The sequence below is a fragment of the Sphingobium sp. TomMM7A genome, from assembly GCF_055397305.1.
This window is the reverse complement of sequence record NZ_AP027311.1, coordinates 2,122,500-2,176,554: the sequence shown is the minus strand read 5'-3', so window position 1 is coordinate 2,176,554 and position 54,055 is coordinate 2,122,500. Positions and strand designations below refer to the sequence as shown.

Below are 54,055 nucleotides of genomic sequence, written 5' to 3'. Positions count from 1 at the left end.
GAGCGCTCCCGCAATTGGCCTGCCATGACGCTGCGCCAGCATCAGCAGCACCCGATCCGCCATATTTGCCCCCAGCATCGAGAAAAAGGCTCGCGTCAGATAGGGCCGCCCCCATTTGCGCGATCCGGTATCCTGATAAAAATGCCAGAAGGCGTCCCAATGCGCTTCCTTGAGGTCACGGCCGGTCAGGTGAACGATCTCCAGTCCCTCGACCGCGCGCGCGCGTTCCTTGCGGATATTCTTGCGCTTGGCGCTCGACAGGCTGCTGAGGAAATCGTCGAAGTCGCGATAGCCGCGATTGATCCAGTGGAACTGGCTGTCTTCGCGGATCAGCCAGCCCGCCGCTTCGAACAACGAAACCTGCGATGGCTCGATGAACGTTGCATGGGCGGAGGACAGGCCGTTGCTATCGACAAGGCTTTCGATCCCCGCGATCAGCGCCGGTGCCAGCGCGGCATCGCGCAGCAGCAATCGCGGCCCCGGCACAGGGGAAAAAGGCGCGGCGAGCTGTATCTTGGGATAATATTGGCCCCCGGCGCGCTCCCACGCGTCGGCCCAGCCATGGTCGAACACATATTCGCCCTGGCTATGCGTCTTGCCGTACAGCGGCGCTGCGGCGGCAATCTGTCCGTCGGCACCATCGATCAGCATCGGCAAGGGCTGCCACCCCGTGCCGGGGCCGACGCTGCCCGATCGTTCCAGCGCGGCCAGAAAATCCCAGCTCATGAAGGGGTTGGCGGTTCCGGCGCAGGCGTCCCACTGATCGTGTGGCAGTTCCGCAACCCCGCCAGCTACCCGCACCACGCATTCAGTCACGCGGAACCTCGAATATGATCTGGTCCGCATGGCGGGCGGCCACAGCATGATCGGCCTTCGTGCGAACCGTCCAGGTCAGCACGGCCAGACCGCGCGCACGCGCCCGCGCTGCGAAACGGGAAGGAAGGTCACGAACATCACAGGCGATAAAGTCGGGTCTCGCCACCCAAAGTGCAAGACCGCGCCGGGCAGCGCCGCGCCATCCTGCGTCATCTTGCTCCGTCACCACCAGACCTCGCGCCGCCTGTGGCATGTGCCGGGCGAACCAGCGCACGGCGATGGGGTTGAAGGACATGATAGCGGCCAGAGCATCCGGATGCTTCGCCAGATCGCGGGCTACCGCTGCACAGAGGGGCGCGACATGGCGGCCCGTGACCTTCAATTCAATCAGCAGCGGGACCGTTTGCCCGCATGTCTGCAACAGCCTCTCCAGCCGTGGAAGGCCGCCGCCGTCCGCCAGTCTCATCTGCTCAAGGCGTTCGGTCGGGTGGTCCGATAGCAACCCCTCGACACCGGTCATTCGTGAGAGGGCGGCGTCGTGAAAGACCATCGCGACGCCATCCCCGCTCAGCCGGACATCGCATTCGATCCCACAGCCTTGCGCAATGGCCGCGCGAAAAGCGGCCATGCCGTTTTCACTGATGCCCGCCCCATGCAGCCCGCGATGGGCGAAGGGGCGGGCGGTCAGGAAGGAAAGATCAGGCCGCCGGCCGGACAAGGACGACCGCGTCGATCTCAACCACCGCGCCCAACGGCAGCACCGGCACGCCCACGGCGCTGCGGGCGTGCTTGCCTGCCTCGCCGAAGACCTCGACCATCAGTTCCGACGCGCCATTGGCTACCTTGGGCTGGTCCGTGAAGCTCGGGGCGCTGCTGATGAAAGCGCCCAGCTTCACAATCCGCTCAACCCGGTCCAGGCTGCCCAGCGCCGCCTTGATCTGGGCAATGAGGTTAAGGCCGCAGGCCCGCGCCGCCTTGACGCCATAATCAAGGTCGCGATCTTCGCCGAGACGGCCCGTCATCAACTGTCCTTCGGAAAGCGAAATCTGGCCGGAAATATGCAGCAGGCCATTGGCTTCCACTGCTGCGACATAAGCGGCCACCGGCGCGGCTGCTGCGGGCAGGGTGATGCCAAGTTCGGCAAGGCGGGCTTCAACGCTCATTTGGGACTCCATCTGGGTTATCAATCTTTAATGGTGCGGAGCCGTCGGCAAGCCGATCGGCGATCCACCTCTCCGCCGTTGCCCAGTCGTCTATCCGGGCGTGGGCATAGGGGGCGGCATCGACATCAGCCGAAATTTCAGGTTCGCCCACCATATGCAGTCTCCACACGCCCGGCGCATGCTCGGTTACGGATTCATGATGCTCGGCCAGGTCGTCGATGAACAGCGCCGCCGACGGCCGCCGCTCGGCGACGATCGCGGCCAGCGGCGCGCCCTTGGGTCCATGGTTCCAATGCACCGGGAAATCGAGGCCATGCGTCGCGAGCTGCTCCACGCGCTGCTGATGATGCCGCTCTCCGATATTGGTGAGCACAACGATATCGGCGATGCGCGACAACCTGCCCATCGCTTCAACCGCTCCGGCGATCGGCATCTGGCGATGCATCTCGGTATCGAAAAAGCCCACCAGCAGCTGCCAGACCAGTTCGCGCTCCAGCGGGATGCCGCTGTCCTTGTGGCGCAGCGCCTCGGCAAAGCCGCGCTCGCGCATATCGAAATGCACGGCATGATGCTCGTCCAGCCATTCGCGGAAGGGAACGACCATGTGCAGCAGCACCTCGTCGCAATCCGTTATGATCAGGGGACGGCTCATCGGCCCAGTTCCCGCCGCGCCGTGATCAACGCCGCTGCATTGGTATCAAGCGCCTCGGCACAGGCGATCAAATCCGGCTCATGATCGGCCAGAAAATCCAGCACCGCCCGCAACACCGAAGGATTGTTCACGCCAGCGCGCAACGCGTCCGCGTCCAGTCCCGTAAGCGCCAGCAGCCGATCCGCCCGCTGCTCATCGCCCAATGTCCAAGTAAGCGCCATCAGGGCCAGTGTCAGGGCCTCTTCGCCATCGGCCGGGCCAAGTTGCTTGCTATCGGGGCTGTCGGAACGCATGATTGATTCTCGGCAAGGGGCAATTGTATCAGCGCGCTTTTACAATGCGCATCATTTAACGCGGGTGACTGGTGGCAAAGCGCGTGCTCGTTGTCGAGGACAACGAACTCAATCTCAAACTTTTTTGCGACCTTCTGCGCGCGCATGGCCATGAAGTGCTGCCGTTGCGGGATGGGCGCGACGTCGTTTCGCAAGCGCTGGAGTTTCGCCCGGACCTGGTGATCACCGACATTCACCTGCCCCATGTCAGCGGCCTCGACCTGATCGTCTCGCTGAAGCGCGATCCGCGTTTGGCATCTGTCCCCATCATGGCCGTGACCGCCTATGCCGGAAAGGGCGACGAGGACCGGATTCGCGGCGCGGGGGCGCAGGCTTATGTGTCAAAGCCCATTTCGGTGCTGCGCTTTGTCGAGCAGGTGAATGCCCTGCTGTAACGGCTAGAGCATCGTGCGCAAAAGTGGGAACCGGTTTTGCGTCTACAACGATGCGAAAACAAAACTAGAGCGCGCGACCTGCGTCAAATTAAGCGCAGCGCGCTCTATCGGTGATCGTCATCAGACCGTCATCGGTCTTTCATGCCCATGTCCCTGAAATGAAGCGCTGATTTCACGCAGCGCTGCCAAGCCCCGGGCCAGGGACGCGGCATTCCGCCGACAGTCCGATCTGGAACAGGGGTAATTCATGTCTCACCTTACCGACGAGGCGCGCGCGCCTTTTCGCGATGCGGAACCCAGGATCGACGCAGGCAACAACTGCCTTGAAGCCATCGTCGCCGCCAATCCCGGCCGCCGTTCCGTGCTGAAGAATGGATTGCTGGGTCTTTCCATTCTGCCGATGCTCGGCACGCTTGCGGCCTGCGGCGATGATGAGGATACCGCCTTCCCGACTCCCACGCCCGGCCCCACGCCTACTCCGACACCCGCGCCCAGCTATGCGATCGCCTTCGCGCCGGTTGCCGCCAATCAGAATGATACAGTCACGGTCCCGGCTGGCTACAGTGTCGATGTCCTGCTGAAAGCGGGTGACTCCGTTGAAACTGGCACCCCCTATTCCGGCAGCTTCCCGACGCCAGCTGACGCCGAAAAATGGGCGGGCGGCAACCATGACGGGATGGAATATTTCGCGCTGTCGGGCACCGACGCCAACAGTGGCGGACTGATCGCGATCAATCATGAGTTGCCCGACTTCAACATCCTTTTCACAGGCAGCTACAATGCCGCCACTGCCACCGCTGACCAGAAAGCGTTGGCGCTTTCGGCAGTCGGCATCTCGGTCGTGGAAGTCGCCAAGGGTAGCGATGGCAAATGGACGGTGAAGGCAGGCTCGCGCTTCAACAAGCGCTACACCGGCAACAGCAGCTATCGCGCGGGCGGCCCCGCTGCGGGCCAATTGTCCGGCACGATCAAGGGCATGCTCAACAATTGCTCCTCGGGCCGCACGCCCTGGGGTACTTATCTGACCTGCGAAGAAACTACGGACAATTATCTCGATCCGACGCAGCCTGCGCAAAATTACGGCTGGGTAGTTGAAATCGACCCCTATCAGGAACTGGCCGATCCGACGAAGCGCACCGCCATGGGCCGGTTCGACCATGAAAATGTCGCGCATATGGCCGACAGCAACAACCGCGTTGCCTTTTACATGGGTGACGACAGCACGCCGGGCTGCATCTACAAATTCGTGCCCGATCGCGCTTTCAGCACATCCAACCGTGCCGCCAATACCGGCATGCTGGATTATGGCACGCTCTACGTAGCCCGCTTCAACGCAGACGGTACGGGCGAATGGCGCGCGTTGGTGCAGGGGCAGAACGGCCTTCTGCCCGGCGCTTCGGACCCCGGCAACATCAGCCAGAGCACGACGCCGCCCACGCCCGTCATCGTCAACTTCAACAGTCAGGCGGACGTGCTGATCAACACCAAGTCGGCTGCGCGTGTCGCGGGCGGCACCGTTATGGATCGTCCGGAATGGCTCACCGTCGCGCCGGACAACAGCGCCATCTATTGCACGCTGACCAACAATAGCGGCCGTCAGGTCACCGACGCGCCCAATCCGCGCACGCGCAACCTCCACGGTCACATCATCAAGTTCAAGGAGAAGGACAATTCGCCGCTGGCGACGACCTTCACCTGGGAAATCTTCCTGCTGGCGGGCGATCCCAGCCTCGCATCAGGTGGTGCCAATCTGGTCGGCAATATCAATGGCGACACCTTCTCCAGCCCTGACGGCATCCGCATCGACCCGCAGGGTCGCCTCTGGGTGCAGACGGACCACAGTGTCCCCGGCAATTCGGGCGTGACCGGCACGACCATCGATCAGGCCTTCGGTCACAACGCGATGTTCTATGTCGATCAGACCAGCAAGCAGTCCAAGCGCTTCCTAGTCGGCCCCGCTGGCTGTGAGATCACCGGCATCGCCTACACGCCGGATCTCAAGACCTTCTTCGTGAACATCCAGCATCCCACGGGTGACTGGCCGGTCGCCGGGCAGCAGCCGCGCTCATCGACCATCGTCGTGACGCGCACCGACGGTCAGCCAGTCGGCAACTGATTGGTGGGAGGGCTTTGCGCCCTCCTCCCTTCGCTTCGAGCGAAGTCGAGAAGCCTCTCAAACCGTTTCTCGACACGCTCGAAACGAACGGAAGCACGGTTTCAATGACACAAGGAAAGGCCCGCTCCCTGACAGGGGCGGGCCTTTTCCATCGAAGCCATCAAATGGATCGAAGCGACCGAAGCCGCCTTTAGATCACTTGATCTTGGCTTCCTTGAACTCGACATGCTTGCGCACGACCGGATCATATTTACGGAAGCTCAGCTTCTCGGTCTTCGTGCGCGGGTTCTTCTTGGTAACATAGAAGAAACCGGTGTCAGCCGAGCTGACGAGGCGAATCTTGACGGTTGCTGGCTTGGCCATGGCCCTGGTTCCTGGTCGTGAATATCGTGAAAAAGAGAAGCGGCCCCGTGAAGGGCCGCCCCGTTTCAGCAGCCGCCCATGAGGGAGATTCGGGATAATGTCAAGACGCGCGTGGCGGCTGAACGGGCCGCGTGCTAGACTTTACGCGGCCTTAACAGGTTCCGATGCATCTTGTCATCGGAGCGACAGGACAGGGGGATGCTTCCCATGCGACATGATCCGATGCTGGCCATTCTTGCCGATATGCTGCGCCGCGTGGACGGCCTTGCCGGGCAGCGCGGGCAGGTGAGCCTGCTGCGATTGAGCGATGAAGTTGACCAGATTCGCCATGTCGCCCGCGCCTATCATCTCGACAGCGTCGAAGGGTTGGCGGACACGCTGCAATCCGCGCTGTCTTTGCAGGGCACGGGGCCGGTCATACTGTCCTACCTCGACCTCATGCGGGATGCCATCGCGGCGGAAATGTCCGATGCGCAGGTGATACCGATACTCATGGCAGCGAAACCGGCAGCAACCGCCGGAACGCCGCTTTCCTGCTGACGACCTTCCCTGCCGATGGATGCATTGCTGACCGCGCTGCTCGGATGCTTCCTGGCTGAGATTGGCGACAAGAATCAATTACTGGTGCTGGCGCTGGCGACGCGTTTCAGCCGCGATGGCGCGATCATTGCGGGCATCATGCTGGCCGCTGCGGCTAATGCGGCGATCGCCGCCGTCGCGGGCGCGTTTCTGGCGCCAATGCTGGGCTCTGATGCGCGGCTGCTGTTTCTTGCCCTGGCCGTGCTGTTTTTGGGCATAGGCCTCCTTTGGCGGGTGAAAGCACCCGATCCTCTCGCGGAATGGCCGACAGGGCCGTTCCTCACCACCGCGCTGGGGCTGTTCATCCTTGGCTTTGGCGATGGCTCTCAATTCCTGATCCTGGGCATCGCGACGCGGACGGCAGAACCGCTGCTGGCCGGAGTTGGCGGCGCGCTCGGCGTGACGGCGGCGCTTATTCCGGTCGTCTTGCTCCGTGACAGCATCCTTCGTCCGGGGCCGATCAAGGCGATCCGCTTGACCGCTGCCGCATTGATGCTGATCATCGCCTTGATGCTGGGCGTAACCGCCATGGGGCTGGTGTAGGCGCTCTCACTGATCGACGGAATGGATCAGTCTGAGCGATGATTTCGTCGGGTAATTCCCGCCCTGAGATGGCACCTTATCGCCATCAGATCATTATACCCCCGAAATCATTTTCACGAGCCAGGAGCAAGATATGACAGCCCCCGATCTCAAGACGCCCACCGACCTGCGGAGCAACGCGACAAAGTCCGTGGCGCAAGCGCTCAACGGCGTGCTCGCGGACAGCTATGCGCTCTATTTCAAGACCAAGAATTTCCATTGGCATGTGTCGGGGCCGCATTTCCGCGACTATCACCTGATGTTCGATGAACAGGCGGCGCAAATCCTAGCGGTGACTGATGCCATTGCCGAACGCGTCCGCAAGACCGGCAATACAACCCTGCGGTCGATCGGCGACATTGGCCGTCACCAGTCGATCAAGGATAATGACGCGGAATATGTCAGCCCCGCCGACATGTTGAACGAACTGCGCGAGGATAATCTGCGCCTCGTTGAATCGCTGCGCGCCGCCAAGTCCGCAGCTACCGAGGCTGGCGACAACGCGACCGAAGGCATTGTCGATGACTGGACCGACCAGGCCGAAGAGCGCGCCTGGTTCCTGTTCGAAGCTGGCCGCAACGGCTGACACATAAAAAGGCCCTCCAGCATGAAACTGGAGGGCTTTTCTATTGCAAGACATCGGATGACCGGGGCTATTCTCCGTCGATCGTTTCGATGGCCACGATGGTGATCGCGCCCGGCTTGCCGGCGAAGTCGATTGTCTCATCCACTTCCGCATCCATCATCGCGCGCGCAAGCGGTGCGGTGAAGGCGATCCGCCCCTCCGCCGGTGCCGCCTCGTCATCGCCCACAATGTCGATCCGCTTTTCCGCGCCATTCAGCCGGTACGTCACGCGCGAACCAAAGGTCACCGCGTCCCCCGCCGCCGCTGGCTGAAGATGCGCCGTCGCCAGCCGCGTACGCCAGTAGCGCAGCTCGCGCTTATGCTTCTTCGCTTCCTCTTCAGCCATGGCCGCCGCATCGATTGCTTCCAGCGCCTCGACCTTCTCGCGCGTCAGCCGCAGTCCGCGCGTCGTTACCCAATTGGGGCCAGGTGGAATCGGAATCTCGAACGTCGGCTCCAGATGCTCCTCGTCGCTCTCGCGGCGAAAGGCGACACTCATGGCACACTCCTCAACAAACGCCTGCCCACCCCTGTCCCAAGGTCGAGATCGCCGATCTTCTTTTCAAGGGAAGGCTGGGTTCAGATGACCAGGCCGACACAGTCTCGGCCTAATCTTCGTCGAACAGCCCGGCCAACTGCTCCACCATCGTCCCGCCAAGCTGTTCGGCATCCATGATGGTCACAGCTCGCCGATAATAGCGGGTGACGTCATGACCGATGCCGATCGCCACGAGCTGCACGGGCGACCGGTTTTCGATCCACTCGATCACCTGACGCAGATGGCGCTCCAGATAGGTGCCGCTGTTCACCGACAGGGTGGAGTCATCGACCGGCGCACCGTCGGAAATCACCATCAGGATACGGCGTTCCTCATTGCGCGCGATCAGACGTTGATGCGCCCACAGCAATGCCTCGCCGTCGATATTCTCCTTCAGCAGCCCCTCGCGCATCATCAGGCCCAGATTCCGCCGCGCCCGGCGCCACGGCTCGTCGGCCTTCTTGTAGATGATGTGCCGCAGGTCATTGAGACGCCCCGGCATCGGCGGCCGCCCGGCGGCCAGCCAAGCCTCCCGGCTCTGCCCACCCTTCCAGGCGCGCGTGGTGAAGCCCAATATCTCCGTCTTGACGCCACAGCGTTCCAGCGTGCGCGCCATGATGTCTGCGCTGATCGCGGCGATGCTGATCGGCCGCCCGCGCATCGAACCACTATTGTCGATCAGCAGCGTGACGACCGTATCGCGAAACTCGGTATCCCGCTCGATCTTGTAGGAAAGCGACCGGGTGGGATCGATGACAATGCGCGCCAGCCGCGCTGCATCGAGCATCCCTTCCTCCTGATCGAAGTCCCACGACCGCGACTGCTGCGCCATCAACCGCCGTTGCAGCCGGTTGGCGAGTTTCGTCACCGCGCCCTGCAAGCTGACGAGCTGCTGGTCGAGAAAACCACGCAGGCGGTTCAGCTCATCCTCGTCGCACAAATCCTCAGCGGTCACCACCTCGTCATGCGCGACCGTATAGGGCTTATAGTCGAATCCGGGCGGCAAGTCGGACATCGGCCGGTTGGGGCGGACGGGCATCATGCCCTCATCGCCCATCTCGTCGGCGCCTTCATCGCTGTCGGCGTCGAAATCGTCGCTATATTCGGTTTCGCCTTCCTCGGTGTCGCCGCCCTGATCCTCGGCGCGCGCCTCGGCGTTCATGTCGCTGTCGCCAGCCTCCTCCTCGCCGGAGTCGCCTTCTTGCTGCTGTTCCTCTTCGTCCTCGCCTTCGTCCTGCGGCTCCTCCTCCTCGGTTTGAGGCGGCATATCGCTTTCAACGAGTTGCAGATGTTCGAGCATCGCCTGCGCCAGCTTCTGAAAGGCGCGCTGATCGTCGATGGCGAGGCCCAACGCATCGAGATCGGCGCCCGCCTTCTCCTCGATCCACGCATCGACCATCGCCATGCCGGTGATGGCATCCTTGGGGACGGGCTGGCCCGTCAATCGCTCGCGCACCTTCAACGCCAGCGCAGTCGAAAGCGGCACTTCATCGGCGGATCGCGCGCGGCGCAGCGGGTCCGACTTCAGCCGCAAGTCCAGCGCATGGTTGAGGTTTTCACGCACCCCTTCCATCGCCCGCGATCCAATCGCCTCCACCCGCGCCTGCTCGACCGCGTCATAGACCGCGCGCGCGGTCGCGTCGGCTGGCGCAGCGGCCGTATGCATGCGCAGATTATGGTGACGCAGGCGCAGCGCATTCGCGTCAGCAAACCCGCGAGCGAGCGCCACCTGATCGGGCGGCAGGTTCCGGCCCGGAGTCGGCACCTTGATCGCCTTGCCCGCCATGTGCGGCGCGTCGGCGGTGAAGCCTACCTCCACCTCGGCATCGCGGGCGATCGATCGGGCCGCGCCCGACAGCACGTCCTTGAAAGCATCCAGAGGCGACCGCTCCGCCATCAGTCGAGCAGCCTTTCGCGCAAGGTCCGGTGCGCAGCCTCGTCGATACCAAGCGATCCGGCCAGATACCCCTCGATCCCGCCATGGTTGGCGTCCATCTCTGCGAACAGACTGTCCAGATAAGCCACATCCACGGTCAGCACGGGTTCCAATGCCTCCGCGCGCGTCGACCATGCCCGCGCGACCAGCGAATTGCGCTGGTTCAGCAGCCAATGCCAATCGGCATGCTCTTTGGTCAGCAGATAATCCTCGACGATCGTCTCACGCGGCACGCCCAAAGCCGCCAGGATCAGCGCCGCGCCAACACCGGTGCGGTCCTTGCCAGCCGAACAGTTGATAATGATCGGCAGGCGTCCGGCGGCAATTTGCGCGAACATCGCCCGATAGGATGCGGCGTGGTCCACCGGAATGGCGCGATACAGCGCGATCATCGCGTCACGCATGTCCTGCGCGGTCGCGTCCTTTCGCTTCAGCATCTCGCCCAGAACGCCGCTGCTCTCGCTATAATCGCGGCAGAAATAATCGACCTCCGCCCCATGCCAGATCGTGGGTTCGGCGCTGCGCTCATTACCCCGCCGGAAATCGCAGATCGCCCGGATGCCCAGCGACCGCAGATGCGCAGCGTCCGCATCGCTCAGCAACGCCATCGTCCCCGACCGAAAAAGCGCGCCCCGACGAACGACGCGCCCATCCGCCGTCGCATAGCCGCCGAAATCGCGCAGGTTGAACGCGCGCTCCAACGGCAGGCGGCGCTGATCAGCGGCCAGGGCGCTGGTGTCCGTCACGGCCGTTCGCCCTCGCCAACTGGCGGCACGGCGATGGTCTCGATCCGCGTCTCGACTTCGCTCATCAGCTTGTGAACCGGGCAGCGCGCGGCGACGCCGATCAGCGTATCATGCTGCTCCTGCGACAACGGCCCGCTGAGCGCGATGCGCGTGGTCAGCCGGTAGATGCCGTCCCGTTCCTCACTCGCATCACGGATGACGCCGACATGGATGCCCTCGACCGGGATGCCTTTGCGCTGCGCATACCAGAGCATCGTCATCGCCTTGCACGCACCCAATGCCGAATCATACAGGTCATGCGGATCAGGTCCGGCATCATGCCCGTCAGGCGGCGTCATATCGACGATCAGCTCATGGCCCCGGATGTTGACCCGGTGCGCGCTGCCATCCGGCGCGATGCGCTCTACGACTATCATTGCGTCAGGCCGCCCGGTGGGCGACGCTTTCGGGCAGGTCCTTGCCGAACACGCGCTGATAATATTCCGCCACCAGCGGCCGTTCCGCCTCGTCGCATTTGTTGAGGAAGGACAGGCGGAAGGCAAAGCCGATATTCTTGAAGATCAACGCATTCTGCGCCCAGCTGATCACGGTGCGGGGGCTCATCACGGTCGAAATGTCGCCATTGATGAAGCCTTGGCGGGTCAATTCCGCCACCTTGATCATATTCTCGACTTCCTTGCGGCCGCCTTCATGGTCGTACTCGCCCGACTTGGCGAGGACGATCTGCGCTTCGGTCGCGGCAGGCAGATAGTTCAGCGTCACCACCAGATTCCACCGGTCCATCTGGCCCTGGTTGATCTGCTGCGTGCCATGATAGAGGCCGGTCGTGTCGCCCAGACCCACGGTATTGGCGGTGGCGAACAGCCGGAAATGCGGATTCGGCCGGATCACGCGGTTCTGGTCGAGTAGCGTCATCTTGCCGTCGGTTTCCAGTACGCGCTGGATCACGAACATGACATCGGGGCGCCCGGCGTCATACTCGTCGAACACCAATGCTACCGGGCGCTGCAACGCCCAGGGCAGCAATCCCTCCCGGAATTCCGTCACCTGCTGTCCGTCGCGCAGCACGATCGCATCACGGCCGACCAGGTCGATACGGCTGATATGCGCGTCCAGGTTGATGCGGATGCAGGGCCAGCGCAGCCGCGCCGCAACCTGCTCGATATGGCTCGACTTGCCGGTGCCGTGATAGCCCTGCACCATGACGCGCCGGTTATAGGCAAAGCCCGCCAGAATCGCGAGCGTGGTGTCCGGGTCGAACACATAAGCGGGGTCGAGATCCGGCACCCGCTCGTCCGCTTCGGAAAAGGCGGGGATTTTCAGATCGACATCAATGCCGAACACTTCCCGCGCATCCACCTCACGGTCGGGCGCAGCCAGCAGCGTCTCTGATCGGGTATCGGGCTGGACGTTGGGAATGTCGGTCATTGCTCTTCTTTCTATTCGCTCTCCTCCGCCGTAACCCATGGCGAAGGCCGGTGTCGAGTGGCCAATCCATCCGGCGCGGCCTGCCCATTCACGCGAAGGCAGCCGCCTTGCGCAGCAGCCCATAGGCTTCGATCACGCCCTGCAATGCGCTTTCGTGGCTACGGTCGCCTCCATTATGATCGGGATGATAGCGCCGCAGCAGCTCGGTATAACGCTGTCGCAACGCCTTGCGATCCGCATCGATGGGCAGACCCATGACAGACAGCGCCTTGCGATCTTCATGGGACAGGAATTTGCCGTCCTCGCGCATCTGCGCGTCGGCTCGTGCTTTTGCCACCCGCTCCTTGAACTTGGCGCCGATCGCATCGAGCGGGTCCTGAAAATCGGACCATTTGGGCGGTGGGCTGGTGGCGTTCGATGAAAAGGCGCGGGTCTCCCGCTCCCACCCCGCAAAGGGCCGTTGGGCAGCGGCGATTTCGTCGGGGCTCATGCCGGTGAAGAAATTATAGCCCTGATTGAATTCGCGCACATGATCGAGGCACAGCCAGCGCCAGCGCGGGCCTTCCTGATTGGGTGACGCGCCCTCCAGCGGCGGAGCGCGAAACTCTCCGGGCTCGGCGCACCCATCGACCGCGCAGGGGCGGTCACTTTCCACGCGGCCATGGAAGCGGTTGAAACGGCGGGTCGAGTACGGGTCGGTAGACAAGATTGCCCTGATGCATGATGGAACAAAGGGCCTATATAGGGGCGATGAGCACCCAACTGAAAGGCCCGGTGGCCACGGAAATCGAACAGCGGCTGCGCGCCGCCCTGTCGCCAGAGCATCTCGCCGTGATCGATGACAGCGAGAAGCATCGCGGTCATGCGGGACATGACGGATCGGGCGAAAGCCATTTCACGGTGGAGATCGTCTCGGCCGAATTCGCGGCCAAGAACCGCGTGGCCCGCCAGCGGCTGGTCAACGCTGCGCTCGCCGATCTGCTGCGTGACAAGGTTCATGCGCTGGCGATCAAGGCCCGCGCGCCCGGCGAAGCCTGAAAAGGGGAGCATCCATGACGCTCGACGAACTTGTCATCCAGACCGTCAGCCCGACCACCCATGATCTGGGCGACTTCCGCGTCCATCGTTCACTGCCCGCGCCGGGCCGGACGATGGTCGGCCCCTTCATCTTCTTCGATCAGGCCGGACCCGCAAAGATCGGCGCGGGCCAAGGCATCGACGTGCGCCCGCACCCGCACATCAACCTCGCTACCGTCACCTATATGTTCGAGGGCGCCTTCGTACACCGGGACTCGCTCGGCACCGAGCAACTGATCGAACCGGGCGCGGTCAATTTGATGACTGCCGGGAGCGGCATCGTCCATTCTGAACGCTCGCCCGACAGTGACCGCGTGCGCGAGTCCAAAATCTCGGCCATTCAGACATGGCTTGCCCTGCCGGATGGCATCGAGGAAATGGCGCCAGCCTTCGAACATGTCAGCGAGGGCGGCTTGCCCGTCATCGACTGCGGCCGAGCTGGCGCGCGCGTGATCATGGGCAGCCTGTGGGGCGCGACGTCGCCGGTCACGACTTATGCCGACACCATCTATGCCGACATTCAACTGTCACCCGGCGGGACCGTGCCGATCGACACCGATGCGGACGAGCGCGCCATCTATGTCGCTGGGGGAGACGCCGCGCTCGATGGCGTAGCGCTGCTGCCCCAAACGCTCTACGTCCTGCGCCCCGGCACCCGCGCCGCGTTGATGAGCGTCGATGGTGGCCGCGTAATCTATTGCGGGGGCGAGGCGTTCAAGACGCCGCGCCATGTCTGGTGGAATTTCGTCTCTTGCTCGACCGATCGCCTCTACCAGGCGCGCGAGGATTGGGAGGCGATGCGCTTCCCTCTGATCCCCGGCGATGATCAGGAATTCATCCCGATCCCGAAGGGGCGGCCCAAGACGGTGAGCTATCCGTGAAACCATCCGCCCCACAATGACCGTTCGCCCTGAGCTTGTCGAAGGGCTTACTTTCTTGAAAAAGAAGGGGCTTCGACAGGCTCAGCCCGAACGGAAATGGGGTAATCGAGGCTGGCCGTTTACTGAACGAAGGTCAGCGACAAATTCTCGGCATTTTTCGGAATGTCGATCCGGCTTTCGTTGATCGACGCTTCCTCGCCCGGCTTCAGGCTGGTGCGATCCGCCTTCGTCGTCCAGCTGAACACCAGCCGGTTCTGCTGATCACGCAACTGCACCAGCACCGGCGGCACCGGCAAGGTCTGCTTCCCGCTGTTCACGATCCGCGCGCCAAAGGCGAAATATTCCTCCCCGGTCGGCAGCTTGCGCCGCTCAGCGGGCTTGGACAGGTAGAATAGCAGGTCCGGATCGCCCTCTTCCGAAACAAAGCCCAGATTGACCGCCCAGCTTGGCGTGCCGAAATACCAGAGCGCGCCCCCGATGCCGCCAACCGCAAGGCAGAAAAGCACTGCCGCATAGGTCCACAGCTTCAGGCGATTGCGGCGCGGCCTGACCGGCGCGGCGTAGCTTTCCGCAGGTTCCTCGCGGTGCCGGCCGTAAATGTCATCGACGCTATTATCGGTCTGCGCTGCTGACATGCTCGGCGCGACTGCCACTGGCTCGGGTATCGGCGCAGCTACCGCTTCTACTGCCCGAGCGGGCTCCGCCGGAGCCTCGACAGGCGCAGCAGGAGGAGGCGGAGCAGAGGCAACAGGCGGCGGTGGGGCAGGGCGCGCTTCGGCGGCGACGGGCGCTTCCGCCATCTCCACGGCCTTTTCCCTGACCGGCAGAGCCGCACCTTCCTGGAACCAGCTATGTTTGCAGGAGGCGCAGCGAACCTGGCGGCCATCGGGGCCGACGGCGCTGTCCGGCACAATATAGCGCGTGGCGCAATTGGGACACACCAGGATCATGACGCTTCATAGCCATGGCTTGGACTCGAGGGCAAGCGGCATTGAATGGGGAGGCCGAAGATGCCGCGACTCGGTGGATGATGGCGCTTGGCGCTTTACGCCTGCCCGCCCGCTGTGCCATGGCTGTACCCAAGGGGAAGCAGGGAGCGCGCGGGCGCATTCATCGAAACATGTCGGCGATCGTCCAGTTCGAAAATGTCGGCCTGCGCTATGGTCTGGACAGCGAAACGCTGTCCGACGTCAGCTTCTCGCTGCATGGCGGCGGCTTCTATTTCCTGACCGGCGCGTCGGGCGCGGGCAAGACGTCGCTGCTGAAGCTCCTCTACCTCGCCCAGCGCCCCAGTCGCGGCGTCATCCGGCTGTTCGGAGAGGATGTGGTGACGCTCCCCCGCAAGCGCCTGCCGGGCTTTCGCCGCCGCATCGGCGTCGTTTTTCAGGACTTTCGGCTGGTCGCGCACCTGTCCGCCTATGACAATATCGCCCTGCCGCTGCGGGTCGCGGGCATGGAGGAAAGCGAGATCGACGCTTCGGTCTCGGAGATGCTCAATTGGGTCGGCCTTGGTGACCGGGGGCAGGCGCGCCCGGCGACACTCTCGGGCGGAGAGCAGCAGCGCGTCGCCATCGCCCGCGCCGTCATCGCCCGGCCCGAAATCCTTGTCGCCGACGAACCCACCGGCAACGTCGATGCCGACATGGCCCGCCGTCTGCTCACCCTGTTCGAAGCGCTCAATCGCCTCGGCACCACCATCGTCGTCGCGACCCACGACCTGCCGCTGATCGGTCAGGTCGAAGGCGCGCAGATGATGCGGCTGGACAAGGGCCGCCTGTCCGATCCCACCGGATCGCTGCGCTACCCGCCCCGATCGCAAGGCATGGCCGCGTCATGACCGGAGCCGATCGCCGCGCCGCCGCTGCCGCCCGCCACCGGCTGCTGCCCGAAGGCCGCGTCGCCGGACCGATGCCCTGGGTGATCGCGATCATGATGTTCCTGACCGTCCTTGCCGCCGCCTCCGGCCTTGGCCTTGCGGCGGCGGTGCAGTCGGTCGGCGCCGACCTCGCCGGACGCGCCACGGTCCAGATTGTGGAGGCCAATGCCGACCGGCGCGAGGCGCTGAGCGGGGCCGCCGCCCGCCTGCTGCGCAAATCCGCTGACGTGCGCGCCGTCCATCCGGTCGATCCGGCGACCCTCGCCGACCAGATTCGTCCCTGGCTGGGCCAGGATGCCGCGAGCGGCGACCTGCCCATCCCGGCACTGATAGATGTCGAACTGACGCCCGGCGCGACGGCGGCCAAGGTGCAGCGGCTGGGCCGCGTCCTCGCGACCCTGTCGCCGAACATTCGCGTCGAACCCCACGCCGCCTTCCTCCAGCCGCTCGGCAGCCTGCTTGCCGCGCTAGGTGGCCTCGCCGCTGGCATCGTTCTGCTAATGGCGCTTGCCACTGCCGCCATCGTCGTGCTCGCCGCGCGCGCCGCGCATGACAGCCATCGCGGCACGATCGACGTACTTCACCTGATGGGCGCCACCGATGTGCAGATCGCCCGGCTATTTCAGCGGCGCATCGGCCTCGACGCGCTGTTCGGCGGCCTGCTGGGCTTCGTCACCGCGTTGCTGGTCATCATCCTGCTGGGCACCCGGCTCGCGGCGACCGGGTCTGATCTGCTGGCGGCGATCAGCCTGCCGTGGAGCAGTTGGCTGATCCTTGCCACCCTGCCCATAGGCGGCGTCCTGCTCTCGACGCTAGCCGCACGGTGGACCGTCCTGCGGTCCCTAGGGCGGTTGCTATGATCGTCCGCCTCTTTGCGGTGACATTGCTCGCCTGGATATTGGGTTTCGCCTGGTTCGCGATTTTCCTGCCCCAACCGCTCGATGGCCGCCCGACAGACGCCATCGTCGTGCTGACGGGCGGCGCGGGCCGGATCGACCGTGGCCTTGCCCTGCTTGAAGAGGGTGCGGCGAAGCGAATGCTGATCTCCGGCGTCGATCGCTCCGTCCGCCCGGCGGAGCTGGCGGCGCAATATGAAAGGCCCGAACGCCTATTTTCCTGCTGCATAACTTTGGGCCGTGAAGCGATCGACACCCGCTCCAACGCCATCGAAACCGCCCATTGGCTGGAGCGCAGGGACTTCCGCACCGTCCGCCTCATCACGACTGACTGGCACATGCGCCGCGCCGCGCTTGAGTTGCGGCAGGCGGTGCCGGGCAGTCTGACGATCGTCTATGACGCCGTGCCCAGCCGACCCAGCCTCAGGATGCTGATGCGGGAATATAATAAATATCTCCTCCGCCGCGCCGCCGCGCTCGTCGGGATTTGAAGAACGGCCTTATGATCACCGCCCTGCGCTCGCTCGTCTTCACGCTGATATTCTACAGCGGCTCCTTGCTGTTGGTTCTTGCTGCTCTGGCTGTGGCATGGCCGTGGCCTGCTGGGGTTCCGGTGGTCGCGACGGCATGGGGCCGCTTTCACCGATTCTGCGCGCGCTGGATTCTCGGGCAAAAGGTGCGGATCGAAGGCGACCTGCCGCACGGCAGCTATCTTTATATCGTCAAGCATGAGTCGATGTTCGAAACGATCGACCTTCTCTGCATCTTCGATCGCCCGGTCATCGCTGCCAAGCGCGAACTGCTCGACATTCCTTTGTGGGGCCGTATCGGTAGGCTGTACGGCCTTATCCCGGTCGAGCGCACCGCCGGGGCCAGCGCCCTGCGGACCCTGCGAGCCGCCGCCCGCGCCGCAACCGATCAGGGCCGCGCCGTCTGCCTCTTTCCAGAAGGCACGCGCGTCCCTCATGGCGAAACGCCCCCGTTGCGTGCGGGCTTCGCGGGCCTTTATTCCCTCCTCGCTTTGCCCGTCGTTCCGATCGCGATCGACAGCGGGCGCCTTTCCCCGCGCGGCAAATTCCTGAAGCGCGCGGGCGTCATCACCTACAAGGTCGGGGAAGTGATCCCGACCGGCCTGGACCGCCGAGACGCCGAAATCCGCGTCCATGCCGCGATCAACGCGCTGAATCCCGCGCATGCCTTTGACAAGCTCAACCCAAACGCGGTCGAGTGATCCCGGATAAAAGGCGCGAAGCCTTAGAGCATGATCATATTCGAGTGATCGTCACCCCGGACTTGATCCGGGGTCCCGCTTCTTTTCTGACGCTGCCGAGGCAGTGGGACCCCGGATCAAGTCCGGGGTGACGGAAAATCAGCCTTAATGCCGATGCTTCCGTGTAAGAAGATCGGTCCTAGTGACGCCGCCCGAAATCTGGCTTGGGATCGTCCTGCCCCTGTTCGATGATCGACCGGCGGATGGCCCGCGTCTTGGTGAACAGGTTGAACAATGTGTCCCCATCATTCCACCGGATCGCCCGCTGCAAAGCCGACAAGTCCTCGGAGAAACGCTGTAGCATTTCCAGCACAGCGTCCTTGTTCGCCAGGAACACGTCGCGCCACATGGTGGGATCGGACGCCGCGATGCGGGTGAAATCGCGAAAACCGCCAGCGGAATATTTGATGACCTCGGACTGGGTCACATCCTCCAGATCGCTCGCCGTGCCGACGATGGTGTAGGCGATAAGGTGCGGCAGATGGCTCGTCACCGCCAGCACCAGGTCATGATGCTGCGGGTCCATCGTCTCGACATCCGCGCCGACGCGATGCCATAGTTCGGAAATGCGCTCGACCGCCGCCGGATCGGCTCCGGCAGGCGGCGTAATGATGCACCAGCGGCCCTGGAACAGGCTGGCGAAACCCGCTTCAGGCCCGCTATTCTCGGTCCCGGCGACCGGGTGTGCGGGGATGATGACGCGTCCGGGCAGGGCCGCGTTCAGTTGCGCCAGCACATCGGCCTTGCATGATCCCACATCGCTCACGATCGCATCGGCGGGCAGATCGTCCGCAATCTCTTCTGCCGCCACGCCCATGGCCCGCACCGGCACGCACAGCACGACCAGGTCGGCGTCGGTCACGCTCGCGCCCGCCGTGTCGGTTACATCGTCGCACAGGTCGATAGCCCGCGCGATCTGCCGCACATTTGGATCGGCATCATGCCCCGTCACCCGAACCGTCGGCATATATTCGCGGATAGCCCGCGCGAGGGATGAGCCGATCAGGCCAAGGCCGATGATGGTGACGCGAGCAAATGGCAGCATGGTTCAGGCCGCCTCCGCCATCGCCCGCAGCTTCGCCGCGACCGCGCGCACCTGCTCTTCGGTGCCGATGGTGATGCGCAGGCCATTGGGCAGCCCCTGGCCCGGCAGCCAGCGCGTCGCGAAACCTTCGTCCCACAGCCCCTTCATCGCCGCCTCGGCGGTCAGCTTGCCGTTGAACAGGATCAGCAGAAAATTGGCCTTGCTCGGCACCGCCCGCAGCCCATGGTTGGACAGCGAAGCAACCTCATCGGTCAGCCAGGCCCGCCATGTGCGATTGTGCGCCCGGCTGGCATCCACCCATGCCTGATCCTTCACCGCCGCGATCGCCGCCGCCTGTCCGGCTGTGGTGACATTGAACGGCGCGCGGATGCGGTGCAACGCGTCGATGATCTCCGCGCTGGCATAGCCCCATCCAATCCGCTCAGCGGCGAGGCCGTAGATTTTGGAGAAGGTGCGGGTTACCAGCACATTGGCGGCGTTCTTCGCCAGCTCCAGCCCGCCATCATCTTCTTGCGGGTCCAGATATTCGGCATAGGCCTGATCCAGCACGAACAAAATGTCCGTCCGCAGCGCCGCGTGCAGCCGCGCAATATCCTCGCGCGGCGTCATGGTGCCCGTGGGATTGTTGGGATTGGCCAGGAAAACGACCTTGGTCTTTTCCGTCACGCAGGCGAGCAGCGCGTCCACATCGGTCGCATAATCCTTGTCCGGCGCGATCACCGGGGTCGCGCCGACCCGCCGCGCGGCGATGTCGTAAACCGAAAAGCCGTAATGGACGTAAAGTATCTCGTCCCCCGGCCCTGCATAGGCGCTCGCCGCAATGTGCAGCAACTCGTCCGATCCGGTGCCGTAGATCACCCGAGCGGGATCAAGGCCATGCACCGCCGCGATCGCCTCGCGCATCTTCGTCGCGCCGGGATCGGGATAGGTCGCAAGGTCTGCCGTCGCCGCGACCAGCGCCGCCCGTGCGGCCGCGCCGGTGCCCAGCGGGTTTTCATTCGCGCTGAGCTTGATCAGCGGGCGTCCATCATCGGCCGCTGCCTTACCCGGCACATAGGGCGAAATGCCCAGAATCCATTCCTTGGGAGCAGGTTTCGTCATGGCCGGGCTTTAGCGCCATCGGCGGCAAAGGCAAAGCGCTGCTAGATGACCGGCGTCACCAGCGGCTTGCCCGCCGCCCACGCGTCCAGATTGGCGAGCACCAGGTCGGCCATCGCCTTGCGCGTGTTCACCGTGGCGCTACCCTGATGCGGTTGCAGCACGACATTATCCATGGCGAACAAAGTCTCGGGCACGTGCGGCTCCTGCGCGAACACGTCCAGCCCGGCACCACCGACCCGACCTTCCGCCAGCGCCGCGACCAGCGCGTCCTCATCGATGACGCTCCCCCGGCTGATGTTGATCAGCACGCCCTGCGGCCCCAGCGCCTCCAGCATCGCCGCATCGACCAGCCCGTGCGCTTCCGGCCCGCCCGATGTCGCGACGATCATCGCCTCGCTCTCTCGCGCGAAGGCGATGCGGTCGGCCACATAGCGATAGGGGGCGTCCGGTGCAGGTCTGCGGTTATGATAAATGATCTCGCTTGCCATCGGCTCCAGCCGCCGCGCGATCGCCCGCCCGATCCGGCCCAGTCCCAATATCCCGATCCTGCGCCCCGTTACGCTGCCGCTCAACGGCGCCGTGCCACCCCGCGCCCAGCTGCCAGACCGCACCATCCGATCGTTGGCAGCAATATTGCGCACGGTCGCATAAAGCAGGCCTACCGCCAGATCGGCCACATCGTCGGTCAGCACGTCGGGCGTGTTGCTGACCTTGATGCCCTTCGCCTTGGCATGCGCGACATCGACCTTGTCATAGCCAACCGAAAACAGCCCGATCATCTCCAGCCTCGGCAGCGCATCCATGATCGCGGCAGAAGCGCCGACCGCCCCGAACGACACCAGCGCCCGCGCCTCCCGCACCGCCTCGGGCAGCGCGTCCGGATCGGCAGCCGCCGCCAACTCATGCACGATGAATCGGGCCTTCAACTGCTCTTCCAGATAGGAGGACAGGGGGCCATAAATGACGATCGGAATGCGGGGCTGGCTCATGTCCTCGTCCTAGCCCATCCCCACCCGATTGACAGCACCCCTCCACGGTCCTAGCCCGCTTGCACCATGGCCAGCGCCTCCTTCACCGACGACAGCCGTTTCGGCCTCCGCCGCCAGGTCCGCCTGTCCGGCCCCCTGCGGCTGGACAGCGGCGCGGCCCTTGCACCGGTCGATATCGCCTATGAAACCTATGGGCGGATGAACGCGGACAAGTCGAACGTCATCCTCATCTGCCACGCGCTGACCGGCGACCAATATGTGGCGTCCGACCATCCCGTCACAGGTAAGCCCGGCTGGTGGTGGCGCATGGTGGGCGAAGGAAAACCCATCGACCCCGCGCGCCATTTCATCGTCTGCGCCAACGTCATCGGCAGCTGCATGGGGTCCAGCGGCCCCGCCAGCGTCGATCCGTCGAGCAATGCGCCCTATGCGATGCGCTTCCCGGTGCTGACCATCGCCGACATGGTGCGCGCCCAAGCGCTGCTGCTTGACCATCTGGGCGTAAATCGCCTCTCTGCCGTCATCGGCGGCTCCATGGGCGGCATGCAGGCGCTTAGCTGGCCGACCATCTTCCCCGATCGCGTCGAAAGCTGCATCGTCATCGCCTCGACCGCTCGCCACAGCGCCCAGAACATCGCCTTTCACGAAGTCGGGCGTCAGGCGATCATGGCCGATCCCAACTGGCGCGGCGGCGACTATTATGCCGACGCCCAGGTGCCGAGCGCGGGCCTTGCTGTCGCACGCATGGCCGCGCACATCACCTATCTGTCCGAAGCGGGCTTGACCGAGAAATTCGGCCGCCGCCTGCAAGGGCGCGATGCCAAGACCTTTGGCTTCGACGCTGACTTCCAGGTCGAAAGCTATCTGCGCCACCAGGGCCTGAGCTTCGTCGAGCGGTTCGACGCCAACTCCTATCTCTACATCACCCGCGCCATGGACTATTATGACATTGCGGAGGATCATGGCGGCAGCCTCGCCACCGCCTTCGCCCAGTCCAAAGCCCGCTTCTGCCTCGTGAGCTTCGACACCGACTGGCTCTATCCCACCGCCGAATCCCGCATCATCGTCCACGCCCTCAATGCCAGCGGTGCGCAGGCCAGCTTCGTTGAGCTATCCAGCCCCTTCGGCCACGACGCGTTCCTGCTGGAATGCCCGGAACTGAACCGCGTCGTCGATGGCTTCCTCAAGGGCGGCCGCGCGTGAGCGAGACGCTTCGGCCGGACCTCGCCCTGATCGCTCGCACCGTAACGCCGGGCGCGCGCGTGCTGGACGTCGGCTGCGGCGACGGCGCGCTCATGGCGGCGCTGCGCGACACGAAACAGGTGGATGCGCGCGGGCTGGAACTGGACGCGGGCAATGTCGCCGCCGCCGTCGGCCGGGGCCTCTCGGTCGTGCAGGGCGACGCCGACACCGACCTTGCCTATTATCCCGACGCCAGCTTCGACTATGCGATCCTCAGCCAGACGCTACAGACCACGCGCCGCCCGGACCTGGTCGTGGAGGAACTGCTGCGCATCGGCCGCCAGGCCTTCGTGTCCTTCCCCAATTTCGCCCATTGGAGGGGACGATTGTCGCTGATGTGGGGCGGGCGCATGCCGGTAACGCGACTGCTGCCCGATACATGGTATGACACGCTCAACATCCACCATGTCACCGTCGATGATTTCCGCGCGCTGGTGAAGGATCGCGGCTGGACGATCGATGGTCAATGGTTCCTGAAGGGCGACAAGGAAACCACCCACGCGAACGCCAACCTGTTCGCCGAACACGCTGTCTTCCTGCTGCGCCGCTAAAGAAAAACCGCCGCGTCATCCGGCTGCCATGCAGCTCTGCGCGTCATGGCGCGGTCAAACAATTCCGACCCGATCAAAGCGCGCAACCATGCCTGCACGCGCGGCACGGGCTGTGCGTCAAACCACGCCTGATCAGCCGCCGCAAACTGCCGCACAAACGGAAAGATCGCGATGTCGGCCAGCATCCTGCGCTCGCCACACAGGAAAGCACTGCTCTCCAGCCGCGCTTCCAGTTCGCCCAGCCATGCCATCCCTGCGGCGCGATGTTCCAGCGGGTCCGACCCATGGCGCGTCGCATATTTGTAGCGGTCGAGATGTTGCTTGAACGGCCCGTCATTGGCGGCGATCAGCGCCGCGTCATCCCCGTCGAGCCAACCCTCCGGATCATCCAGGCGAAGCGCCCAGCGCATGATATCCAGGCTCTCGTCAATCACGTCGCCGCCGGGTAACGCCAGCACCGGCACCGTCCCCTTGGGTGACAGCGTCAGCATCGCGGCAGGCTTGTCGCGCAAAACGACCTCGCGCAACTCCACCTGCTGCCCGCTGATGATCAGCGCCATCCGCGCCCGCATGGCATAGGGGCAGCGCCGGAAACTGTAGAGGATGGCGCTCATCCCCCGACCGCCAAAATTCAGCGTTCCTTGGTCGCGCTGAACTTCACCTTGGGATGCCGCTCCTGCTGATAACCCACATCCCACGCGCTCTTCGCCATGAAGACAAGGTTGCCGTCGCGATCCTTCGCCATGTTCGCCACGTTGAACGAGGCCAAGTCCTTGACCGCCGCCTCATCACCGGAAATCCAGCGCGCCGTATCGAAGGGAGATGCCTCCAGCCCCGCCGCCACCTTATACTCGGCTTCCAACCGCGAAATCAGCACGTCCAGCTGCAACTGCCCAACCACGCCGACGACCCAGCTGCTGCCGATCTCGGGATAGAAAACCTGGATCACGCCTTCTTCGGACAGATCGTCCAGCGCCTTCCTCAACTGCTTCGTCTTGGTCGGATCCTTCAGCGCCACGCGCCGCAATATTTCCGGTGCAAAGTTCGGCAGCCCCGTAAAGCGCACCCCCGCCTTCTCGCTCAGCGTATCGCCGACCCGCAACGTCCCATGGTTGGGAATGCCGATAATGTCGCCGGGAAAAGCCTCATCCGCAATCTCGCGGTCCTGCGCGAAAAAGAGGATCGGCGAATGCACCGCGATCGGCTTGCCCGACCCGCTCGGCGTCAGCTTCATGCCCCGCCTGAACTTGCCGGAACAGAGCCGCATGAAGGCGATGCGGTCGCGATGCTGCGGGTCCATATTCGCCTGAACCTTGAAGATGAAGCCGGTGACTTCGCTATTCTCCGGCTCCACCGGCGCAGGCTCGGCCGGCTGCGCACGCGGCGGCGGCGCATGGGCGGCTAGCGCGTCGATCAACTCGGTCACGCCGAACAGCTTGAGCGCCGATCCGAAATAGACCGGCGTCAGATCCCCGTGGCGATAGGCCGCCAGATCGAAATCGGCATAGCCACCGACCGCCAGCTCCGCTTCCTCGCGCAGCTTTTCAAGGCCCCGCGCGGAAATATGCTCGGCCAGCGCATCATCATCGATGCCCTCGACAAACACCTGCTTGCCCTCAAATTCCTTGCTCGGACCGCTGGGCTGGCGCAGCCGGTTCTTGGCGAAATCGTAAATCCCTTCGAACTCGCCACCCATGCCGACCGGCCAGCTCATCGGGCACACGTCCAGCGCCAGCGCGTCCGCCACTTCGTCCAGCAGGGCGAAGGTGTCGCGCCCTTCGCGGTCCACTTTGTTCACGAAAGTGATGATCGGCACGTTGCGCAACCGGCACACTTCGAACAGTTTGCGCGTCTGCGGTTCGATGCCCTTGGCCGCGTCGATCACCATGACCGCCGAATCCACCGCCGTCAGCGTGCGATAGGTATCTTCCGAGAAATCCTCGTGCCCCGGCGTGTCCAGCAGGTTGAAGGTGATGCCGTCGCGTTCGAACGTCATGACGGAGCTGGTCACGGAAATGCCGCGCTGCTGCTCAATCTTCATCCAGTCCGACCGCGCGCGCCGGTTCGCCCCGCGCGCCTTGACCTCACCGGCCAGATGGATGGCGCCGCCTTCCAGCAGCAGCTTTTCGGTCAGCGTGGTCTTACCCGCGTCAGGGTGGGAAATGATCGCGAAGGTGCGGCGGGATGGGATGGTCATGATGTTGTCGGGGGCTCGGTATAAAAACAACCGTTCGCCCTGAGCTTGTCGAAGGGCTTTACTTCCTTCCAGGGAAGAGGCTTCGACAGGCTCAGCCCGAACGGAATCATGGAAGCCGCCGTTACACGTCCACGACCGTCACGTCCATGCGGAACCGCCGCTCGTCCCCCGGCAGTAGCCGCATGACGCCCTGCTTGTCCCAGACATCTCCTTCGAACCCGACCAGGTCAGCCATCCCCGCCCAGGGCTCGACGCACAGATAATGCGCGCCCGGCTTCTGCCACAGCCCCAGCCATGGCGTATCGGGAAAGTCGATCTTCAGCCGCGTCTGTCCCGGCACACCCCAATATAGGCTGTCGCTCTCCAACGCATCCCAGACCAGCGCATCGCCCTCGAACATCGCATGGGTGGGATGCAGGACCTTGCCCTTCACCGGCGATGCAACGGTTTCCCGCGCGATCAGACCCGGCTCGTTTCCCACCTTGCGCAGCGGTGCCGTTTCCGCCTTCTCAAACTCTATCCGATGATCGTCCGCCGAACCCCCAAAGGGCAGCGGCCAGGCAAAGGCCGGATGATAGCCAAAGGAAAAGGGCATGTCCGCCTCGCCCCGGTTTATGACCGTGGCCGTCATCATCAGCGTTCCGCCCGCGACAGCGAACTGCATGTCCAGCCGGAAATCGAACGGATAGACGGCCCGCGTCGCCGCGTCCGCCTCCAGCCGGAAGATCACCGATTCCGGCCGATGCTCCACCTGCGCGAACGCCATGTGCCGGGCAAAGCCGTGCTGCGGCATCGGATAGTCATGCCCGTCCAGGCGATACACATCATTGCGTGACCGCCCGACGAAAGGAAACAGCAACGGCGCATGCCCCGTCCACCAGCGCGGATCGGCATCGGTCATCAGTTCGCGTCCGGCAGGGTCCTTGAGCGACCAAAGCTCCGCGCCCAGCGGGTTGATGGCGGCGGTCAGCCCGTCCGACGCGATCGTTACAAGCTCGTCCATCAGCCCTCTACTTTTGATCCTGTCGGTCCAGCCCACTATTTCCGTTTGGACTGAGCTTGTCGAAGTCCTTCTCTTCTCTTCAACGGAGTAAAGCCAGCCTCGCTACTCCAGCCAGACCCCTGGCGAGGTTTCCCTCACCCCCGCAACGTCGCGCCCAGCTTCTCCGCCGCCTTCACGATAGCGGCGCTGATGGCGTCCAACTCCTCCTGCGAAAAGCTCTTTTCGCCCGGCTGTAACGTCACCTCGATCGCCAGGCTCTTGCTACCTTCATCCACGCCCGGCCCCACAAAGACGTCGAACAACCGCGCATCGACGATGCTCTTTTTGTCCGCGCCCTTGACCGCGCGCACCAGCGCATCCGCCTCGATCGCCTCATCGACGACAAAGGCAAAGTCGCGCTTCACCGCCTGCAAGGCGGGCGGCGCGTAGAGCGCGCGCATGAAGCCGCTCTTCCGCTTGGCCGGGATCGCATCCAGGAAGATCTCGCCCGCGACTACCGCGCCGCTGATACCGAATTGCTTAGCCAGCGAAGGATGCAGCACGCCAAATTCGGCCAGCACCACCTTGGGGCCAAGGCGCAACGTCCCCGACTGACCCGGATGGTAGGCGCCTGATGCCTCGCCAAAGCTTTGCAGGTTCGCCACGGGCGCCCCCGCTGCGGCCAGCAGCGCAATCACTTCGGCCTTCGCGTCAAAGGCGGAGAAGGCCTGTGCCTTGCCCGTCTGCCATCCGCGCGCGACTTTCTCGCCCGCCAGCACGAAGCTGGCCGTGGCCCGCTCCTTGTCGCTGAAATAGCGACGGCCGACCTCGAACAGCCGCACCGAAGTCGCGCTCCGGTCCATGTTCCGCCGCGTGGCCGACAGCAGGCCGGGCAGCAGCGAAGGCCGCATGACCTTCAGATCCTCGGAAATCGGGTTCGCCAGCGTCCAGTCGCCACCGCCGACCGACGCCGCTTCCTTTTTCGAGATGAACGACCAATTGATCGCCTCGGCCAGGCCCCGGGCCGCCGCCGTCCGCCGAACCCGCCGCTCCATCAGCTGCTCGCTGGTCGCCGTTGGCTTGGCGACGCCGGGCATGCGGGGCAGGGGGGTGGAAGGGACCTGATCCAGTCCGACGATGCGCACGACCTCTTCGACCAGATCGGGCCAGCCATCGACATCGCGTCGCCAGCTGGGCACGCTGACCGACCAATGGGCGGTCGTCGTTACCGGGACGCCGTCGTCATAATCGAACGTGGCATCATGTTCCTCGACGCCAAAGCCCAGGCTTTCCAGGACGCGCTTCTGCTCGGCATCGCCCACATAAACGCCAGCCAGCGTCAGGCATTGCGACGGTTCGTACCGGACGATCTTGTTTGCGACGGGCGGCATGCCACTGCGCGTCGCCTCGCTGGCGCTGCCGCCGCACAGCTTCACCACCAGGTCGGTCGCGATCGACAAGCCGTCATCCAGGAATGCCGGGTCCACCCCGCGTTCGAACCGCCCCCGCGCGTCGCTGGTCAGGCCCAGCTTCTGTCCGGTGACCGCAATCCGTTCGGGCGTGAAATAGGCGCATTCGATCAACACATCGGTCGTCGCCTCGCTCGCACCCGAATGCTCGCCGCCCATGATGCCGCCAATGTCGTGCACAGCCACATCGTCGGCGATGACCGTCATCGTCTCATCAACCGTATAGGTCTTGCCATTGAGCGCGAGCACCTCTTCGCCAGCCTTGCCCAGGCGGGCAGTCAGCGGACCTTTCAGCTTGGCCATGTCGTAGACATGCAACGGTCGACCCAGGTCGATCATCAGATAGTTGGTGATATCGACCAGCGTGCTGATCGGCTTCTGCCCGATCGCCTTCAACCGTCGCGCCATCCATTCGGGCGACGCGCCATTGGTCACGCCCCTGACCGTGCGCGCGAAGAAGGCCGGGCAGCCATCCGTATCCTCGATCCGCACGTCCGGCCCCGACCCGACGCCCTCGACCTCCGGCACGACGATCGCGTTCAGCGTCCCCAGCCCCGCCGCCGCCAGATCACGCGCAATCCCCCGCACGCCCATGCAGTCCTGGCGATTAGGTGTTATACTCACATCAATCACCGGGTCATCCAGCCCGGCCCACTCGGCATAGACCCGCCCGACCGGCGCATCCGCGTTTAATTCGATGATTCCTTCATGATCTTCGCCCAGTTCCAGTTCCCGGAACGAACACATCATGCCGTTGGATTCGACCCCGCGAATGGCAGTCTTCTTGAGCACCATGCCATTGACGGGCACCACCGCGCCCTCGGTCCCGAACACGCCGACCAGTCCCGCCCGAGCGTTGGGCGCGCCACACACGACCTGCAACGCGCCATCGCCCGCATCCACGGTCAGCACCTGCAACTTGTCCGCCTGCGGATGCGGATCGGCGGTCAGCACCCTGGCGATGCGGAAGGGCGCGAGCTTTTCCGCCGGATTCTCCACACCCTCGATCTCAAGGCCGATATCATTGAGCGTTTTGAGGATTGTCGGCAGGTCGGCATCGGTATTGAGATGCGTCTTGAGCCAGCTCAGCGTGAACTTCATGCGCCCACTCCTCCGCTCAGCGTCGGCACATCCAGCGCCGAAAAGCCATAATGTTTCAGCCAGCGCAGATCGCCGTCGAAGAATGCGCGCAAGTCGTTCATCCCATATTTCAGCATGGCGAGCCGATCGACCCCGGTGCCGAAGGCAAAGCCCTGCCACTCGTCCGGGTCCAGCCCGCAGGCTTCAATCACCCGCCGGTTGACCATGCCGCTGCCCAACACTTCCAGCCAGCCGCCGCCGAGTGCATCGCCGTCGCCGCCAATCACCCGCTGGCCGCTCACCAGTGTATAGCCCACGTCCACCTCAACCGAAGGCTCAGTGAAGGGGAAATAACTTGGCCGCAGGCGCAGCACGATATCGTCACGCTCGAAGAAAGCCTTGAGGAAGGTTTCCAACGTCCATTTGAGATGACCAAGGGTGATCCCCTTGTCGATCACCAGCCCCTCGATCTGATGGAACATCGGCGTATGCGTCGCATCGCTGTCCGACCGGTAGACGCGGCCCGGCGCGATGATACGGATCGGCGGCTCGCCACTCATCATCGTGCGAATCTGCACCGGCGATGTGTGGGTGCGCAGCACCCTGGGTTCTTCATCATCTTCTGCGCGCAGGTAGAAAGTATCATGCATCGCTCGCGCCGGATGCGTCTCCGGCATGTTGAGCGCGGTGAAATTATGCCACTGATCCTCGATCTCCGGCCCGGTCGCAACGGAGAAGCCCAGGTCCGCGAAAATCTCCGCCAGCTCGTCCATGACCTGGCTTACCGGATGCACCGACCCCTGCGCGCCGAGATCAGCGGGCAAGGACATGTCGATCTTTTCCGCCGCCAGCTTCGCATCGAGCGCCGCCTGCTCCAGCGCCGCCTTCCGCTCGGCCAGCGCAGCCGTCACACTTTCCCGCAAATCCTGGATCGGCGGTCCCTTCTCCAGCCGCTCCTCGGGGCTCATCGACCCCAATGTCTTGAGCAGCCCCGTCACCACGCCATTCTTGCCCATGGCCCCCACGCGCAGGGCTTCCAGCGCATCTAGCGTGTCGGCGGCATTGATGTCGGCGATCAGGCCGGCTTTCAGATTGGCAATTTCACTCATGAGTATTCATCATTCCCGCGAAGGCGAAATATTTGACCGCGCCTTAGCCGGGCGCGAGCGGCAAGGAAAGGGTCAGGCCCGCGCGCCTAGCAGCGCACCGCCAAAGCCGATGAACAGCAAGCCCGTCCCGCGATTGAACAGACGTTGCCGGTTTGCGGGCTGGAGCCAGCGTTTCAACTTCATCCCGCCCAGTGCATACATGGCGTACCAGAAGCTTTCGATCACGACGAAGCTCGCCACCAGGATGACCAACTGGACTGTGAACGGCCGTTCCGTATCAATGAATTGCGGGAAGAGCGCGGCGGCAAAGATGATGAGCTTGGGGTTGGAAAGGCCAGTCAGGAGCGCGGTGCCGAAAAGTTTGCTGACGGGCCGCGCGACTGCCGCTTCACCCTCGTCGGATTCGACGCGCGCGCGCCAAGCCTTAACGCCAAGCCAGATCAGATAAGCCACACCGGCATAGCGCAGCGCATCGAAAAGCACCGGCGACGCCTTGAGCAATGCGCCCAATCCCAGCGCGGACGCAATCAGGCAGAGCAATACCGCGCTCATCAAGCCCGCCATCGTCACGATTGCCTTGTGCGGTCCATGCGCGATGCTCTGCGTCATCACATGCAGCATGTTCGGTCCCGGCGTCGCCGAGATCAGGAACACCGCCGTGACATAGAGCCACCAGACGTGCAGAGGCATGGACATCTCCTTACCCGCCGTTCGCTTCGAGCAAGGTCGAGCCGTGCTGCGCAACCGCTTCTCGACGTCGCTCGAAGCGAACGGAAGTCACGACAAAACAAAAAGGGCGCCGGAAGCATCTGCCCCGGCGCCCCTTGGACGATCTTTCGACCGTTCTATGCTCAGGCCGCGGGCAGCGCGGCCTTCGCCTGGGCGATGATGGCGCTAAACGCCTCGCCTTCGTGCATCGCAATGTCAGCCAGAACCTTGCGGTCCAGATCGACGCCAGCCAGCTTCAGGCCGTGCATGAACTGCGAATAGGTCAGGCCTTCAGCGCGGACGCCAGCGTTGATGCGCTGGATCCAGAGGCCACGGAAGGTGCGCTTCTTGACCTTGCGGTCGCGATAAGCGTACTGGCCGGCCTTTTCGACGGCCTGGCGAGCGATACGGATCGTGTTCTTGCGACGGCCATAATAGCCCTTCGCCTGATCCAGAATCCTCTTATGCTTCGCCTTGGTGGTCGTACCACGTTTTACGCGTGCCATGTGCCTCTACTCCTTACTTCAGGCCGTAGGGCGCCCAGAGGCGCACGTGAGCGACATCGGAATCCGACAGCACGGACGTGCCGCGATTCTGGCGGATATACTTTGCGTTGTGGCTGATCAGGCGGTGACGCTTGCCAGCGACGCCGTGCTTGACCTTGCCGGAAGCGGTGAACTTGAAGCGCTTCTTCACACCGCTCTTGGTCTTGAGCTTGGGCATTTTCGTCTCCTTTTTCAGCGCGACGATTACGGACAGCCACGGCAGCCCTAGTTAGCCGGGCGGTCCTTCCAAATATCGCGAAGGGGCGCGCATAATCGGCCAGCCGCCGGAAAGCAAGGTGATTCGGACCTAAAGCAGGGGAGGGGCGTTCTTGCGCCATGGCCGACGCCGATCCCCTGCGGCCGGGCACCCCGGCGAAATCGGCTCCTGCGCTCGACAGCGGGGCAGGAGGCGTTGGCCATTATTGGTCCTCCGCACGTCAGAAATGGCGCAATGTTCCCCTGCCGCTGCGTATCATCGCCTATATCGTCGGGCTGATCCTCCTGCTGTGGTTGATCCTGTTCATCACGAAGGGCCGCTTCCTCAAACATCCGTTCGAGCGCTTCCTCACCAGTCGGCTGGAGCGCCCGGTCAAGGTCGCCGGTGACTTCCAGCTGTATTTCGCGCCCATCACGATCAAGTTTCGCGCCGAGGGAATGACGATCGCCAACACGCCCTGGGCGAGCAGGCCGCATTTCTTTCATTCGGATCTTATCGATACCCGGATCGTGCCGCTCAGCCTGATCTTCGGCGACAAATATCGCATCCGTTGGCTTGAGCTTCGCAACGCCGCCGCGGATCTGGAATGGTCGCGGGACGGCAAGACCAACACCTGGACCTTCGGTGACCGCGCCAAAAAAGGCGAGCCGCTCAATCTGCCGCTCGTGCGCCAGGCGCTGCTTGCCGGAACGACCTTGCGCTATCGCGACCCCCGGATGCAGCTGTCCACCGACATTAAATTCGAAACGGTGAAGGCGCAGGATACGCGCTTCGCGAGTGACATCCGTTTCTCCGGCGACGGCACGATGCGCAGCCGTCCCTTCACTCTGCGTGGCGGACTGCTCTCGCCCAATGAGACCGTCATCGGCGGCAAGAACAGTCTCGCGCTCCACGCACAGTCCGGGCCGACAATCTTGGAGGTCAGCGGAACCTTGGCCGGCGCGACTGAGATTGAGGGAGCGGACTTGCGGCTGCTGACGCGCGGTCCCAATCTCGCGCTGCTGTTCGACTTTCTGGGCGTCGCCATGCCCGAAACCCGCACCTACCGCTTCACCTCCGCGCTTACCAAGCAGGGTGGAGAATGGCGCTTTACCCATCTCAAGGGCCGGTTTGGAGATAGCGACCTTTCCGGGCGCATGACCGTGTCTCTGCCCGACAATCGCTTGCGCTTGAAGGCTGACCTCGCCACTCGCACCCTCGATATTATCGATGTGGGTCCCTTCATCGGCTACAATCCCCAAAAGTTGGAAGCGCAGGGCGCCAGTGGTGCGATCGAGAATGTCGGCGGTAGGCCGCGCGTCCTGCCGGACGCACCGCTGAGGGTCGAGGCCCTGCGCAACTTCGATGCCAATGTTCGATACGACGTGCGCCAGGTCAGGGCGCCCAATGTGCCCATTTCCAATATCGGCCTTACGCTAGCGCTTGAGCGCAGCCTTTTGACGCTTTCGCCGCTCACTTTCGACATGTCCGGCGGGCATGTCAGTTTGGACATAGAGATAAACGCCCGGGCTCAGCCGGTGCGTACGCGCTACGATGTGCGCCTGTCACCGACACCCATGGGCAAGCTGCTTGGCCGCTGGGGTGTTGAGGAATCGGGGACCACCGGCATCATCAAGGCGCGGGCGCAAATGACAGGTTTGGGCAGCACAGTGCATGATTCGCTTAGTACCGCCAATGGCAGGATCGCGGTCATCCTGCCTGCGGGCACTATGTGGGCACGCAATGTTCAGCTTGCCGAACTCGATGTAGGCACCTTCATCACGAAGATGTTCGAAAAGAAGCTGAAGGAACCTGTCCAGATCAATTGCGGGCTGATCGCCTTCACCGTTCGCAACGGCATCGCGGCCGCGGATCCGATCATCATCGATACCAGGAAGAACGTCATGCTGGGGCGGGGCGGCTTTTCCTTCCGTAATGAGAGCCTCGATCTCGCCTTCCGCGCTGACGGCAAGAAGTTCAGCCTGTTTTCCGGCCAATCGCCGGTCGGCATCACAGGCTATTTCGCGAAGCCCGGCATCAACGTCATCAGTCCTGAACTGATCGCGCGCGGCGGTGCGGCGGCGGCGCTGGGGATCGCGGCGAGCCCACTCGCTGCCGTGCTCGCCTTTGTCGATGTGGGCGACGCCAAGAGTGCCGCGTGTGGCCCCGTTCTCGCTGGCGCGACCGCCACTGCGCAGAGGACGAAAGGTGGGAAGCCCCGAGATGACGTAGGCCGGGGCACAACCTCAAAAGAAGAGTCCGGCAAGGCCAACGCCAGGGAAGAAAAGAAGCAGAAAAAGAAGTTTCTGGGGATTTTCTAGGGCAATGCTGCGAACGTAATTCATCGCGAGGGCTGCGATATGATCTTCGGCACCGCCCGCTGGGAAATCGGAACTGGCGACATTACCCGTTGCGCAACGGAAGCGATCGTCAACGCCGCCAATAGTTCCCTGCTGGGGGGCGGCGGCGTGGATGGTGCGATCCATCGAGCGGCAGGGCCTGAACTGCTCGCCGAATGCCGTATGCTGGGCGGCTGTCCAGTGGGGGAGGCGCGGATCACGCGCGGCTACAGCCTGCCCGCTGCCCATGTCATTCATACCGTCGGTCCGGTATGGCGGGGCGGGGCTTCGGGCGAACCCCGGTTGCTCGCCAATTGCTACCGATCATCGCTCGATTTGGCGCGGGAGCACAGCCTCCGCAGTATAGCCTTCCCCGCCATCTCCACCGGCATTTATGGCTATCCGAAAGAACAGGCCTCTCGGATCGCGGCCCAGACGGTGCGGGGCCAGCTTGCGGCTTTCCCGTCGGCCTTCGACCTCATCCTGTTCATCTGCTTCGATGACGAGAGCGCGCGGATCTATGCTGAAGCAGTAACGGCGCTGGCCGCCTGAAACATCAAGGCCTGAAACATCAATGCCTTAAACATCAATGAGCGTGATGTCCCTCGGCAAGCGCTTCCAGCACATCGTCCAGCCGAGCAGGATCGCCGATCGCGATAACCTGTCCGTCGCTTTCCGCCGTGATGGGGTCGCCCGCCCAATCGCACATCCGCCCCCCCGCACCTTCCACGACAGGGACGAGCGCGGCGATATCGTGCAGCTTCAACCCGGCTTCGACGACGATATCGACATGGCCTGACGCGATAAGGCCGTAATTATAACAGTCGCCGCCCCAAACCGTGTCGCGGCACTGACCAGCCAGCCGTGAGAAATGCTCGCCGGTGCATCCGGGGAAATATTGCGGCCCGGTGCTGGCGACGATCGCTTCTTCAAGCGACCGGCAACTGCGGGCGGTGACGGGTGCGCCGTTGAAGGTGGTGGGCTGGCCCATCATGCCTGCCCAGCGCTCTTGCGCGATTGGCTGGTCGATGATGCCGACCGTCGGCCATCCCGCCTCAGTCAGCGCGATAAGCGTGCCAAAGATCGGCCGTCCCGCAATGAAGCTGCGCGTGCCGTCGATCGGGTCGAGGATCCAGACGCGCTCCGCGTCTTCGCGTGTCGCTCCATATTCCTCCCCGATGATGCCGTCCTGGGGGCGTTCCTTTTCCAAGATGGCTCGGATCGCTGCTTCCGCCGCCCGATCCGCCTCGGTCACCGGCGACAGGTCCGACTTGAATTCCATGTCGTATCGCGCGCGGAAAAAGGGCCGGATGGCTGCCGCCGCGGCGTCGGCGAGGCGGTGGGCAAGGGTCAGGTCATCGCGGGTCGTCATCGCTCCCGCCTAGCCGGAAAGCGCCTGCTGCGCTAGGCTTTGCCAACCTGTTCCTGATCGCGATGAAGGAGGGAAAACATGCCTGGCTCCCCACTGATCCCCGGCCTGCGCTATGCCGATGCTCCAGCGGCTATAAACTTCCTGCAAGAGGCTTTCGGCTTTGCATTGCACGCCTGTTATGAGGACGAAGCGGACCCGCACATCATCCACCACGCGCAACTCATATTGGGCGAGGGCATGGTCATGCTGGGCAGCGCGCGCGATGGCGAGGCCGAGTCGCTCTACAGTTGGACCACGCCGCGCGATCTGGGCGGTGTCACGACCTGCATCTATGTGGTGGTCCCGGATGCCGACGCCCACTGCCTGCATGCCCGCAATCAGGGTGCGGTGGTGGTGAACGAGCCGCATGATAATCAGGGCTATCCCGGACGCGGTTATGAGGCGCTCGATCCGGAAGGGAATCTCTGGAGCTTCGGCACCTATGATCCTTGGGCAGCCGCCGTTTAAGCTTCGTCAATCCGCGCCGTTTATCGCTTCGTATCGGAAGGGAATCGTTGTGGCGCTGATCGGCTGGATCTTGAGTTTCGCGGCCTTGCTGGGTGCCCTCGCCTTGCGGCAGGACGCGCCCGTCGGCGGGTCAGCTACCCTTTCCAACATGCTCCTGCTGCTGGCGCTGCTCTCCTGCCCGATGCTCTGGCGGGAAAAACCGCTTGGCATTTCCCGCGCTCAGAGGGTCGTTGGCGGACTGATCCTTTTATTCTGCCTGCCCATAGTGTTGCTGCCGGGCGCCTAATAGAAGTCGCGCGGCGCAACTTCTCCTGTCAGTCGAACAGGCTGGAAACCGAGCTTTCGTCCGCAATCCGCTTGATCGCTTCGCCCAGCAGCGGGGCAATCGGCAAGTGACGGATGCTCTTGGCAGTGCACACAGTGTCCGTGCCCTGGATCGAATCGGTGATCACGAGTTCCTTGAGTTCCGACGCCTCGACGCGCGCAACCGCGCCGCCCGACAGCACGCCATGGCTCACATAGGCGACCACATCCTCTGCCCCTGCGGCCTTCAGCGCTCCGGCCGCGTTGCACAGCGTACCGGCCGAATCGACGATATCATCGATCAGGACGCAGAAGCGGCCCTTCACGTCGCCGATGATGTTCATCACTTCCGATTCGCCCGCGCGCTCGCGGCGCTTGTCGACGATGGCGAGCGGGGCGTTGTCCAGCCGCTTGGCCAGCGCACGGGCGCGCACCACGCCGCCGACGTCCGGCGACACGACCATCAGGTTGCGATCACCAAAGCGCGCCTGGATATCCGCCGACATCACCGGTGCACCAAAGAGGTTGTCGGTCGGAATGTCGAAAAAGCCCTGGATTTGCCCAGCATGCAGATCAACCGACAGCACGCGGTCAGCACCCGCCGTGGTGATGAGGTTCGCCACCAGCTTGGCCGAGATCGGCGTGCGCGGGCCGGGCTTCCGATCCTGCCGGGCATAGCCGAAATAAGGAACCACCGCAGTGATTCGCTTGGCCGACGCGCGCTTCAGCGCATCGATCATGATCAGCAATTCCATGAGATTGTCGTTCGTCGGATAAGCCGTCGACTGAATGACGAACACATCCTCGCCCCGGACATTCTCGTGAATTTCCACGAAAACTTCCTCATCCGCGAAGCGGCGGACGCTCGCATCGGTCAGCGGGATCTCGATATAATCTGCAATTGCGGCCGCAAGCGGCTTGTTCGAATTGCCGGTCATGAGTTTCATGGCCAAACCCCTGTGACGATTGGATGACGGTGCGCGAAACGCGGCCCCTTTAGCCGCGCTTGCCCTCACTGGAAAGGCGCTTTTGCGCAGGGGGGCAAAATGCACTAGGGCGCGGGCATGACCGACAAACTCGTGATCGCCCTTGCCCAAATGACACAGAGCGTGGGCGACCTGAAGGCCAATGCGGACGCGATGCTCGAATGGCGGGCGCGCGCGGCCGGTGCCGACCTCATCGTCTTTCCCGAACTCCAGCTGATCGGCTATCCGCCCGAAGACCTGGTTTTGAAGCCCGCACTGGTCGATCGCGCCAACCATGAACTGGATCGTCTGGCCCAGGCGACAGCGGACGGCGGCCCCGCGATGCTGGTCGGCACCGTAGTCGCCTCCCAAGGCGTATTGTTCAACGTCATCGCCCTGTTGGAAGATGGGGCCGTCACCGCCATCCGCCAGAAGCGCGAGCTGCCCAATTACGGCACATTTGACGAAAAGCGTCTGTTCGCGCCCGGCCCGCTACCCGCGCCGATCGACTTCCGTGGCGTGAAGATCGGCGTGCCGATTTGCGAAGATATCTGGTTCCCCTTCGTCACCGCGCATCTGCGGGCGGAGGGGGCGGAAATCCTCATCAGCCCCAATGGCAGCCCGTTCGAAGTCGACAAGGACGACCGCCGCATCAACGCCGTCGCTGGTACGCGCGTGCGTGAAACCGGCCTGCCGCTCGTCTATCTGAACCGCGTCGGCGGCCAGGATGAACTGGTGTTCGACGGCGCGTCCTTCGTCATGGGCGCCGACCGCAGCATCGCCCACCAGCTCCCCGACTGGGAGGAAGCGCTCGTCCTCACCCATTGGGAAAAATGGGAAGGCCAGTGGGTCTGCATTCCCGGCGAGCGGCACGAACTCGATAGCCGCCCCGCCGATATCTACAATGCGATGGTGCTGGGCCTGCGCGACTATGTGAACCGCAACGGCTTCCCCGGCGTCGTCCTCGGCCTGTCAGGCGGCATCGACTCAGCGCTGTCGGCAGCGGTGGCCGTGGACGCCCTGGGGCCGGAGCGCGTCTGGAGCGTCATGATGCCGTCGCGCTTCACCAGCCAGGACAGCCTGGACGATGCCGTCGAATGCGCCCGCTTGCTCGGCATCCGCTACGACACGATCCCGATCGAGCCTGCCGTGGCGGCCTTCGACATGATGCTGGCCGATGCTTTCGCGGGGCGGCAGCGCGACCTTGCCGAAGAAAATCTCCAGTCCCGCATTCGTGGCGTGACGTTGATGGGCCTGTCCAACAAGTTCGGCCACATGCTGCTGACCACCGGCAACAAGAGCGAGATGTCAGTCGGCTACGCCACCATCTATGGCGACATGGCAGGCGGCTATTCGGTGTTGAAGGACGCCTACAAGACCACTGTCTTCGACCTCAGCCGTTGGCGCAACGAGCATGTCTCTTCGCTTGGCCTTGGCCCATCCGGTCCGGTAATGCCCGAACGCGTGATCACCAAGCCGCCAAGCGCGGAATTGCGGGACGATCAGAAGGACGAAGACAGCCTCCCTCCCTATGAGGTGCTGGACCCCATCCTGTATGGCCTGGTGGAGGAGGAGCTGTCGGTGGAAGAGCTTGTCGCGCGCGGCTTCGACAAGGATGTGGTCGCCCGGATCGAGCGCCTCCTCTATGTCGCCGAATATAAGCGACGCCAATCCCCTCCGGGCGTAAAGCTCGGCATGCGCAATTTCGGGCGTGATCGCCGTTATCCGATCACCAACGCTTTCCGGACCCTTTAAGCTCATGACCGTCATCACCCGCTTTGCGCCGTCGCCGACCGGCAACCTTCATGTCGGCAATATCCGCGCCGCGCTGCATAACTGGCTTTGGGCACGCAAAAGCGGGGGCAAGTTCCTCCTGCGCCTTGACGATACGGACCTTGAGCGCTCCCGCGAGGAATATGCCGACGCGATCCGGGCGGACCTGTCCTGGCTCGGCCTGAACTGGGATGGCGAGGAAAAGCAGTCGGATCGCTTCGCCCTGTATGAAAGCCGGTTCGAGCAATTGAAGGCGTCGGGCCATGTCTATCCGGCCTATGAAACGAGCCAAGAACTGGAGCTGCGCCGAAAGGTGCTGCTCGGCCGGGGACTTCCGCCGGTCTATGACCGCGCCGCCCTGTCGCTGACCGCCGATCAGATCGCCGCCTATGAAGCCGAAGGCCGCACACCCCATTGGCGCTTCAAGCTCGATCATGATCAGCCGATCGTCTGGACCGACCTTATCCGTGGCGAGCAGCGCTTTGACCCCAAGCTGCTGTCCGACCCGGTGATCCGCCGCGCCGATGGCAGCTGGCTCTACATGCTCCCCTCCGTGATCGACGATGTGGACATGGGGGTAACCCATGTGCTGCGCGGCGAAGATCATGTCTCCAACACGGCGACGCAAATCCAGATGTTCGCCGCTTTAGGGGCCGGGCTCCCCTTCTTCGCGCATGAGGCATTGCTGACGGGTAGCGAAGGCAAGCTCTCCAAGCGCTTGGGCTCGCTAGGCGTCGCCCATTTCCGCGAGATCGGGCTGGAGCCTATGGCTGTCTTGGCGCTACTCGCCCGCCTCGGCACATCGATGCCGGTAGAGCCATTCGCGAATGTCGAGCCGCTGGTCGAAAGCTTCGACTTCGCGCATTTCGGACGAGCGCCCGCCCGCTTCGATGAAGCGGAACTTGCCGCACTTAACCAGAAGATCGTCCATCTTCTACCCTATGACGCCGTGTCCGGCCGCCTGCCTGCCGGGATGAATGAGGCAGGCTGGAACGCCATCCGGCCGAACCTCGAAAATGTGGGGCAAGCCGCCGATTGGTGGCGCATCGTGACTGGCCCCGTCGAAGCGCCTGCGCCCGACGAGGATGATCGCACCTTCCTCGCAACTGCTCGGGAAATGCTGCTGGAGTTGGACTTCAACGCGGACATTTGGCCTGCGCTCACCGGCGCGCTCAAGGAGCGTACAGGCCGCAAGGGCAAAATGCTGTTCCTGCCCCTACGCCGTGCCCTTACCGGCTTGGATCACGGCCCGGATATGGCTCAACTCTTGCCGCTGATCGGCAGAGACGAAGCACTCCGCCGCCTGGGTTGAGTCGGGCAGCGCCCTGAGCAGATCAGGCGCGTATGGCTTCCAACGCCTTGCCCACAGCCAATATGCCTTCGGGCGCGACAGCAAAGCCCATATGGGTGCAATCCACCTCGATGGCCCTGTCGCGCTCGCCGTGCCTGCCCTTTGCGCATTCCGGCACAATAACCCCGTCGCGCCGCGACCAGAGGGCAATGGTGGGGACCTGCGGCTTTACCTCCCGATTGCAGGCAAAAGGCGGGCAATCGACGGGATGACCCGCCACCAGCTGATAGAGCCGCCAAGCATGATTGGCGCGCGGATCGCCTGAAAAGGGCGTGCCCATGGTGATGACGCCAGCAACTTTCTCCTGCGCGACCTTGGCATATTCTCGTGCGAACAGCCCTCCCAGGCTCCAGCCCACCAGAGTCACCGGTGCATCGGTTTCCTTGCGAATCCTGTCCACTCGCCGGTCGATTAGCTCGAGCGTGTCTGGCCGGGGACCCAGATTGCGTCCCATGTCCCAGCTGTGTGCCCTATATCCCGCAGCCTGAAGGATCGTGCGCATCATCTCCATCCGCTGCTCTGAAGCGAGCAGGCCGGGGATCAGCAGGATGTGGCGCCCATCGCCCTTTATAGCTCGCGACAAGGCACCGGCTCGGGCATGGCTGCGCGCCAGATCGATCGGCATGGAAGCGTTGCCCAGCAAATGCCGCAGGGAAGGCCGCACTGCATCGCTAGGATGCTGCGCTACGCGGCCCTTCCAGAAGCTGGTGATCGAATCGACATAAGGCGGCACGAGAAAACAGTCTCCAAGGCCCGAAGGCGAAAGATGACATTCTCATGACAAATGCGCCGCGCGTCCAATGGTTTCGCGCGGCCGTCTCAACGGCTGGTCGATTATGACAGGTTCTTCAGGGCGCGAGGGGCGAGGTTTGGATGACTGGCCCACCACTGACGCCGTGCAACTGACGCGGCTCCAATATGGCTGCGGTCTCGATCAGGTCGAGCGCCCGCCGTGCTTCGATATAGCGGCGGGCGAACTGCATCCACCTGTCGGCGGCCGCCCTGCCGGGCATTTTTTCCACCTCTGCAAGAGCAGGACCTACCCGCCCCGCATCGATATAACGCAGCGCCCGTTCCATCGCAGCCTCCGGACGCGGAGAGGGTGTGGACGTCCGCCTGATGGTGACGAGTTCGCGGGCCTCATGCTCCACCGATTCCCACCAGCTCGTTTGTGGCCCGGGCGTCGTCAATTGATCGGCGACGCCGGAAAGTCCGGCGCGCAGGTCGGCAATCGTGACCGGCTCGCGCGCCGCATTGATGATCGTCGCCACGGCGCGCGGCTGCGCCTGACCAAAGCGCAACCTCAATTGCCCTTCGATATAGCCGAGAGGCATTCCGCTATCGAGCGCACGGCGCGCGGCGAAGGCGACCAGCAATCCCTCGGCGCGCGCTGCATTTCCGGACGCTGCCTGAGCCTCTACGGTAATGCGATTGAGCCGATCTTCCAGCTGCACTACCCGTCCGTCCAGCATCTGCGCCGCGTCTGCGGACAGTGGGCGTAGCGCGACGCCGGGGCGCAAATAGGGGTCGGCGGTGGCGACCGACGGTTGCGCGCGATCATTCCACCGGCCCTGAAAATAGAGCATCGTGCCGATGGCAAGCGCGACGCCGATCACAAAGGCAAATAGCAGGGACGCGAAGATCGGCCAGGAACTCCGTTTGCGCGGAGGAACCGGCGGAATCGCCGTGACGCTTGTCGCGCCGCCTTCTTCGCTCATTGAGGACCTTTCTTCCATCTTGGCGGGATCATTCGCACAATCGTGCCGCGAGGGCCAGCATCCTCTCGTCATCGGGCCTGTCGGGCGCTTCGCCGCTGGCCCAGCCGGGGCCGCAGGCCAAAAGAGCCGTCGGGCTGATGGCGATAATAGGGAAATCGCGCCGCCGCTCCGGGGCGATCATTTCTGCAAGGTTGGCGCCCGCACGCGGGGAATGAACCAGCAATATCGCGCCCGGCTCCAGCTGAGGATCAAGCTGCGCCTGCGGCCGCGCGCCGATCGTATAGACGGCCACCCGCTCGATACTCAACTGCCCCGCCTCTATCGGGGCGAGTGTCGTGCCCCCCAGATGCAGCACCCGCCGGTGTCCGTCCGCCGCCATGCGGGCCGCGATGGCGCTGCCATCCTGATCGCCGCTGACGACATTCGCGAAGCCATGCTCTGCCATTGCCTGGGCGGTCGCGCTCCCGACCGCATAGGCGGGTAGCGCCCGGTAACCGACAAGCTGCGATCCGCCGAGCCGCGCAGCCTGCGCGCTGGTCATCAACAGCGCATCGAACCGCTCAGGCGGAGGTGCGTCCCAGCCGATCGGCCGTGCCTCGAACAATGGGCAAAGGCGGGGTAGGAGGCCCAGCTTCCTTGCCCGCGCGGCAGTCTCGCTCGCGCCCGGTTCGGGCCGCAGGATGATGACCGGCCTCACGCCTCGAACAGAGCGCGCAGCTCCGCGCTGGCACGGTCGAGCAGGGAGCGTCCCAGCGCCTCCGCCGCGCTGAGATCGCCGCGTGCGATGATCCTTATGTCCTCCACCCGCTCGCGCCCGTCAGCGCTCAATATCTCGGCAGCGAGACGGATCTCCCCATCCTCCAGCCGGCCCAAAGCAGCGATCGGCGAATGGCACGTCCCGCCCAGCCCTTTGAGGACTGCTCGCTCGGCCAAAACACAATCGAACGTGTCGCTATCGTTGATCCCGGCCAGCAGCGCCTGCATTTGCGTATTGTCGCTCAATGTCTCGATGCCCACGGCCCCCTGCGATGGTGCTGGCAGCATGACGTCAAGCGGGATGCATGTCCCGACGTCCGGCTGCCCCAGCCGGTCGAGCCCCGCCGCCGCAAGCAATGTCGCATGCACCTCCCCGGCGGCAAGCTTCGCCAGCCGCGTCGCGACATTCCCCCTGAACAGCACGACTTGCGCATCAGGCCGCAGCCGCTTGACCTGCGCCGCCCGCCGGGGGGAACTTGATCCCACCACCGGGTTCTCGGGCAGGGCCGCAAAGCTTTCCGCGCCGACCAGCCGATCCCGGACATCCGCGCGGGGCAGCATGGCCGTAATGGTGATTTCGGCAGGTCGGATAGTCTCCACATCCTTCATGGAGTGGACGGCAAAGTCGATTTGACCTTCCACCAGTGCCCGGTCCAGTTCCTTCGTCCACAGCGCCTTGCCGCCGATTTCCGCCAACGCCCGGTCCTGAATCCGGTCGCCGCTCGTCTGGACGATCACCGTCTCGATCGTGTCCGCTGCCCAGCCATGCTGCGCGCAGAGCGCCTCGGCCGTCATGCGCGCTTGCGCCAGCGCAAGGGGCGAACCTCGCGTGCCAAGACGGAGCGGGCGATCAGGCGTGAAAGATTGCAATGTCATATGCCGCTTGCTCTAATATCCGTGGCCATTAGATGGAAGCAGCAATGACGATCATCCTCGGCCTGGAATCTAGCTGCGACGAAACTGCGGCAGCGTTGGTGACGGCTGATGGGAAGATACTCGCCCACCGTCTTGCCACGCAGGAGGAGGCGCACCGCCCCTATGGCGGCGTTGTGCCTGAGATAGCCGCCCGCGCCCATGTCGAGGCATTGGCTCCCCTGATCGAAGCGGCACTTGCCGACGCAGATTTGACCCTGGATCAGGTTGACGTGATCGCCGCGACCGCAGGCCCCGGATTGATCGGCGGCGTGATGGTCGGTCTGGTGACTGGCAAGGCGCTCGCCCATGCCGTCAACAAGCCGTTGGTCGCCGTCAATCATCTCGAAGGCCATGCGCTGTCGCCCCGGCTTGCCGATCCGTCGCTGCAATTTCCTTATCTCCTTTTGCTAGTTTCCGGCGGACATTGTCAGTTGCTCCATGTCCGTGGACCCGGTGACTATGCCCGCCTTGCCACCACGATCGATGATGCCAGTGGCGAGGCTTTTGACAAGACCGCCAAGCTGCTTGGCCTGGGCTACCCCGGAGGTCCGGCGGTCGAGCGGGCTGCGGCAAGCGGCAATCCTAAGGCCGTCCCCCTGCCGCGTCCGCTGGTCGGAACGGCCGAGCCGCATTTCTCCTTTGCCGGGCTCAAGAGCGCGGTAATGCGCGCCGCGCAATCGGGACAATATTCGACCGAAGACATTGCTGCGAGCTTCCAGCAGGCAGTGATAGATTGCCTCGTTGATCGGACTGAAAAGCAGCTTGTCGCGCTGGACGGGATAACCGCTTTGGTCGTTGCGGGTGGCGTTGCCGCCAACCAGTCGATCCGCGCAGGGCTTCAGGCACTCGCTGCGCGGCATGATCTTCCCTTTGTCGCGCCACCGCTTTGGCTTTGCACGGACAATGCCGCGATGATCGCCTGGGCCGGGGCTGAACGCTATGCAGCCGGGCTCGTCGATGATCTTACCGTTCCAGCCCGGCCGCGCTGGCCGCTGGATCCGGATGCCGAAAAAGCGCGCGGGGCAGGAGTGAAGGCATGAAGGCGGGTGTCATAGGAGCGGGCGCCTGGGGCACGGCCCTTGCGCAAACCCTTTCGTCGCAAGGCGAGGATGTCCGTTTGTGGGCGCTTGAACCGGACGTCGTCAGCGCCGTCAATCAGGATCATCTCAATCCCCTTTATCTTCCCGGGATTCCCCTCAATCCAGCCGTGCAGGCGACGGGGGACATGGCGGACATGGCTGACCGGGAACTGCTGTTGATCGTTAGCCCGGCCCAGCACCTGCGCGCTGTCGTGGCGGGACTCCCTGCCGGTATCCCGCTCATCCTGTGTTCGAAGGGGATCGAAGCTGGCTCCGGCCTGCTGATGTCGGAAGTCGCCAAGCAGGCCCAGCCCAGTTCGCCGATCGGCGTTTTGTCAGGCCCGACCTTCGCCCATGAAGTCGCGCGGGGGCTTCCCACCGCCGTCACCTTGGCTTGCGATGACGCCCAGCTTGCCGGGCGTATTGCGGCGCGTGTCGCCCGCCCCGCCTTTCGCCCTTACCTCTCCGACGATATCGTTGGGGCGGAAATCGGCGGCGCCGTCAAAAACGTGCTCGCCATCGCTTGCGGCGTTGCAGACGGAGCGGGCCTTGGCCTGAACGCTCGCGCATCGCTTATCAGCCGGGGCTTTGCCGAAATGACGCGTTTCGGCCTCGCGCGCGGCGCGCGCGCCGAAACGCTCTCGGGCCTTTCAGGGTTGGGTGACCTGGTTCTCACCTGTTCCTCGACCAACTCGCGCAATTTCTCGCTCGGTAAGGGATTGGGCGAAGGTCGATCGGCTGCCGAATTGCTTGCCAATCGCCGCACCGTTGCCGAAGGCGCCTTTACAGCGCCAGTGCTGCGCGAGGCTGCACGCGCGGCCTCTGTCGAAATGCCGGTGGTCGAAGCCGTCTGTGCCCTGCTGGAAGACGCGGCCCCTCTGGGCGAAGTCATCGACGCGCTGCTCGCGCGTCCGCTGCGTCCCGAATAATCCGTCGCCCTTCGATCATTTATTGTTTACCGTCCGGCAACAGAGAATATGACGCGACAGGGGGATCCACTTTCTTTGCCGACTGAGCAGGCTTCCTCCGCGCAACAGGATGACATCGCGGCGCTTGCCAGAGGTGGCCGGACGAATATCTTCGGCTTTCTTCTGCGCCTGGCTGCTCGCCTCCCTTTCCTTTTCATCGCTGGCCGCTGGTATGGTGCCGATGCGCTAGGCCGTTTCGCCTATGCTGTCCTTGTCGTTGAATTCATCGCGCAACTGGCGACGCTGGGGCTGAAGCGCGGTCTCGCTGGCGCGCTGGCTCAGACCGAACGTCCGCACGGTCATGTCGTCACGGACGCGATGCTCGTGACGCTGATCGCCGCCTCGTTGGGCAGTTGCATACTGGTTGCCTTCCCTCAAGCGATGTTCCCAAACAGCGGCATCAATGGCCTTGACCGCTTGCTGGCGCTTATCGTGATAGCCGTTGCAGGGTCAGACGTTGCACTCGCCGCCTGTGCTTATCGTTTTGACATAGGGGCAACAGTTCGTGCCAGGTCCATTATAGAACCCTGGGCTATCAGCATCGGCGCTTTCGCCTTCGCCTTTTATTCCACGCGCGATGGCCTGATCCTCTCCTACGTCGTTTCCATGATTGCGGCGTTCGTCGCCTCCATCATCCCCATGACTCGCCACTATGGCATACCCTATGGATGGCGCCCCGACTTCGGCAGGCTTTGGCGTCTCGCGCGCCGTAACTTGCCGCTCGCCGCCGCCGATGGCGTGGAATGGGGATCGCGTCGCCTTGACCTCGCCATTCTGGGCCTGTTCGTCAGCCCCGCGATCGTCGGCGTATATTATGTGGCGCAGCAGGTCGCCTCATTGCCGCAAAAGCTGAAAACCAGCTTCGATCCCATTCTGGGGCCGGTCATTACCCGCAACCTTGCCGAGGGCAATCTTGCCGCCATTGCGCGGCAGGTCAGCCAGGTGGGCTTCTGGATCATCGCCGCGCAGGCCGGTATCGCCCTTGCGCTGGGCATACCCGGCGAGGCGGTTATGGGGCTAGTCGGGCCGCATTTCGTTGGCGGCACCGGAGCGCTGGCCTTTCTCCTGCTGGCGGAGGTCGTCGCGGCCACTGCCGTAGTCAGCGAATCCGCGCTGGTATATATCGCTCGCCACCGCAACCTGATGATTTCGCTGTTCATGATCGGATTGCAGGCCGCGCTCAGTTTCGGACTCATATTGCTTGCGCGCCGATTTGATTTGCCTCCGATGGCGATAGCAGCGGCACCGGCTCTCGCGCTCACCATCGCGCTGGGGGTTGGCGCGCTGGTGAAGGCGCGCCTTTTGTCTCATCTGCTCAAGGCCAAGGTAAATGCCTGGCGCTGGCCATTGCTTAGCGCATGTGGCGTCGCCTGCATCGTGGGGGCGGCCTTTGTCGCTCTGCCGCCCGCGCTGGAATGGATCGAACTTGTTTTCGGTGTTGGGACGATCCTGGCGGTCTACGGCTTTGTCATTTGGCGATGGGGCTTCGGCCCCGATGACCGGGCCTTGTTCCGGCGCCAGAAAGCCGCCTGACCCAAATAGAGCTTAGGCGGCTTGGATCTTCCCGGTCGATGCGGATGAGCGTTCCGCGGTCTTACCGCCCCAGCTTCGCCCGGATCATCTTCAGATCCTGCTCGGGCCGCGCGCCCCAATGGGAAATCACTTCGGCTGCGGCTGCTGCGCCCAGTTCGAGGCAATGATGCACGTCCAGTTCCTCGATATGACCGGCAAGGAATCCTGCGGCGAACAGGTCGCCCGCCCCCGTGGTGTCGATCACCTGCGCAACAGATGCTGCGGGCACCTCGTAGCGAACGCCGTCCACCACAGCGATCGCGCCCTTTTCGCTGCGCGTCGAGATCAGCACCGGCACACGCCCAGCGAATGACGCCACCGCTTTGTCAAAATCATCGATCTGCGCCAGCGACTGAATTTCATGCTCGTTGGAAAAGAGGATGTCGATCAACCCCTGATCGATGAGTTGCACGAAATCGTCCCGATGGCGTTCAATGACGAAGCCATCGGACAGCGTGAAGGCAACCTTGCGGCCCGCCCCCTTCGCGGCGTCGATGGCGGCACGCATGGCAGCGCGCGGCTGTTCAGGATCCCACAGATAGCCTTCCAGATAGAGGATCGAGGCTGAACGGATCAGGTCGAGGTCGAGCGCTGATTCCGGCAGAAACTGCGACGCGCCCAGAAAGGTGTTCATCGTGCGTTGAGCGTCCGGCGTCACCAGGATCAGGCAGCGCGCGGTGGGCACCTCGCCCCCCACTGCTGGCGTGTCATAGCGGATACCGAGGGCGCGCACATCATGGGTGAACACCTCGCCCAGCTGGTCGTCACGCACTTGCCCGATGAAGGCGCAGCGCTTGCCCAGTGCCGCGAGGCCAGCCAGCGTGTTCGCCGCTGATCCGCCGCTGACCTCCTTGCCCGCGCCCATGTCGGCATAGAGCGCCTCGGCCGTCTCCGCGTTGATCAACTGCATCCCGCCCTTGGTCAGCGCATGTTCGGCAAGGAATGCGTCATCGCTGGGAGTAAGCACGTCGACAATGGCATTGCCGATCGCGACAACATCTAGCGAGGGGGCAGCAGCAGCGGTCACGCGATATCCTTACTCAAAGGCTCAAAATCGCGCCGTGTCTATCGAGCCGCGCTGCTGCGTGCAACGTTGCAGATTGACCATGCGTGCAGAGCGCGGAATAGCGTGCCTCATGGTGATCGCCGCCGCCCTTCGTGCCTTTCCCGTCATCTTCCATCGGGCTGCTCTGCGCCTGTTGGCCAAGACGCTCATGCTGACGCTGCTGATCTTTGCGATGGCGGGACTAGGTCTTTGGACAGCAGTCCACGCAACGCGCGCATATTTCGGCTGGAGTGGTGGTGGCCTAGCGGAAGCCGCCGTAATGGCTATGAGCCTGGTCGCGCTTGCATGGCTGCTCTTCCGGACCATCGCCATAGCAGTCATGAACCTGTTCGCCGACGACATCGTGGCTGCGGTCGAACGGGACAGCTATCCTGCCGCCGCAGCCGCCGCGCGGCCCTTGGGCTTCGCGCCTAGCTTGCGGCTTGCCCTCGCTTCGGCCGCGCGAACGGCGGGCTGGAACATGCTGGCGCTGCCAGTCTACCTCCTTCTTCTGGTTACCGGCGTCGGCACGATCCTGCTCTTCCTGGCGCTTAACGCCTATCTCCTGGGTCGCGATCTCAGTGATATGGTGGAACAGCGGCATCCGGGGCTCCCGCCGATCCCTCGCCTCGGCCGGTGGCTCATGGGCCTCGTCTCGGCGCTTATGTTCCTCATTCCCTTCATCAACTTGCTTGCGCCCGTTTGGAGCGCGGCTATGGCGGTGCACATGCTGCATGGCGTCCGGAACAAGTCACGATGAAAGCCCCCCAACATATCTTTTCGGTCTTGCTTGCGCTGCCATTGGCGGCTTGCGGCGGGTCGATTGTGCCGCCAGCGCCGATGCGCCCGTCTCCAGCTGGTCCGCCCGCCAGCGCCTTCATGAAATCGGGTCCGCTCATGGGAATGGACGTGCGCCACCTCGTCCAGCAATTCGGTACGCCGCGGCTTGATATCCGGGAAAGCAGCATGCGTAAGCTCCAGTTCGCTAACGGGCGCTGCGTTCTGGACGCCTATCTTTATGCACCGGCTCGCGGCAAGGAGCCTGTTGTCACCCATGTCGATGCTCGCACCCCCGCCGGGGCCGATACAGATCCGGGCGCCTGCGCTTCAGCGCTTCGGCGATAGGTCAGGGCGCGGACAGCCGCTCCACGGCCCACGCCGCCGCTTCCGCCACCACGGGATCGTCATCACTCAGCAATGGGTGCAATCGCGCCAAAAGACGTGGGTCGCTACTGTTACCCGCCGCTACGGCCGCGTTGCGGACCATCCGGTTGCGCCCGATCCGCTTGATCGGCGACCCTGAGAAAACCTCCCGAAACCCCGCATCATCCAAAGCCAGCAGGTCGCCAATCTCGGGCGCCGCCAGTTCGGCCCGTCCGATAAACGCCCGGTTTGCCGCTGCCGCATCAGCGAACTTATTCCACGGACACACCGCCAGACAATCGTCGCAGCCATAAATGCGATTGCCGATCTTGTCGCGAAACTCCGGCGGGATCGGCCCCTTATGTTCGATGGTAAGGTAAGAGATGCACCGCCGCGCATCCACGACATAGGGAGCGGGAAAGGCGTCAGTGGGGCAGGCCGACTGGCAGGCCGTGCAACTGCCGCAATGATCCACTTCGGGCAGGTCGGGTTCCAGGGCCAGTTCGCTATAGATCGCGCCCAGGAACAGCCAGCTGCCATGCGCCCGGCTGACGAGATTGCTGTGCTTCCCCTGCCAGCCCAGACCGGCCGCCGCCGCCAGCGGCTTTTCCATCACCGGCGCGGTGTCCACGAAGACCTTAAGGGCGCTCGCCTGCTCCTCGACCAGCCAGCGAGCAAGGCTCTTCAGTCCTTTTTTCACGACGTCATGATAGTCGCGCCCCTGTGCGTACACGGAAATGCGTCCACGATCGCCCTCCTCTGCCAGCGCCAGCGGGTCGCGGCCCGGGGCATAGCTCATCCCCAGCATGATGACGCTGCGTACGTCGGGCCACAGCGCGCTGGGTGAGCCGCGCTGCTCCGCGCGCTCCTCCATCCACAGCATCTCGCCATGACAGCCATCGTCCAGCCATTTGCGTAAGCGCCGCCCGGCCTCGGGCGCGGCGTCCGCGCGCGCGATGGCACATGCGGCAAACCCCAGCCGCTGCGCTTGCGCCTTCAGGCGCTGTTCCAAGGTTTCGGTTTGCGTTGGCATGCTGTGCGACTATCAGGAGTGGATGATCCGTAACAATCCGGCTCCCCCTTCGGCCTATGCCGTCGAAGGCCATGCTCTTGTCAAGACATTCGGCAAATTCCGGGCAGTCGATGGCATCGACCTCGCCGTTCCCACGGGCTCCATTTACGGCATTCTCGGGCCTAACGGAGCGGGCAAGACGACCTTGCTCCGCACGCTGCTCGGCATCATCGATCCCGACGAGGGTTCTCGCCGACTGCTGGGGGATGATGTCCCGCTGCGTCAGGCGCGGGCCATCGGCTATCTGCCCGAGGAGCGGGGCCTCTATCCCTCGATGAAGGCGGCGGAAGCGATCGCGTTCATGGGCGCATTGCGCGGGCTGCCGCTAAAAACAGGGCGGCAGCGCGCACGCGAGATGCTGGCCGAACATGGCATGGGCAGTTCGATCGACAAGCCGATCCGTCAACTGTCCAAGGGCATGGCGCAGACCGTTCAGCTATTCGGCACGATCGTCCACGAGCCTCGGCTGATAGTTCTCGACGAACCTTTCTCCGGGCTCGACGCGATCAACCAGGGCAAGCTGGAGCTACTGATCCGCGATCAGGCACGGCGGGGCGTCACCATCCTCTTTTCCACCCATGTCATCGCGCACGCCGAACGCCTCTGTGAACGCATCGCCATCGTCGCGGGCGGTCGCATCAGGTTCGAAGGGTCAGTGAGTGAGGCGCGCGACAAGCTGCGCCCGCAGGTTCGCCTGCGGACCCGCGCGAGCGATGGCAGCTGGCGCCGTGCCTTGCCTGCTGAAACGCTGGCGGCCGATGGCGCATGGCATTTTGATCTGCCGGATGAGGGGATCGAACCGCTGCTCCGGGCTTTGCTCGACGGGCAGGCGGGCATCGAAAGTCTCTCGATCGAACGGCCCGGCCTGCATGATGCGTTCGTCTCCATCGCAGGTGCCGCCGCGGCCCAGCAGATGCAGGATGCGGAAGAGGAGCCCGCGTGATGAGCGAAGTTCTGCGCGCGGCTCTGGTCATCGCCCGCCGCGATTTTTCCGCCGTGATCTTCTCAAAGACCTTCATCCTGTTCCTGCTTGGACCCTTGTTCCCGGTCGTGATCGGCATGGCGTTTGGCGGCCTGGGTGAAAAGATCACGACTGAAAGCCTGCGCCCCACCGTCGGCATCGCCATGGCGAAGGAAGATGCGGTGCGCATGGAACGTGCCCATGACATTCTTGCCGCCCGATTGGGGGCGGACAACCTCCCTCGCCTGCAACGCGCGCCCAAGGGAGCGCCGCGCGCCTTGCTTATGCGACCCGACGCCCGCTTCATCGCCATTGTGTCGGGCACGATCACCCATCCTGTGCTCACCGGCAAAGCCGACGATCTCGCCATGCTGGAAGGCGATATCAGCCTGCTCGCAAGCGCGGCCGTCGCTGGCGAACAGCTACCCCATGTGCAGATCAAGAAGCAGCTTGTTACAGCCAGCGCGGGCGCGGAGGCGCAATCGCGACTGTTGACGGGCCGTGCAGCACAGGTCCTGATATTCCTGCTCACCATGCTTCTCGCGGGCATGGTTCTGTCCAACCTTGTGGAGGAAAAAACCAACAAGGTGATCGAAATCCTCGCCGCCGCCGTCCCGATCGACTCCGTTTTCCTGGGTAAACTCATCGCCATGCTCGGCATGAGCTTCGTCGGCATCGGCTTCTGGGGGGCGGGGGTCGTGCTGGGCGTCCGGATTTTTGCAGGCCCTGACATCGCGCCGCCTACCCCTGCGGTTGGATGGCCCATGTTCCTGCTGCTTGGCGGCATCTATTTCACCATGGCCTACGCCTTGCTGGGCTCGTTATTCCTCGGCATCGGCGCACAGGCCGCAACCGTGCGGGAGGTGCAGACGCTCAACATGCCGGTCACCATGGCGCAGATGGGCGTCTTCTTTTTCGCGACCTATGCGGTTGATCATATGGGCTCCGCTCCAGAGATTGGCGCGATCATCTTCCCCTTCTCCTCGCCATTCGCGATGATCGCGCGAGCGGCTCAGGACTCGGCGCTGTGGCCCCATATTCTTGCGATCGTCTGGCAGGCCATTTGGGTCGCCGCAATCATCCGTCTGGGCGTTTGGCTGTTCCGTAGGCATGTGCTGAAATCAGGCCATGGCAGCAGCCGGAAATGGTTCAGGCGGCGCTCAGCCTCGGTTGGTTAGGTAGACGGGATGACACGGCGGGATCTTCTCAAAAGTGGCGCCTGTGCGGTAGCCGCTCTCGCCTTCTGGCGATTGGGCATGGAAGAGGTTGCCGCCGCTTATCCCTTTACCCTGACCGATGCTGAATGGCGCAAGCGCCTCAGCCCGCTTGCCTATAATGTGCTGCGCAAGCAGGCCACCGAACATCCCTTCACCAGTCCGTTGAACAAGGAACATCGCGCGGGCACCTTCAAATGCGGGGGTTGCGACCAGGCCCTGTTCAGTTCAAAGACACAATTCGACAGCGGCACAGGCTGGCCGAGCTTCTGGGCGCCCTTGCCCCGTGCCACGGGTACATCGCGAGACATGTCCTTGCTCTATCCAAGGATCGAGGTTCATTGCGCCCGATGCGGCGGCCACCTGGGCCATGTTTTCGATGATGGACCGCCGCCCACCGGGAAACGCTATTGCATGAACGGCGTGGCGCTCAGTTTTGCGGCGGCATGATCCTGTAGACACGCAAGGACGTCGTCCCCTGAAGCCTGACCGGCTTCAACCAGTCGGGATGTCCACCCTTGTCCAAAATCATTGCCAGGCTGCCCGGATGCTCCTGAGCATAATGTCTGAACTCATTTAGGCTGGGACAGGTCACTAGATAGTCTGGTCCCTTGCCACTATTCAAAGCCTTCAGAATAGCCTGCGCCTTAGCTGGCGGCGCGGTAAAGCCCTCGACCACCGCCGTGATCCCGGCCGCATTTCGGTGATGCGCCGTGCCGATGACGTCGTGGGGGGTGCGGATCAAAATGTCGGGACCTATATCCAGGGGCGCAAACAGCGTCGATCTGGGCAACTGCCGCAATGGGCTCAACGCCGCGGCAGTCCGGCATTCACCCGCAGGCGTGGGCGATTTCTCCTCTTTCTCTGCGCTCGCCGTCGCCGCGATCCAGAGCGCGCACAAGGCGGCCGGGGTGAGCAAGGCGACCGCCGAGGACGCGAACACCCTCGGGATCGTCGCGGTTTTCTGCTGCGCCCGCCGGAAGAGCCGTAACATCAACCAGGCGACCCCCGGCAACGCCAGTACATGGGCGACCGACATCGCCCGCATCACGAGCATGGCGACCAGCGTCGCCCCGGTCAGAAGCAGCGCCACAGCCAGCCAGCGATCGCGCGCCTTGGCCGTATCGGCAACTCGCGCCGCCATGATCGACCCGGCCAGTCCCGCGAGCGGAGGCAGCAGGATGAGCCCCATCATCGAACAGCCCTGTTCCCAGATCGGGCGGCCTTCCATGACATGCAAATACCAGAGTTTATAAGCGACGGGTCCCAGCGACTGGAAAGGATCGCCGGTCAGGCAAGACTTGCCAGTGATGATGAACAGCGCAGCGGCGGCCAATGCGCCCGTTCCTGCGGCGGCGAACCGTCCAGTCGCGGAAACGGGGGCGGCGATGCGGAAGACAATCGGCGTCACGATGGTGAAGGCGATCAATGGCCAGATATAGGCCGCCGAAAGGGCATCGCATTGTGCGTGCGCCAGCGGCGCCATGCCGCGCAGGACAGCCAGCAGCAGCAGCGCG

Annotated in this window: 60 protein-coding genes (2 of these 60 only partly in view); 27 read left to right on the top strand and 33 right to left on the bottom strand. The window is 63.6% G+C overall.

Annotated elements, in window-relative coordinates; all coding sequences use genetic code 11:
* The 5 genes in view from ACZ5ZH_RS10895 to ACZ5ZH_RS10875 are tightly spaced (each overlapping or abutting the next) and all read right to left on the bottom strand, a layout consistent with a single transcriptional unit that may run on beyond the window.
* Positions 1-816: the 5' portion of a GNAT family N-acetyltransferase gene (locus ACZ5ZH_RS10895; protein WP_464775181.1), read on the bottom strand. 318 nt of this gene lie to the left of the window's left edge; only the first 816 of its 1,134 coding nucleotides appear in the window; the start codon lies at positions 814-816; its stop codon lies off the left edge, out of view.
* Positions 809-1,534 (bottom strand): glycerophosphodiester phosphodiesterase family protein, encoded by a 726-nt coding sequence (locus ACZ5ZH_RS10890; protein WP_464771521.1) that lies wholly within the window; start codon positions 1,532-1,534, stop codon positions 809-811. The genes ACZ5ZH_RS10895 and ACZ5ZH_RS10890 overlap by 8 nt, the downstream gene beginning before the upstream one ends.
* Complete coding sequence (locus tag ACZ5ZH_RS10885; protein WP_464771520.1) at positions 1,515-1,979, bottom strand: RidA family protein; 465 nt, start codon at positions 1,977-1,979, stop codon at positions 1,515-1,517. The genes ACZ5ZH_RS10890 and ACZ5ZH_RS10885 overlap by 20 nt, the downstream gene beginning before the upstream one ends.
* Positions 1,969-2,631 carry an HAD family hydrolase gene (locus ACZ5ZH_RS10880; RefSeq protein WP_464771519.1) on the bottom strand — a complete coding sequence of 221 codons (663 nt, stop codon included), beginning with the start codon at positions 2,629-2,631 and terminating at the stop codon, positions 1,969-1,971. Before ACZ5ZH_RS10880 ends, ACZ5ZH_RS10885 begins: the two co-directional genes overlap by 11 nt.
* Entirely contained in the window at positions 2,628-2,924 is a 297-nt protein-coding gene (locus ACZ5ZH_RS10875; RefSeq protein ID WP_464771518.1) for a DUF3572 domain-containing protein, read from the bottom strand. The genes ACZ5ZH_RS10880 and ACZ5ZH_RS10875 overlap by 4 nt, the downstream gene beginning before the upstream one ends.
* A 71-nt stretch (positions 2,925-2,995) precedes the next feature.
* On the opposite strand from ACZ5ZH_RS10875, the gene ACZ5ZH_RS10870 reads away from it, so the two are divergent.
* Positions 2,996-3,358, top strand: coding sequence for a response regulator (locus tag ACZ5ZH_RS10870; RefSeq protein WP_196224854.1), 363 nt, complete (start codon positions 2,996-2,998; stop codon positions 3,356-3,358).
* A 247-nt stretch (positions 3,359-3,605) separates the two neighbouring features.
* A complete protein-coding gene (locus ACZ5ZH_RS10865; RefSeq protein WP_464771517.1) occupies positions 3,606-5,474 on the top strand; it encodes a PhoX family protein in 1,869 nt (622 codons plus the stop codon).
* Between the two features lie 195 nt (positions 5,475-5,669).
* Here the strand turns inward: ACZ5ZH_RS10865 and rpmG are convergent, their stop codons facing one another.
* Entirely contained in the window at positions 5,670-5,837 is a 168-nt protein-coding gene (gene rpmG / locus ACZ5ZH_RS10860) for a 50S ribosomal protein L33 (protein WP_007687342.1), read from the bottom strand.
* A 207-nt stretch (positions 5,838-6,044) separates the two neighbouring features.
* On the opposite strand from rpmG, the gene ACZ5ZH_RS10855 reads away from it, so the two are divergent.
* From ACZ5ZH_RS10855 to ACZ5ZH_RS10845, 3 genes are all read left to right on the top strand, one after another.
* Complete coding sequence (locus tag ACZ5ZH_RS10855; protein ID WP_449474466.1) at positions 6,045-6,377, top strand: hypothetical protein; 333 nt, start codon at positions 6,045-6,047, stop codon at positions 6,375-6,377.
* A gap of 15 nt (positions 6,378-6,392) precedes the next feature.
* Positions 6,393-6,959 (top strand): TMEM165/GDT1 family protein, encoded by a 567-nt coding sequence (locus ACZ5ZH_RS10850; RefSeq protein WP_464771516.1) that lies wholly within the window; start codon positions 6,393-6,395, stop codon positions 6,957-6,959.
* A gap of 133 nt (positions 6,960-7,092) precedes the next feature.
* A complete protein-coding gene (locus tag ACZ5ZH_RS10845; protein ID WP_196224850.1) occupies positions 7,093-7,584 on the top strand; it encodes a Dps family protein in 492 nt (163 codons plus the stop codon).
* A gap of 67 nt (positions 7,585-7,651) precedes the next feature.
* Here the strand turns inward: ACZ5ZH_RS10845 and ACZ5ZH_RS10840 are convergent, their stop codons facing one another.
* From ACZ5ZH_RS10840 to ACZ5ZH_RS10815, 6 genes are all read right to left on the bottom strand, one after another.
* A complete protein-coding gene (locus ACZ5ZH_RS10840) occupies positions 7,652-8,122 on the bottom strand; it encodes a GreA/GreB family elongation factor (protein ID WP_464771515.1) in 471 nt (156 codons plus the stop codon).
* Positions 8,123-8,231: 109 nt separating this feature from the next.
* Positions 8,232-10,058: a cobaltochelatase subunit CobT gene (gene cobT / locus ACZ5ZH_RS10835; RefSeq protein WP_464771514.1), complete on the bottom strand. Its 1,827-nt coding sequence runs from the start codon at positions 10,056-10,058 to the stop codon at positions 8,232-8,234.
* Positions 10,058-10,843: a tyrosine-protein phosphatase gene (locus ACZ5ZH_RS10830; RefSeq protein ID WP_464771513.1), complete on the bottom strand. Its 786-nt coding sequence runs from the start codon at positions 10,841-10,843 to the stop codon at positions 10,058-10,060. The genes cobT and ACZ5ZH_RS10830 overlap by 1 nt, the downstream gene beginning before the upstream one ends.
* On the bottom strand, positions 10,840-11,259 hold the full coding sequence (locus ACZ5ZH_RS10825; RefSeq protein ID WP_460987001.1) for an OsmC family protein: 420 nt from the start codon (positions 11,257-11,259) through the stop codon (positions 10,840-10,842). The genes ACZ5ZH_RS10830 and ACZ5ZH_RS10825 overlap by 4 nt, the downstream gene beginning before the upstream one ends.
* A gap of 4 nt (positions 11,260-11,263) precedes the next feature.
* A complete protein-coding gene (gene cobS, locus ACZ5ZH_RS10820; RefSeq protein ID WP_449474459.1) occupies positions 11,264-12,271 on the bottom strand; it encodes a cobaltochelatase subunit CobS in 1,008 nt (335 codons plus the stop codon).
* 88 nt (positions 12,272-12,359) lie between these two features.
* Positions 12,360-12,977 (bottom strand): DnaJ domain-containing protein, encoded by a 618-nt coding sequence (locus ACZ5ZH_RS10815; protein ID WP_464771512.1) that lies wholly within the window; start codon positions 12,975-12,977, stop codon positions 12,360-12,362.
* A gap of 44 nt (positions 12,978-13,021) precedes the next feature.
* Here ACZ5ZH_RS10815 and ACZ5ZH_RS10810 point away from each other — a divergent pair, with 44 nt between their 5' ends.
* Entirely contained in the window at positions 13,022-13,309 is a 288-nt protein-coding gene (locus ACZ5ZH_RS10810) for a BolA family protein (RefSeq protein ID WP_449474457.1), read from the top strand.
* A 14-nt stretch (positions 13,310-13,323) separates the two neighbouring features.
* The gene (locus tag ACZ5ZH_RS10805; protein WP_464771511.1) at positions 13,324-14,229 is read left to right on the top strand and encodes a pirin family protein; all 906 of its coding nucleotides are present in this window, start codon (positions 13,324-13,326) and stop codon (positions 14,227-14,229) included.
* Between the two features lie 119 nt (positions 14,230-14,348).
* Here the strand turns inward: ACZ5ZH_RS10805 and ACZ5ZH_RS10800 are convergent, their stop codons facing one another.
* Positions 14,349-15,179 (bottom strand): MJ0042-type zinc finger domain-containing protein, encoded by an 831-nt coding sequence (locus tag ACZ5ZH_RS10800; RefSeq protein ID WP_464771510.1) that lies wholly within the window; start codon positions 15,177-15,179, stop codon positions 14,349-14,351.
* A gap of 170 nt (positions 15,180-15,349) precedes the next feature.
* On the opposite strand from ACZ5ZH_RS10800, the gene ftsE reads away from it, so the two are divergent.
* The 4 genes from ftsE to ACZ5ZH_RS10780 are packed head-to-tail and all read left to right on the top strand — an operon-like array spanning position 15,350 to position 18,232.
* The gene (ftsE, locus tag ACZ5ZH_RS10795; protein WP_464772639.1) at positions 15,350-16,066 is read left to right on the top strand and encodes a cell division ATP-binding protein FtsE; all 717 of its coding nucleotides are present in this window, start codon (positions 15,350-15,352) and stop codon (positions 16,064-16,066) included.
* The gene (locus ACZ5ZH_RS10790; RefSeq protein ID WP_464771509.1) at positions 16,063-16,965 is read left to right on the top strand and encodes a cell division protein FtsX; all 903 of its coding nucleotides are present in this window, start codon (positions 16,063-16,065) and stop codon (positions 16,963-16,965) included. The genes ftsE and ACZ5ZH_RS10790 overlap by 4 nt, the downstream gene beginning before the upstream one ends.
* Positions 16,962-17,492 carry a YdcF family protein gene (locus ACZ5ZH_RS10785; RefSeq protein WP_464771508.1) on the top strand — a complete coding sequence of 177 codons (531 nt, stop codon included), beginning with the start codon at positions 16,962-16,964 and terminating at the stop codon, positions 17,490-17,492. The genes ACZ5ZH_RS10790 and ACZ5ZH_RS10785 overlap by 4 nt, the downstream gene beginning before the upstream one ends.
* Before the next feature lie 11 nt (positions 17,493-17,503).
* Entirely contained in the window at positions 17,504-18,232 is a 729-nt protein-coding gene (locus ACZ5ZH_RS10780; RefSeq protein ID WP_464771507.1) for a lysophospholipid acyltransferase family protein, read from the top strand.
* A 178-nt stretch (positions 18,233-18,410) separates the two neighbouring features.
* Here the strand turns inward: ACZ5ZH_RS10780 and ACZ5ZH_RS10775 are convergent, their stop codons facing one another.
* Genes ACZ5ZH_RS10775 through ACZ5ZH_RS10765 form a run of 3 tightly spaced genes read right to left on the bottom strand, consistent with a single transcriptional unit; the run spans position 18,411 to position 21,406 of the window.
* Positions 18,411-19,316 carry a prephenate/arogenate dehydrogenase family protein gene (locus tag ACZ5ZH_RS10775; protein WP_464771506.1) on the bottom strand — a complete coding sequence of 302 codons (906 nt, stop codon included), beginning with the start codon at positions 19,314-19,316 and terminating at the stop codon, positions 18,411-18,413.
* A gap of 3 nt (positions 19,317-19,319) precedes the next feature.
* Entirely contained in the window at positions 19,320-20,417 is a 1,098-nt protein-coding gene (gene hisC, locus ACZ5ZH_RS10770; protein WP_464771505.1) for a histidinol-phosphate transaminase, read from the bottom strand.
* A gap of 41 nt (positions 20,418-20,458) precedes the next feature.
* Positions 20,459-21,406: a 2-hydroxyacid dehydrogenase gene (locus ACZ5ZH_RS10765; RefSeq protein WP_464771504.1), complete on the bottom strand. Its 948-nt coding sequence runs from the start codon at positions 21,404-21,406 to the stop codon at positions 20,459-20,461.
* 66 nt (positions 21,407-21,472) lie between these two features.
* On the opposite strand from ACZ5ZH_RS10765, the gene metX reads away from it, so the two are divergent.
* A complete protein-coding gene (gene metX / locus ACZ5ZH_RS10760; RefSeq protein WP_464771503.1) occupies positions 21,473-22,609 on the top strand; it encodes a homoserine O-acetyltransferase MetX in 1,137 nt (378 codons plus the stop codon).
* Positions 22,606-23,199 (top strand): methionine biosynthesis protein MetW, encoded by a 594-nt coding sequence (gene metW / locus ACZ5ZH_RS10755; RefSeq protein ID WP_196224833.1) that lies wholly within the window; start codon positions 22,606-22,608, stop codon positions 23,197-23,199. Before metX ends, metW begins: the two co-directional genes overlap by 4 nt.
* Here metW and ACZ5ZH_RS10750 read toward each other — a convergent pair.
* From ACZ5ZH_RS10750 to rpmI, 8 genes are all read right to left on the bottom strand, one after another.
* On the bottom strand, positions 23,196-23,813 hold the full coding sequence (locus tag ACZ5ZH_RS10750) for a glutathione S-transferase (protein WP_464771502.1): 618 nt from the start codon (positions 23,811-23,813) through the stop codon (positions 23,196-23,198). The genes metW and ACZ5ZH_RS10750 overlap by 4 nt on opposite strands.
* Positions 23,814-23,830: 17 nt before the next feature.
* Complete coding sequence (locus ACZ5ZH_RS10745; RefSeq protein WP_449474445.1) at positions 23,831-25,396, bottom strand: peptide chain release factor 3; 1,566 nt, start codon at positions 25,394-25,396, stop codon at positions 23,831-23,833.
* A 121-nt stretch (positions 25,397-25,517) separates the two neighbouring features.
* Positions 25,518-26,399 (bottom strand): aldose 1-epimerase family protein, encoded by an 882-nt coding sequence (locus ACZ5ZH_RS10740; protein ID WP_464771501.1) that lies wholly within the window; start codon positions 26,397-26,399, stop codon positions 25,518-25,520.
* Positions 26,400-26,533: 134 nt separating this feature from the next.
* Positions 26,534-28,948 (bottom strand): phenylalanine--tRNA ligase subunit beta, encoded by a 2,415-nt coding sequence (pheT, locus tag ACZ5ZH_RS10735; protein ID WP_464771500.1) that lies wholly within the window; start codon positions 28,946-28,948, stop codon positions 26,534-26,536.
* Entirely contained in the window at positions 28,945-30,036 is a 1,092-nt protein-coding gene (gene pheS, locus ACZ5ZH_RS10730; RefSeq protein WP_464771499.1) for a phenylalanine--tRNA ligase subunit alpha, read from the bottom strand. The genes pheT and pheS overlap by 4 nt, the downstream gene beginning before the upstream one ends.
* A 72-nt stretch (positions 30,037-30,108) precedes the next feature.
* Entirely contained in the window at positions 30,109-30,726 is a 618-nt protein-coding gene (locus ACZ5ZH_RS10725) for a LysE family translocator (RefSeq protein ID WP_464771498.1), read from the bottom strand.
* A 161-nt stretch (positions 30,727-30,887) separates the two neighbouring features.
* Positions 30,888-31,250: a 50S ribosomal protein L20 gene (gene rplT, locus ACZ5ZH_RS10720; RefSeq protein ID WP_022682430.1), complete on the bottom strand. Its 363-nt coding sequence runs from the start codon at positions 31,248-31,250 to the stop codon at positions 30,888-30,890.
* A gap of 13 nt (positions 31,251-31,263) precedes the next feature.
* A complete protein-coding gene (gene rpmI / locus ACZ5ZH_RS10715; RefSeq protein WP_183955972.1) occupies positions 31,264-31,467 on the bottom strand; it encodes a 50S ribosomal protein L35 in 204 nt (67 codons plus the stop codon).
* A 158-nt stretch (positions 31,468-31,625) separates the two neighbouring features.
* Between rpmI and ACZ5ZH_RS10710 the strand changes: the two genes are divergently transcribed.
* Entirely contained in the window at positions 31,626-33,806 is a 2,181-nt protein-coding gene (locus ACZ5ZH_RS10710) for an AsmA family protein (RefSeq protein WP_464771497.1), read from the top strand.
* A gap of 39 nt (positions 33,807-33,845) precedes the next feature.
* The gene (locus tag ACZ5ZH_RS10705) at positions 33,846-34,376 is read left to right on the top strand and encodes an O-acetyl-ADP-ribose deacetylase (RefSeq protein WP_464771496.1); all 531 of its coding nucleotides are present in this window, start codon (positions 33,846-33,848) and stop codon (positions 34,374-34,376) included.
* Positions 34,377-34,410: 34 nt separating this feature from the next.
* Here the strand turns inward: ACZ5ZH_RS10705 and hisN are convergent, their stop codons facing one another.
* Positions 34,411-35,196 carry a histidinol-phosphatase gene (hisN, locus tag ACZ5ZH_RS10700; protein WP_464771495.1) on the bottom strand — a complete coding sequence of 262 codons (786 nt, stop codon included), beginning with the start codon at positions 35,194-35,196 and terminating at the stop codon, positions 34,411-34,413.
* 78 nt (positions 35,197-35,274) lie between these two features.
* On the opposite strand from hisN, the gene ACZ5ZH_RS10695 reads away from it, so the two are divergent.
* Positions 35,275-35,703 carry a VOC family protein gene (locus ACZ5ZH_RS10695; RefSeq protein ID WP_464771494.1) on the top strand — a complete coding sequence of 143 codons (429 nt, stop codon included), beginning with the start codon at positions 35,275-35,277 and terminating at the stop codon, positions 35,701-35,703.
* Positions 35,678-35,989: a hypothetical protein gene (locus ACZ5ZH_RS10690; RefSeq protein WP_464771493.1), complete on the top strand. Its 312-nt coding sequence runs from the start codon at positions 35,678-35,680 to the stop codon at positions 35,987-35,989. The genes ACZ5ZH_RS10695 and ACZ5ZH_RS10690 overlap by 26 nt, the downstream gene beginning before the upstream one ends.
* A 28-nt stretch (positions 35,990-36,017) precedes the next feature.
* On the opposite strand, the gene ACZ5ZH_RS10685 is transcribed toward ACZ5ZH_RS10690, so the two are convergent.
* A complete protein-coding gene (locus ACZ5ZH_RS10685; protein ID WP_460986980.1) occupies positions 36,018-36,953 on the bottom strand; it encodes a ribose-phosphate pyrophosphokinase in 936 nt (311 codons plus the stop codon).
* Between the two features lie 117 nt (positions 36,954-37,070).
* Here ACZ5ZH_RS10685 and ACZ5ZH_RS10680 point away from each other — a divergent pair, with 117 nt between their 5' ends.
* A complete protein-coding gene (locus ACZ5ZH_RS10680) occupies positions 37,071-38,726 on the top strand; it encodes an NAD+ synthase (RefSeq protein ID WP_464771492.1) in 1,656 nt (551 codons plus the stop codon).
* Positions 38,727-38,730: 4 nt separating this feature from the next.
* Positions 38,731-40,056: a glutamate--tRNA ligase gene (gene gltX / locus ACZ5ZH_RS10675; RefSeq protein WP_464771491.1), complete on the top strand. Its 1,326-nt coding sequence runs from the start codon at positions 38,731-38,733 to the stop codon at positions 40,054-40,056.
* Positions 40,057-40,078: 22 nt separating this feature from the next.
* On the opposite strand, the gene ACZ5ZH_RS10670 is transcribed toward gltX, so the two are convergent.
* From ACZ5ZH_RS10670 to hemC, 4 genes are all read right to left on the bottom strand, one after another.
* Positions 40,079-40,828 carry an esterase/lipase family protein gene (locus tag ACZ5ZH_RS10670; RefSeq protein WP_460986977.1) on the bottom strand — a complete coding sequence of 250 codons (750 nt, stop codon included), beginning with the start codon at positions 40,826-40,828 and terminating at the stop codon, positions 40,079-40,081.
* Positions 40,829-40,943: 115 nt separating this feature from the next.
* Positions 40,944-41,831 (bottom strand): hypothetical protein, encoded by an 888-nt coding sequence (locus tag ACZ5ZH_RS10665; RefSeq protein ID WP_464771490.1) that lies wholly within the window; start codon positions 41,829-41,831, stop codon positions 40,944-40,946.
* A gap of 10 nt (positions 41,832-41,841) precedes the next feature.
* Positions 41,842-42,510 (bottom strand): uroporphyrinogen-III synthase, encoded by a 669-nt coding sequence (locus ACZ5ZH_RS10660; protein WP_460986975.1) that lies wholly within the window; start codon positions 42,508-42,510, stop codon positions 41,842-41,844.
* Entirely contained in the window at positions 42,507-43,445 is a 939-nt protein-coding gene (gene hemC, locus ACZ5ZH_RS10655) for a hydroxymethylbilane synthase (RefSeq protein ID WP_464771489.1), read from the bottom strand. Before hemC ends, ACZ5ZH_RS10660 begins: the two co-directional genes overlap by 4 nt.
* Before the next feature lie 44 nt (positions 43,446-43,489).
* On the opposite strand from hemC, the gene tsaD reads away from it, so the two are divergent.
* The 3 genes from tsaD to ACZ5ZH_RS10640 are packed head-to-tail and all read left to right on the top strand — an operon-like array spanning position 43,490 to position 47,064.
* Positions 43,490-44,524 carry a tRNA (adenosine(37)-N6)-threonylcarbamoyltransferase complex transferase subunit TsaD gene (gene tsaD, locus ACZ5ZH_RS10650; protein WP_460986973.1) on the top strand — a complete coding sequence of 345 codons (1,035 nt, stop codon included), beginning with the start codon at positions 43,490-43,492 and terminating at the stop codon, positions 44,522-44,524.
* Positions 44,521-45,492: an NAD(P)H-dependent glycerol-3-phosphate dehydrogenase gene (locus tag ACZ5ZH_RS10645; RefSeq protein WP_464771488.1), complete on the top strand. Its 972-nt coding sequence runs from the start codon at positions 44,521-44,523 to the stop codon at positions 45,490-45,492. Before tsaD ends, ACZ5ZH_RS10645 begins: the two co-directional genes overlap by 4 nt.
* Before the next feature lie 48 nt (positions 45,493-45,540).
* Positions 45,541-47,064: a lipopolysaccharide biosynthesis protein gene (locus ACZ5ZH_RS10640; protein ID WP_464771487.1), complete on the top strand. Its 1,524-nt coding sequence runs from the start codon at positions 45,541-45,543 to the stop codon at positions 47,062-47,064.
* Between the two features lie 61 nt (positions 47,065-47,125).
* Here ACZ5ZH_RS10640 and ACZ5ZH_RS10635 read toward each other — a convergent pair whose 3' ends face one another.
* Positions 47,126-48,130 carry an adenosine kinase gene (locus ACZ5ZH_RS10635; protein ID WP_464771486.1) on the bottom strand — a complete coding sequence of 335 codons (1,005 nt, stop codon included), beginning with the start codon at positions 48,128-48,130 and terminating at the stop codon, positions 47,126-47,128.
* A 109-nt stretch (positions 48,131-48,239) separates the two neighbouring features.
* On the opposite strand from ACZ5ZH_RS10635, the gene ACZ5ZH_RS10630 reads away from it, so the two are divergent.
* Entirely contained in the window at positions 48,240-48,908 is a 669-nt protein-coding gene (locus tag ACZ5ZH_RS10630) for an EI24 domain-containing protein (protein ID WP_464771485.1), read from the top strand.
* Positions 48,905-49,273 (top strand): hypothetical protein, encoded by a 369-nt coding sequence (locus ACZ5ZH_RS10625; RefSeq protein WP_464771484.1) that lies wholly within the window; start codon positions 48,905-48,907, stop codon positions 49,271-49,273. The genes ACZ5ZH_RS10630 and ACZ5ZH_RS10625 overlap by 4 nt, the downstream gene beginning before the upstream one ends.
* Before the next feature lies 1 nt (position 49,274).
* Here ACZ5ZH_RS10625 and queG read toward each other — a convergent pair whose 3' ends face one another.
* On the bottom strand, positions 49,275-50,324 hold the full coding sequence (queG, locus tag ACZ5ZH_RS10620) for a tRNA epoxyqueuosine(34) reductase QueG (protein ID WP_464771483.1): 1,050 nt from the start codon (positions 50,322-50,324) through the stop codon (positions 49,275-49,277).
* 22 nt (positions 50,325-50,346) lie between these two features.
* Between queG and ACZ5ZH_RS10615 the strand changes: the two genes are divergently transcribed.
* From ACZ5ZH_RS10615 to msrB, 3 genes are read left to right on the top strand one after another with little or no spacing between them, the layout of a single operon-like run.
* A complete protein-coding gene (locus tag ACZ5ZH_RS10615; RefSeq protein WP_464772638.1) occupies positions 50,347-51,306 on the top strand; it encodes an ABC transporter ATP-binding protein in 960 nt (319 codons plus the stop codon).
* The gene (locus tag ACZ5ZH_RS10610) at positions 51,306-52,502 is read left to right on the top strand and encodes an ABC transporter permease (protein ID WP_464771482.1); all 1,197 of its coding nucleotides are present in this window, start codon (positions 51,306-51,308) and stop codon (positions 52,500-52,502) included. The genes ACZ5ZH_RS10615 and ACZ5ZH_RS10610 overlap by 1 nt, the downstream gene beginning before the upstream one ends.
* A gap of 9 nt (positions 52,503-52,511) precedes the next feature.
* Positions 52,512-52,988, top strand: a complete 477-nt coding sequence (gene msrB, locus ACZ5ZH_RS10605; RefSeq protein WP_464771481.1) for a peptide-methionine (R)-S-oxide reductase MsrB — start codon at positions 52,512-52,514, stop codon at positions 52,986-52,988.
* Here msrB and ACZ5ZH_RS10600 read toward each other — a convergent pair.
* Positions 52,969-54,055 carry the 3' portion of a hypothetical protein gene (locus tag ACZ5ZH_RS10600; RefSeq protein WP_464775180.1) on the bottom strand. It continues 743 nt past the right edge of the window, so only the last 1,087 of its 1,830 coding nucleotides appear in the window; its start codon lies off the right edge, out of view — the gene reads right to left on this strand; its stop codon occupies positions 52,969-52,971. The genes msrB and ACZ5ZH_RS10600 overlap by 20 nt on opposite strands.

Coding starts and splice junctions, on each gene's coding strand:
- ACZ5ZH_RS10885 (WP_464771520.1), bottom strand. CDS start 1,979: ATGAGCGTTGAAGCCCGCCTTGCCGAACTTGGCATCACCCTGCCCGCA.
- ACZ5ZH_RS10880 (WP_464771519.1), bottom strand. CDS start 2,631: ATGAGCCGTCCCCTGATCATAACGGATTGCGACGAGGTGCTGCTGCAC.
- ACZ5ZH_RS10875 (WP_464771518.1), bottom strand. CDS start 2,924: ATGCGTTCCGACAGCCCCGATAGCAAGCAACTTGGCCCGGCCGATGGC.
- ACZ5ZH_RS10865 (WP_464771517.1), top strand. CDS start 3,606: ATGTCTCACCTTACCGACGAGGCGCGCGCGCCTTTTCGCGATGCGGAA.
- rpmG (WP_007687342.1), bottom strand. CDS start 5,837: ATGGCCAAGCCAGCAACCGTCAAGATTCGCCTCGTCAGCTCGGCTGAC.
- ACZ5ZH_RS10855 (WP_449474466.1), top strand. CDS start 6,045: ATGCGACATGATCCGATGCTGGCCATTCTTGCCGATATGCTGCGCCGC.
- ACZ5ZH_RS10850 (WP_464771516.1), top strand. CDS start 6,393: ATGGATGCATTGCTGACCGCGCTGCTCGGATGCTTCCTGGCTGAGATT.
- ACZ5ZH_RS10845 (WP_196224850.1), top strand. CDS start 7,093: ATGACAGCCCCCGATCTCAAGACGCCCACCGACCTGCGGAGCAACGCG.
- ACZ5ZH_RS10840 (WP_464771515.1), bottom strand. CDS start 8,122: ATGAGTGTCGCCTTTCGCCGCGAGAGCGACGAGGAGCATCTGGAGCCG.
- cobT (WP_464771514.1), bottom strand. CDS start 10,058: ATGGCGGAGCGGTCGCCTCTGGATGCTTTCAAGGACGTGCTGTCGGGC.
- ACZ5ZH_RS10825 (WP_460987001.1), bottom strand. CDS start 11,259: ATGATAGTCGTAGAGCGCATCGCGCCGGATGGCAGCGCGCACCGGGTC.
- cobS (WP_449474459.1), bottom strand. CDS start 12,271: ATGACCGACATTCCCAACGTCCAGCCCGATACCCGATCAGAGACGCTG.
- ACZ5ZH_RS10810 (WP_449474457.1), top strand. CDS start 13,022: ATGAGCACCCAACTGAAAGGCCCGGTGGCCACGGAAATCGAACAGCGG.
- ACZ5ZH_RS10805 (WP_464771511.1), top strand. CDS start 13,324: ATGACGCTCGACGAACTTGTCATCCAGACCGTCAGCCCGACCACCCAT.
- ACZ5ZH_RS10800 (WP_464771510.1), bottom strand. CDS start 15,179: ATGATCCTGGTGTGTCCCAATTGCGCCACGCGCTATATTGTGCCGGAC.
- ftsE (WP_464772639.1), top strand. CDS start 15,350: ATGTCGGCGATCGTCCAGTTCGAAAATGTCGGCCTGCGCTATGGTCTG.
- ACZ5ZH_RS10790 (WP_464771509.1), top strand. CDS start 16,063: ATGACCGGAGCCGATCGCCGCGCCGCCGCTGCCGCCCGCCACCGGCTG.
- ACZ5ZH_RS10785 (WP_464771508.1), top strand. CDS start 16,962: ATGATCGTCCGCCTCTTTGCGGTGACATTGCTCGCCTGGATATTGGGT.
- ACZ5ZH_RS10780 (WP_464771507.1), top strand. CDS start 17,504: ATGATCACCGCCCTGCGCTCGCTCGTCTTCACGCTGATATTCTACAGC.
- ACZ5ZH_RS10775 (WP_464771506.1), bottom strand. CDS start 19,316: ATGCTGCCATTTGCTCGCGTCACCATCATCGGCCTTGGCCTGATCGGC.
- hisC (WP_464771505.1), bottom strand. CDS start 20,417: ATGACGAAACCTGCTCCCAAGGAATGGATTCTGGGCATTTCGCCCTAT.
- ACZ5ZH_RS10765 (WP_464771504.1), bottom strand. CDS start 21,406: ATGAGCCAGCCCCGCATTCCGATCGTCATTTATGGCCCCCTGTCCTCC.
- metX (WP_464771503.1), top strand. CDS start 21,473: ATGGCCAGCGCCTCCTTCACCGACGACAGCCGTTTCGGCCTCCGCCGC.
- ACZ5ZH_RS10750 (WP_464771502.1), bottom strand. CDS start 23,813: ATGAGCGCCATCCTCTACAGTTTCCGGCGCTGCCCCTATGCCATGCGG.
- ACZ5ZH_RS10745 (WP_449474445.1), bottom strand. CDS start 25,396: ATGACCATCCCATCCCGCCGCACCTTCGCGATCATTTCCCACCCTGAC.
- ACZ5ZH_RS10740 (WP_464771501.1), bottom strand. CDS start 26,399: ATGGACGAGCTTGTAACGATCGCGTCGGACGGGCTGACCGCCGCCATC.
- pheT (WP_464771500.1), bottom strand. CDS start 28,948: ATGAAGTTCACGCTGAGCTGGCTCAAGACGCATCTCAATACCGATGCC.
- pheS (WP_464771499.1), bottom strand. CDS start 30,036: ATGAGTGAAATTGCCAATCTGAAAGCCGGCCTGATCGCCGACATCAAT.
- ACZ5ZH_RS10725 (WP_464771498.1), bottom strand. CDS start 30,726: ATGCCTCTGCACGTCTGGTGGCTCTATGTCACGGCGGTGTTCCTGATC.
- rplT (WP_022682430.1), bottom strand. CDS start 31,250: ATGGCACGCGTAAAACGTGGTACGACCACCAAGGCGAAGCATAAGAGG.
- rpmI (WP_183955972.1), bottom strand. CDS start 31,467: ATGCCCAAGCTCAAGACCAAGAGCGGTGTGAAGAAGCGCTTCAAGTTC.
- ACZ5ZH_RS10710 (WP_464771497.1), top strand. CDS start 31,626: ATGGCCGACGCCGATCCCCTGCGGCCGGGCACCCCGGCGAAATCGGCT.
- ACZ5ZH_RS10705 (WP_464771496.1), top strand. CDS start 33,846: ATGATCTTCGGCACCGCCCGCTGGGAAATCGGAACTGGCGACATTACC.
- hisN (WP_464771495.1), bottom strand. CDS start 35,196: ATGACGACCCGCGATGACCTGACCCTTGCCCACCGCCTCGCCGACGCC.
- ACZ5ZH_RS10695 (WP_464771494.1), top strand. CDS start 35,275: ATGCCTGGCTCCCCACTGATCCCCGGCCTGCGCTATGCCGATGCTCCA.
- ACZ5ZH_RS10690 (WP_464771493.1), top strand. CDS start 35,678: ATGATCCTTGGGCAGCCGCCGTTTAAGCTTCGTCAATCCGCGCCGTTT.
- ACZ5ZH_RS10685 (WP_460986980.1), bottom strand. CDS start 36,953: ATGAAACTCATGACCGGCAATTCGAACAAGCCGCTTGCGGCCGCAATT.
- ACZ5ZH_RS10680 (WP_464771492.1), top strand. CDS start 37,071: ATGACCGACAAACTCGTGATCGCCCTTGCCCAAATGACACAGAGCGTG.
- gltX (WP_464771491.1), top strand. CDS start 38,731: ATGACCGTCATCACCCGCTTTGCGCCGTCGCCGACCGGCAACCTTCAT.
- ACZ5ZH_RS10665 (WP_464771490.1), bottom strand. CDS start 41,831: ATGGAAGAAAGGTCCTCAATGAGCGAAGAAGGCGGCGCGACAAGCGTC.
- hemC (WP_464771489.1), bottom strand. CDS start 43,445: ATGACATTGCAATCTTTCACGCCTGATCGCCCGCTCCGTCTTGGCACG.
- tsaD (WP_460986973.1), top strand. CDS start 43,490: ATGACGATCATCCTCGGCCTGGAATCTAGCTGCGACGAAACTGCGGCA.
- ACZ5ZH_RS10645 (WP_464771488.1), top strand. CDS start 44,521: ATGAAGGCGGGTGTCATAGGAGCGGGCGCCTGGGGCACGGCCCTTGCG.
- ACZ5ZH_RS10640 (WP_464771487.1), top strand. CDS start 45,541: ATGACGCGACAGGGGGATCCACTTTCTTTGCCGACTGAGCAGGCTTCC.
- ACZ5ZH_RS10630 (WP_464771485.1), top strand. CDS start 48,240: ATGGTGATCGCCGCCGCCCTTCGTGCCTTTCCCGTCATCTTCCATCGG.
- ACZ5ZH_RS10625 (WP_464771484.1), top strand. CDS start 48,905: ATGAAAGCCCCCCAACATATCTTTTCGGTCTTGCTTGCGCTGCCATTG.
- queG (WP_464771483.1), bottom strand. CDS start 50,324: ATGCCAACGCAAACCGAAACCTTGGAACAGCGCCTGAAGGCGCAAGCG.
- ACZ5ZH_RS10615 (WP_464772638.1), top strand. CDS start 50,347: ATGATCCGTAACAATCCGGCTCCCCCTTCGGCCTATGCCGTCGAAGGC.
- ACZ5ZH_RS10610 (WP_464771482.1), top strand. CDS start 51,306: ATGAGCGAAGTTCTGCGCGCGGCTCTGGTCATCGCCCGCCGCGATTTT.
- msrB (WP_464771481.1), top strand. CDS start 52,512: ATGACACGGCGGGATCTTCTCAAAAGTGGCGCCTGTGCGGTAGCCGCT.